This window comes from Candidatus Omnitrophota bacterium, assembly GCA_028715415.1.
Classification (GTDB): domain Bacteria; phylum Omnitrophota; class Gorgyraeia; order Gygaellales; family Profunditerraquicolaceae; genus JAQURX01.
The window spans coordinates 1-57,671 of the sequence record JAQURX010000010.1; the positions used below are offsets into that span (position 1 = coordinate 1).

A 57,671-nucleotide genomic window follows, 5' to 3' on the forward strand; every position below is an offset into this window, starting at 1 on the left:
CCGGCTTTAAAACCCGCTTCTATAATGGAAAGCTCGTTTTCACGTATAGTAACAGGATCGTCATTTAGCCCTAAAACACAGGCATATTCGCATAACGCAGGGCAAACCCTTCCTGTTATTTCAGGAAGATTGTTTGTAGCATCCAAAAGGGTAAATGCCTGTTTCCAATTGCCATTAAAGCTATAATCATTCCATTCCGGAATATAATTACCCAAAGGGCAAGCCCAATGGCAGAATGGAGTTGAACAATCCATGCAGCGTGACGCCTGTTCCTGAGATTGATTCTCTGAACGCATTTTATAAACATCGCTAAAATCCTTAATGCGTTCGCAGACTGCCCTGTAAGAACCAGTTTGCCTTCCTAGTTGTAAAAAACCTCTTTCTTTACCCATCTAGCGCCTCCGCTATATCAAGCTTTTCCTCTAATTTTATTCCTTCTAGGATACGCTTATATTCTATCGGTATAACCCTGACGAATTTTTTAAGATACTCCTGGATATTCTCAAGTATTTTTTTAGCTTTAATACTATTCGTGTATTTATAGTGATTACTAAGCAAATGATAAACCGTATCTTTATCATCGCCCTTGATTCTTTCTAATCTCACCATATCCAAATTACATTTATCTTTAAGGGAATTCTCTTCATCATACACATAAGCAATTCCTCCCGACATGCCTGCGGCAAAATTTCTCCCTGTCCTGCCTAAAACCACCACTCTTCCGCCTGTCATATATTCGCACCCATGGTCACCAACCCCCTCCACGACTGCATACAGCCCGGAATTCCTTACACAAAATCTTTCTCCAGCTACCCCGCTTATATAAGCCTCGCCTGATATTGCCCCATAAAACGAAGTATTCCCTATAATGATATTTTCATCGAGTTTGTAATCTACTTTTTTATCAGGATATATTATGATTTTCCCTCCTGAAATGCCTTTCCCAACATAATCATTGGCTAACCCTTCCAGTTCAAAAGTAACGCCCTTGGCCAGGAAAGCTCCAAAACTCTGCCCGGCAATACCTTTAAACTTACAAATCACCGTATCTTCTAAAAGCACATTGTCCCCACATCGCCTGCATATCTCTCCACTTAACATCGCTCCGCAAGCTCGGTTGGTATTGTTAATCTCCGTAGAAATTCTTACTGGTTCATTCTTCTGGACGCTTTCCTCCCACATCTTGATTAGTTTTTTATCAAGGACATAATCTAACCCGCTATCTTGCTTTATTGTACAATATTTCCCAACATTTTCCGGAAGCTCTGGCTTGTATAGTATTTTAGAATAATCCACTCCCTTTGCTTTCTCAGGGATTATCTCCTGATTTAATTCCAGAAGATCGGTCCTCCCGATCATCTCATCAATAGTTCTTAAACCAAGGCAAGACATTATTTCGCGTAATTCCTGGACTACAAAATGAAAATAATTCACGATATATTCCGGCCTGCCCCTAAACCTTTTTTGTAAAATACTGTCCTGTGTAGCAACGCCAACAGAGCAATTATTAAGATGGCAATGCCTTAACATTACGCATCCGATAACTACAAGTACTGCCGAGCAAAAACCATATTCTTCTGCTCCAAGTAACGCTGCAATCGCAACATCACGACCTGTGCGCATCTGCCCATCAGTTTGCAGGCGGACTCTTGAACGCAGATTATTTAGCAAAAGGGTCTGGTGTGTTTCAGAAAGCCCCAACTCCCATGGGAGGCCGGCATATCTTATAGAACTTCTGGGGGATGCTCCCGTACCACCGTCTCCGCCGGAAATAAGGATCATATCCGCATGCCCTTTGGCAACACCTGCTGCAACAGTCCCAACTCCAACTTCAGAAACAAGTTTTACGCTAACACGCGCTTTTGGATTTGCGTTTTTTAAATCAAAGATTAACTGTGCTAAATCCTCAATAGAATATATATCATGATGGGGCGGCGGAGATATCAAAGTAACTCCGGGGGTTGTATATCTGGTGCGGGCAATTATCTCGCTTACTTTATGCCCCGGCAATTGGCCGCCTTCTCCAGGCTTAGCTCCCTGAGCAATTTTTATCTGAATTTCATCAGCATTAACAAGATAATTTATGGTTACGCCAAACCTGCCAGATGCAACCTGCTTAATTGCACTTCTTCTTGAATCTCCATTAGGCAAAGTTATAAATCTATTGGGGTCCTCTCCGCCTTCTCCGGTGTTGGATTTTCCTCCGATACGGTTCATGGCAATTGCTATTGTTTCATGCGCCGCCCCACTTATCGAGCCAAAACTCATCGCTCCTGTTACAAAACGCTTCAGGATATTTTCCGCCGGCTCAACTTCATCAATAGAGATAGCATTAACCTTTGATTTATTAAATTTAAGCAGGCTCCTTAATGTAGTCGGGTTTTTCGACTGGTCATTGATTAAACCGGCAAACTCCTTATATTTTTCGTAATCCGCATTACTGGCCGCATCCTGCAAACTAGCTATGCTTTCGGGATTCCAGAGATGGAATTCTCCGTCTTTTTTCCACTGGTAAACCCCGCCGCTGGTTAAATACGCACCGTCTAAACTTCTTTCGGCATATGCTTCTTTATGCCTTTGTATAGTTTCATCAATTATTCCATCTAAGCTAACTCCGCCAATTCGTGTAACAGTTCCGGTAAAATATTTATTGATAAGCCCACTATCCAGACCAAGTGCTTCAAATATCTGCGCTCCGCGATAACTCCTAAGCGTTGAAATCCCCATCTTTGAAAGAATCTTTAATAATCCGTCTATTATTGACTTGTTATAATTTTTTAAAGCTTCCTTAATATCTAAATTAATCTCCTTTTCTTTAATCAGATATTCCACCGCTTCATAGGCAAGGTATGGATTAACACAATCCGCTCCATAACCAAAAAGCAGGGCGAAATGATGCACTTCTCTTGGCTCTCCGCTTTCAATCACAAGAGCAACCTGTGAACGTATGGTTTTCTTCACAAGATACTGGTGAATCGCACTCGTTGCCAAAAGCGAAGGAAGAGCAATATTATCTTTATCCGCGCCCCTATCGCTTAAAATAATAAATGAATATCCTTGTTCAATTGCATATTCCGCTTCAAAACAAATCCTATCAAGGGCGCGCAAGAAACCGTCTTTCCCGCTTGCTGCATCAAAAAAAGTATATATGGTCTTTGTTTTAAAACTATTAATATTGATGTCCCTGATTTTCTCAAGGTCTTCATTGGTTAAAATAGGATTCTTTACTCTTAACTTATGGCTATGTTTAGGCGTCTCATCAAGGATGTTTTTCTCCGGGCCGATAAAACTCTCCAAGCTCATTACAAGTTTCTCTCTAATTGAATCAATCGGAGGATTGGTTACCTGAGCAAAGAGTTGTTTGAAATAACTAAACAGGACTTGCGGTTTCTTTGACAAAAAGGCATGTGGGATATCACTTCCCATGGAACCCACAGGCTCCTTTCCTTCAAAAGCCATAGGCTTTATAACCATTTTTAAATCTTCCCGCGAACAGCCAAAAGCTTTAAGCTGAGAGAGCAAGTCTTGTGGTTTTTTATTGCTTGCCCCACCGCTAATCAGCTTATCCAAATCAACCATGCTCTCTTCATTCCATTTTCCATAAGGAGAACGCATAGAAACAGCTGTTTTAATCTCAGAATCTTCAACTATCCTTCCTGACTTAGTATCAATAAAAAATATTTTACCCGGCTCTAACCTTCCAGAAACTTTAATGTTGGCAGGGTCAATATCTAAAACCCCGACTTCAGAAGCCATAACCACAAAATCATCATTTGTAACAATGTAACGGGCGGGACGCAATCCGTTTCTATCAAGGATTGCACCGATATTTTTCCCGTCAGTAAAAGCAATCGCAGCCGGGCCATCCCAAGGCTCAATAAAACAGGCATGATATTTATAAAAATCCCTCAGCTCCTTACTCATATGCAAATCGTGTTCCCATGCTACGGGAATAAGCATCATCATGACATGTTCGAGCGGCCTTCCCGACAAAACCAGTAGTTCAAAGAAATTGTCAATTGCCGCAGAATCACTTCCGCCTTCAACTATAACCGGCTTAAGCTTCTCTATATCGGTCCCAAATAATTCACTTGAAAGCAGGCGTTCCCGGGCACTGACTCCATTTACATTTCCACGCAAAGTATTAATCTCACCGTTGTGTGCTAAAAATCTAAAAGGCTGTGCCAAATTCCAAGTAGGAAAAGTGTTGGTTGAATAACGCGAATGCACAAGGCACATGGCACTTTTCATAGATTCATCTTTAAGATCAAGAAAGAAATTATCAATCTGCCCGGGCATAAGCAAACCTTTGTAGGATAACGTACGGCAGGAAATATTAGTAATGTAAAAAGATTTCTTTTGCTTTAATTCAGATTCAAAAATTATCCTCTCAACCTGTTTTCTGATAACATAAAGCTTCCTTTCAAAATCTAATTCATCTTTTATGCTTTCATTCTTACCGATAAAGATATGTTCAAAAACCGGCTGGGTGCTTTTTGCCCCCTCTCCGATATCAGAATCGTTTATCGGCAGAGTACGCCAACCCAGTAATATTTGATTCTGTTCTTCAATAACATTCTCAAATGTTTCTTTACAGAATTTACGTTCCTCATCATCCTGAGGCAGGAATATTAACCCGCTGCCATAAGAAGCTAAATCCGGCAAATCAATATTATTCTCCTGCGCTACTTTCTTAAAAAAGCCGTGAGGAATCTGGATTAAAATCCCTGCCCCGTCTCCGGTCTTTGGGTCAGAACCAACAGCCCCGCGATGCGATAAACGGTGTAAAACCTCAACGCCCTGTTTTATGATGGCGTTGGATTTATCTCCTTTAATATTGCAAACAAACCCCACTCCGCAAGAATCATGTTCAAAGATAGGGTCATACAAACCTTGAGCTTTCATAGCTTTACCTCGCTTATAGAAATACCCAGCTTCTTAATCTTTGCGCGCAGGGTATTTCTGTTTATGCCCAATAATCTAGCAGCCTTCTTCTGATTTCCAAAAGTAACAATTAACGTATTCTTAATTAACGACTTCTCTAGCGAATCTAGCATAATATGATAAATCTTTCCTTCCTGCTCCTTAAGGAACATCCTGTCTAATTCTTTAAGTGCTCTTTCGATTTCTTGTGCATTAACGTCTGTCATTTTTCGCCCAAAGATTAGTCACTCTTGTTTATAAAAAATACCTGCTATCCTTAATGCATGGGCGGTTTAAACCGCCCATATTACCTGTGTTAATCTACAAACAACATCTCCCTGTATTTAGGTAAATCCCAAGCATCGTCTGAAACAACAGCCTCCAGAGCATCCACATGTTTTCTGATATGTTCCATTAAAGGCTTAAGTTCCTCAAAGTATAGCTTAGCCCGGCTTTCATTATTAAGCTCTTTGGCTTGTTCAAGCAATTTCACCATCTCACCAGCATTGCGCCTGACATAATAGATCTTCTCAACAACATCACTATAATGGGATTTCTTGTCATTAAGCGCGCCTAAATCAACCTTAAGGCCTTCTGACTTCTTTAGATTAACAAGTTCCTTAAGCGTGCGAGCAAGAAGTAACTCATATTTATATCCTGCAGGGACAACTGAAGCATTAACCATCTCATTTAAAGTATTTGCCTCAATCTCCAAAGTAAGGTTATACATATGCACCCAAATATGGTAGCGGGCAATAAGCTCTTCTTTTGAATAAACTTTATACTTTTCAAAAAGAGCTATATTCTTGCCTTGAGTTAAAACCTCTAATGCTTGGTAGGTTGCCGCGATATTAGGAAGCCCTCTCTTTTTAGCTTCTTTAACCCACTCCGGAGAATAGTTATTCCCTTCAAAACGGATATCTTTAGTTTCTTTAACAATCGCACTAATTACTTTTAAAACCGAGGAATTAAAATCTTTTCCTGTTGAGGTGACCTTTTTAATCTCACTTGCCACATAATCAAGGCTCTCAGCAATAATAGTATTAATTACTGCGATAGGTGTTGAAATATTCTGCGATGAACCAACTGCCCTAAATTCAAACTTTGCCCCAGTAAATGCAAAAGGTGAGGTGCGATTCCTATCAGTTGAATCTTTGTTGAACTTAGGCAGCCTTGCAATACCTAAATCAATAATATCGCGCTTTGAAACTTTGGTCTTTGCTCCCTTTTCAAGCATCTCCAAGACTTTAGTCAACTGCTCTCCTAAGAAAACACTGATAATTGCCGGAGGCGCTTCATTGGCACCCAAGCGATGTTCGTTTCCTGCTAAAGCAACTGAAGAACGCAATAAATCTCCGTGAATGTATACTGCCCGCAAAACCGCTGCTAACACAGCTAAGAATTGTAAATTATCTTCAGGGGTCTGCCCGGGATTAAGCAAGTTATTCCCTTTATCATCAGCCAATGACCAGTTAAGATGCTTTCCGCTCCCATTGATTCCGGCAAATGGTTTCTCATGAAGCAAGCAAACTAGATTGTGCCGCAGAGCTACTTTCTTTAATAATTCCATAAGAAGCTGATTATGGTCCGCAGCAAGATTAGATTCCTCAAAGATTGGAGCGAATTCATACTGATGAGGGGCTACTTCATTATGCCTTGTCATTACCGGGATACCTAATTTGTAGGCTTCTTCGGCAACTTCAAACATAAAATTAACTACGCGTTCTTTGATTGTGCCGAAATACTGATCTTCTAATTGCTGGCCCTTGGGGGATGGGGCACCGACTAAAGTACGCCCTGCCATAACCAAATCTTGACGTAAATTATAATAATGTTTATCAATCAAAAAATATTCCTGTTCCGGACCACAGGTAGAAAATACTTTTTTAATATCCTTATGGCCGAAAAGCTTTAACAAACCAACTGCTGCCTTATTTAGTGCTTCGTCAGAACGGATGAGTGGTAATTTCTTATCAAGAGCAGCACCATGATATGAGATAAAAATCGTAGGGATACAAAGTGTTTTACCTAATGTGCTTTCAATGATAAATGCGGGGCTTGAAGGATCCCATGCAGTGTATCCTCTTGCTTCGAATGTTGCACGGATACCACCTGAAGGAAAACTTGAAGCATCGGGCTCGCCTTGGATTAACTTCGACCCAGAAAACTTCTCAATCACCTTGCCATTATCTACAAAAGAAATGAAACTATCGTGCTTTTCTGCTGTTAACCCGGTCATCGGCTGGAACCAATGGGTGTAATATGTTGCGCCCTTAGACATCGCCCATTCTTTCATCGCATCGGCAATCTCATTTGCCTGCTGCAAACTAATAATAACACCCTCGGACATCCAGGATTTGAATGCATCAAAAGTATTCTTTGAGATATGCTTACGCATCGTCTCAACACTAAACGTATTCTCGCCAAAATAGCTGGAGACTTTTTTAGAATGATTATTCTTATCTAAGTCTATATTTTTAATTTTAAATAAAACTTCCTGCCTTATACTCATTTTTCCCTCCAAAAGAAATTAAGTTGTTAACCAATTGCCAAACTTCCGCGCTCTTCTGTCCGTATGCGTACGCACTCTTTTAAATCCAAAACAAAAATCTTACCATCACCTGTTTCCCCGGTCTTTGCTCCTTTGATAATTGCCTTGATCGTCGGCTCTACATAGTTATCATTTACGGCAATCTCAAGACGAATTTTACGCAAAAGATTCCCGGTCTCCTTTGCTCCACGGTAAATCTCGGTTACTCCCTTTTGACGGCCGTGCCCCAACACTTCATTAACCGTAATAAGATTTACCTCTGCATTATATAATTCTTCTTTTACTTCTTCTAATTTGTCCGGCTGAATAATCGCTATAATTAATTTCATATTAACCTCCAGATATTTCTAAATAAAACTACTCTAAAACCGTATAAGCTCTCTCACGGTGCTGAGTTAAGTCCAAACCCATTAACTCCGATTTCTCATCAACCCTGACACCGATAAATAAATCAACTATTTTGTAAATTACTACTGTAAGGACCCCTGTAAAAACTATCGTAATCCCGACTGCTGCTAATTGCACAAAGAATTGCTTAGGGTTCCCAAAGAATAATCCATTTGCTCCTGCTGCATTTACTGCTTTTGAGGCAAACAAACCTGTTGCTAAAGCGCCCCAAATACCCCCTACACAATGCACGCCAAAAGCATCCAATGAATCATCATACCCAAATTTAGGTTTTACTACAGTAACGGCAATAAAACAAAACACACTTACTAACAACCCGATTATTATCGCAGGAATAACACTGACAAAACCCGCAGCCGGAGTAATCGCAACTAACCCGGCAACTGCTCCAGAACACAAACCAAATATTGTCGGCTTTCCATTATGCATCCATTCAATCAGCGCCCAGCTTAAACCCGCAGCTGCAGCCGCAGTATTCGTAACTACAAATGCATTTACTGCTAAACCATTTGCCGCAAGCGAGCTGCCCGCATTAAATCCGAACCAACCAAACCATAATAAACCCGTCCCCAAGACTACAAAAGGCATGTTATGAGGAGTTGGGATATTCTTTTCTAAATTAGTCCTCTTGCCCAATACAATTGCGGTTATAATTGCTGCAATCCCGGCATTAATATGCACAACTGTGCCTCCGGCAAAATCAAGCGCACCTATATTACGCAAGAAACCTCCCACTCCCCAGACCCAATGGCAAAGCGGAGCATAAACAAATGTCGCCCAGAGAAGAGTAAAAACCAAAAATGCGGAAAATTTCATCCTCTCGGCAAAAGCACCGATTATTAAAGCAGGAGTTATAATTGCAAACATACACTGGAAAATCATAAATGCCTGATGAGGAATTGTCCCAGCGTAATCTGCATACGGCTCTAAGCCTACCCCGCGTAAACCTGCCCAGGCAAATCCTCCCCAGAAAGCTTTCGCAGGAGCAAAAGAAAGGCTATACCCAATTAACACCCAGTGGATACTCAATACACACATAACGATAAAACATTGCATCAAAACGCTAAGCACATTTTTACGCCTGACCATCCCGCCATAGAAAAACGCTAAAGCCGGGGTCATAAGTAAGACTAAAGCTGACGATATTAAAACCCATGCTGTATCTCCGGAATTTATCATTTAATTTCTCCCTTCAAAAATTTATATCTAACTGAAAAGTTATAGTATCAGTCAGGTTTTTATTATTGTAAATATCATACGCAACGAGCGCTGAAATATCTTTTGTGAAACTCCAGGCAAACCCTGCGTTTAAGGCGCCATAAGCAGATTGCGATCCCTGATAATCAACACATAGCCACAATTTATCACTAATCTCTGACATGGTGCGCTCCCAACCAATCATTGGGCCGGTATTATCGCGTAAGCTATTCTTATCCCTAAGCAGCTTGCCATTACCTGAAAAATAGCCTCCGGAGACCCTGCCTAAGTTCACCTTACCTATATTAAGAGTTTTGGCAATCCTGCCATACCAAACATTATTGTTGGTCCGGTTCGCTCTTGTGCCCATATCATAGGAACCAATAGCAACTGCAGGCATATTCTTAAAATAGGCGTCTTCCGGAACACCAAGTTTAAAATGGAAATACCAGGGAGTTGAATCATAAAAAGAACCTAAACCCTTCTTATAATCAAACCCTGTTTCAGCCATAATCTTGCCTAATGGCTTCCAAACCTTTCCCAAAAGGTTATCTTCCGGCTTATCTGATAATAAACTAAAGACCGGGCCCCAATCTTGCAGGCAATAATTATGCTGATCATAGTTATCCGCGTTAGTCCCCTTTGAAGTGGTAGGAACATAAATATCATAACCCAAATGAATCTTCTTATAAGGCTGAATATCCGTAGATGGAGCCCAAATAAGAGTTGTAGGCGTAGCATACAACAAGTTAACCCCTAAAACACAAAATATAAAACATATTAAAGCAATTCTTATTTTCTTCATGGTTCTATTCACCCTTCCTGCGCCTCAATAAAAAAGAGACGCTTCCACCTTAAAAAGGTTTAAGACGTCTCTGTCTTTAACACTAAAAAAGCCCTTCCCAAAGCACTCATTGCTCTGAAAAGGGCATCATTGTCCTTAAAAAAGAAAAAGCCCCAAATTATTTTTTGGGGCTTCTCTGCCTATTTGACATCACTGTCAAAATAAGTATAACATTTTCTCTTTTTTTGTCAAGTATTATTTTTTAAATTGTAGTTTCAAAGGACTTCATTCTTTGGCTATTGCAAGAGTGATTATACCTGCGAGAACCAAAAATGGCCCTGTGCAACCTTTAATAACCAGCCATGAATGCTGCCACCAAAGCCTACCAAGAAGTAAATAAGCAGCTAACCCTAAGAAAACTAAACCTAAAATAACCTTAGACATTGTACCCATTGCATTTTTACATTCACATTTCTTCTCTTCCTGTTTTACTTCATCTGCCATATTACCACCTCCTTTAACTTGGTTTACTTTTCCATCTACGGTGAATCCAACCCCATTCAGCAGGGTATTTTCTTATATACAGTTCAATCACATTTGTCAATCTTTGGATATTTATAGCAATTGTTTCTTTGGAATCTTTCCCTTCTTCTAACTCTATAGGCTCATCAAAGATAATCTTATGCTTATTATCGTCTTTTCTCACAATAAAGCAAGGCAATAAAACCGCCTGGGTGCGCTGTGCGAAAACAACCGGGCCGGTTGCTGTTGCTGCTTTAACCCCAAAGAAATCTACAAAAACCCCGGCAGTGCCAAAATTCTGGTCTATGGGAATAAACACAATCGCGTTATTGCGCAATTCCCTGATTGTTGAATCAACACAAACATTGCGCGGCTGGCTATAAATTGTTTTAACGTTGTATTTTTTGCGCTTATCCAAAAAGATTTTTTCAACGCGTTCATCGCGCATTGGCCGCATGATCCCAGAAACATCATAGCCTTCCTGGCTTAATCGGGCTAAAAGCAAAGGAAAATTCCCAAAATGAGCACTCACCAAGATTACTCCCTTACCGCGGGAAAGAGCCTGGTCAAGATTCTTTAAATTCTCAAACCCAACGCTATTTCTTAATAGTTCTGGCTTATCCATCATAAACATAAGCTCAATAGCTGATTTAGCCATAAGGTTAAAACTATCTTCTGCGATCTTCTCTAATTCCTGGTTAGGCTTATCCTCGCCAAAAGCGATCTTTAAGCTTTCTAAAGCAATCTTCTTTTGCTTTTTCGCAAAACGATAGGCTAATGATGATAATCCACTGGCAAACCCGTAGATACAGCGTTTTGGGATGAATTTAATTGCCAAAGAGCAAAAAATTATTCCAAACCAGCCAAAAAACCGAGGGACGCTTTTTTTTATTTTTTTTAGATCCATTCAAGTTATTTCCTGAGAAATTATAACAAAATCAACTTTGCATTTCAATACTATTTAGAGCTTATATCCGATCCTGCGCAACAAATCATGCCGGCATTTTCTGTCGTCACTTGACTCTACGCCTTTGGGCTTAAACCCATCAATTACGCCTATAATCCCTCTGCCCTGCTGGCTTTCAGCTATAATCACCTCAACAGGATTAGCTGAAGCACAATAAATTGAGCAAACTTCAGGGACATTCTTAATCGCATTTAATACATTTATAGGGTAGGCATTTTTAATAAAAATAATAAACGCATGCCCGGTAGCAATTTCAAGAGCATTCTCTTCGGCAAGCGTTTTTAGCTCCGGGTCGTTTCCTTCACACCTTATCTTGCAATCACCGCTTGACTCAACAAAACCAAGCCCGAACTTTATTCCCGGAACATTCATTAAAACCTCATACAAATCTTCAACGGTTTTGATAAAATGGCTCTGCCCTAAGATAAAATTTAACTCATCCGGTTTCTTTATTTTAACAAGCTTTATCTCTACCATAAATTCCTCCTACTCAATTTCAATTTTCCTAAAGCCAGTTGAATCAAACGGCAAGTCTCCTCCGTAAATCTTAATCGCGCTTAAAAGAAAATCGGGATCTCCTAAAATTTTAAGGGGAATCTTCAAAGTCAGCTCTTTTGGCTTTAATTTCAATGATACGCTTTTTGAATTTATCCTTCTTCTTTTATCAAGCATGATGAGTTTTTCTCCTTTGATATGCGCTTCAATCTTTGGCATTTTTGCAAAAGGAGTTTTTGAATTATAACCAAACAAATATAGCAATAAATTAAACGAGCGGTTATTTTTTCCTAATTTCTCAACCCTGATCAGGAAATTCCCTTCGCTGACTGCGTAACTTACTTTTTCTCTCTCTCCGATATTAACCTTTTTTGCGGTTTCCATTTCATTAGATTCCGCGAACATCTCAATAAAATCAGAAAAAAACGGCTCTTTTATTTTTGATACAACGTCTCTCTTAAAATGTATTACAGGATAGTCGCCGAACAACTCGTTCTTGCGGACAAATGAAAACAAATAGAAGGCGCTTGACATTGTCTGGCTTTTGTAACATTTCATTGCCTGAATTTTTTTCTTCACTTGCCCGGGGGTCAAATCATCCCTAAGCCAATGAATCTGGCCATCCATAAACTTTTTCGGAGGCTCTAAATCTAAATCTGGATGTAAATGGCGCGGAAGAGGCCACCCAGAACAATGTACAAGATAAGGATAAACTTCCGGATCAAAACCCTCTTTACCCAAGCCTCGAAGAACTATCTGTAGATACAAATAAAGGGATTTGTGATCTACATTCACATCAGCCGGATGCGAGACAAAAATCTTAGTTGGTTTATAATCAACGATTATCCTTCTTAAATCACTTAAAATATTCTGCCCTACATAAGGAGCCTTATAAGAAACGCTATCTTTGTAAGGCACTTCTGAGATACGGCACAGGACGCACCAGAAAGGCTTCTGTGGATCCCAATATTGATTTAAAATCGCGAATGTCCCAAAATCAGGATAGCCGAGGAAATAAAGGTCTTCCTTTTCTACCCCTAATATATTCATCGCCTTTATTGCTTCCTGCCTACGCACCTCTCCCATATAGATGAATGCCTTTCTACGGAAGACTAACCTTTTTTCATAAATAATAAAGGCGGCTTCATTATGATCGCCGTTAGTCAAATAAGCGATTTTAACCTGAGCACCCTGCGCTTTAGCCTGCTGGATTACTCCGCCGCAACCGATAGTTTCATCATCAGGATGAGGCGCTAAAATAAGGACACGATCCGTCTTATCAAATGGGCCTAATTCATGGAGCACCTGATTCTGCGGCTGAGGGATCAATTCAGGATAGCATTGATCTAGGCCTAAGATAATAAACAATAGGAGCATAAAGATTGATTTCTTAATCATAGTTGGTTAATTGTATCATACATGTAAAATCAACTCAATATCTAATCTTAATGAGGCCACAACTTATGGAACGAGCGAAGCGAAGTGAACATAAGTTGTCTGGCCGAATTAATACCGCCGAGTGTGCAAAAATTATGGAACAGAATTTTTGCACTTCTTACGAGGCGGTATAAACTATATTGTAAGCCAGTGGGTCCTGCCGCCGAGCCACCCCGCCGTGCTCCCCCACTGCGCTTAGGCGGGGTGCCCCGTCTCGGCGTCACCCACTAAGCATATTTAATCATTAAAATCATTTGAAATATCATTTAAATACTATATAATTACTAACATGAACCCTCAAATTAACCTTCATTACGCATCAATCAGGCGAGTCCTTGTTTTTGTTTTGATTCTTAACTGGGCTGTCGCTTTTGCTAAGATTATCTACGGCTATCTTACTTCCTGCGTTAGCATGACTGCAGACGGCTTCCATTCATTATCAGACGGAGCTTCTAATATCATCGGGATTATCGGTATTCAATTCGCCTGCCAGCCGCAAGATAAAGACCATCCCTACGGACATAAAAAATATGAAACTTTCTTTTCTTTGGGTATTTCCATGCTTTTATTCCTGCTTTCATTCAACCTGATAAAAGAAGGTATTGGCCGAATTAGCCATCCGGGGCTTCCAAGAATAGATGCATTGAGTTTCTCCGTCATGGTTCTTACCATGATAGTTAATATCTGGGTTATGTGTTATGAAAAAAATAAAGGCAAAGAGTTACGCAGCGATATACTTATTTCGGATGCCTTACACACCAAAGCTGATATCTTCACTTCTTGCTCGGTAATCATAGCATTAATTGCAATTAAAATAGGCTATCCCATCCTTGACCCGATTATCACAATCCTAATTGCCTTATTTATTGCTTTTTCAGGATTTGAAATTGTTAAAGAGAGCTCCCGCGTTCTTTGCGATACAGCTGCAATTCTGGATGTAAAAAAGATTGAGGATATTGTTTTAAAGATAGACGGAGTTAAAGCTTGCCATAAAATACGTTCACGTGGAAGAGCGGATGATATTCACGTAGATTTACATGCACAGGTAAACCCTTCTATGCAGATGTCTGAATCACATAGGATAAGTTTTGAAATTGAAGGCGCTATTAAGAAGGAAATCCCGGAAATTACCGATGTAGTTGTGCATATGGAACCCCTCAAAGGCTAATTTAAAGCCCTTTTAGCACAAACCAAAATCCAATACTAGAGATTACTCCCATCACCCCGCCGAAATAAAATGGAGCCTGGGCCCCAAGATATTTCCAAAGGATACCTGCAAATATTGACGCAGGCAGCAAGGCAACCCCAACTAAAGTAGCATGCAAGCCAATCACTGTAGCACGCAGATTAGCAGGCGCAATGTCAGTAAGCAATGCTTTCTCTACTCCTTCAGTAAAACCGATATACAAACCGTATACCGCAAATAAAGACCAGAGCGTATGAATCGAATTATTCATAGCAAAACCAAAATAAACAATGCCGTACAAAAAATATCCTGCGACCAATATTTTTTTTCTCCCAATCTTATCCGACAATCGCGAAGCAGGATACGCAACTAAACCATAAACAATATTATAAGCAAGATAAAGAAGGATGACGTGTGTAATTGTGCTGCCCATATTCTTCGCCCGTAGTAGTAAAAACTGGTTTGAAGAGTTCCCCAAAGTAAAAACAAATGAAAGTATCAGAAATAATTTCAGCTTTTTATCCAAAGCATTCCATTTAAATTCAAGTTTCTTCTGTCCGGTAACTACCACAGATTTTTTTTCTCTTACAAAGAACAAAAAGAAAATTCCAAAGAAAGCGGGAATCAAAGAAAACAAAAATATGCTTCTTAGGTTTCCTTTGAATCTTGTTACCAGGTAATATGTCAAAGTAACACCGATAATAGCTCCAAAAGTATCCATTGCCCGGTGAAGGCCAAAGGCTTGCCCGCGTTTTGTCGCAATTGAACTATCCGCGATAAGCGCATCCCGGGGAGCAGTACGCACCCCTTTTCCAAATCTATCTATTAACCGAGCAGCTAAAACCCCTCCCCAGCTTGTTGATAAAAATAAAAATATTTTCCCTATTGTTGAACAAGAATAACCAAATATGGTAAAGGGTTTTCTTAGTTTTATCTTATCGGAGAAATAACCTGAGAATACCTTAAGCAGGCTTGCCAAACTCTCCGCTAAACCTTCAATAAAACCAAGTATTGCCGGGCTTGCACCGAGAGTTGTAACCAAAAACACTGGCAAAATAGGATAAACCATCTCGGTTGAGATGTCCGTGAGTAAACTCGTTATCCCCAATAAAAAAATATTAAACATACTTTTATTTACTGAAGAAATTGCAGCGGGTCCTGAGGGATACCGTCTTTTCTTACCTCAAAATGCAGATGCGGGAGGATGTCTCTATAATTGGCATTCCCTGTTTTCCCAACCTTTCCTATAACTTGCCCTTGCCGAATAAACTGCCCTTTAAAAACAAGTATTTCTGAAAGGTGGCCATATATTGTAGTAATATTCCCTCGGTGACGGATTACAACATATTTACCCATTCCGCGATTTTGCTTCGCAGAAACAACTCTCCCCCAACGGCTGGAGAAAATAGGAGTACCTACTTCTGCCAAAAGATCAATCCCGTTATGCAACCTATTTCCGCTGCGGTTTGCGGCAAAATGTCCTTCTCCGTGGTTGTCACAACGGATAACAATGCCATTCTCATATTTAATAGGACAAACAAAATTACTGCTGCCCAGAAAATAAACGGTTGCTAAAAGATAAATTGGCAAAATAATAACTAATATAAGTAATATTTTTTTCATGGTTTCTTTAAAATTATTATACCACATAGTGCAAGAAATAGGCAAACAGCGGGGAAAAAATCTCCAAAGCGGACATACAAACGCAAAGATTTAACGAGAGAATCAGTAATTCGTGTATCTACACCGCTAATAAATATGTCCTGACCATTTTTGTTATGTACAGTGGAAACTATTCTTCCATAAGGATCAATAAAAGCCGACACCCCGGTATTGGTTGAACGCACTAAAGCCACACGGTTTTCAACGGCTCTAAAAACGGAGGCTTGTAAATGCTGGTAAGGGGCAGAGGTCTCTTTATACCAGGCATCATTTGTAATATTAATTAAAAAGCTTGCGCCCTTTTTAACAAACTCTCTTGAGAGCTCGGGAAACAAATCTTCAAAACAAATCAAAACTCCGAAATCTGTCGGCTTATTCTTAAGAAGCCTGAATAAAATAAACTCTTTTCCCTGCTTAATCTCCCCGATAGGAGCAACGGTTTCTAAAAACGGGAATACGTCTTTTAAGGGGATATACTCACCAAAAGGAACACGGTGCAGTTTATCGTAAAACCCTATTACTTTCCCGTCAACAATATAGGCGGCAGAATTAAAATAGTCTTCACCATCTTTTCTTACAGCCCCTACTACTAAAGGTACTTTATTATTTTGACTAATCAAGAGAGTCTCTTTAAGCACATCTTCATCCTCTCCTAAAACTCCCGGACAGGAAGCTTCTGGCCAGATAATTAAATCTGGTTTTTCTTTAGCAGCCTCTGAAGTTAATTTACTATATGTTTCAAAAATATACCCTTGGGCAGAAACATCCCACTTTAACTCCTGGGGAATATTTGGTTGTACAACAGAAATCTTTATCGGCTCAAGAGTATTTATTCTAACATGAATAAATAAATGAAAAAATCCATACAATAAAGTTGAAACTAAAAATAACCCTAATATAACTGCTGTTATTTTTAATCTTGCCCAGAAGGCAGTTTTTATGGACCAGATTATTTCTACTAATCCCACGTTAACCATCATTACTAAAAATGAAACTCCCCAAACTCCAAAAATATCGGCAATCTGGATAACGGGGAGATTTAGATACTGCGAATATCCGAGAAGGGCCCAGGGAAAACCCGTTAAAGCATAACTGCGGATGTATTCAAGCAAAACCCAGATTGAAGAGATAAGTATTAAGCCGTATGGTTTTGATTTTCTTGTGAAAGGCCGGATAAGCAGGCCAAAAAAAGCAAAATACAAGGATAGATATAGGACAAGGACAATTGTTCCCAATAAAGTTACATGTACCAACCAATAGATTATTCCCGACCAGAAAATTATCCCGGTTAGAAGAAATAAAAGAAAGGCTTGTTTGTTGGTCTTATCTTTTAGAGAAAAAAATACAGGGACAAAAGCAAACCAGGCTAGAAAATACCAGTTAGTGCGGGGAAAAGAAAGAATTAACAATACAGCCGACAAAAGACATAAGAATACGTCTTTTATCTTGAAACCTGAAACTTGAAACTTGGAACTTCTTACGCGCCGCAGCATTTCTTATATTTTTTTCCAGATCCGCACGGGCATGGATCATTACGCCCAACTTTAGGTTGATTTGATTGAACTGGTTTTCTTGCAGGAGGAGCCTCATTAGTGCTTTCAACTTGCCCTTGCTGCTGGGCTCTTTGCGAAGAATCAAACTTTTGCACCTCGGGGTGGGATAATTCCTGCGACACAGAACTAAATACTCCTCTCATCCTTTCTTGTCTGGGAGGCTGAAGCTTAAATATTAATTCTACCGATTCTTCTTCAATACCGGAAATCATCAGGCTGAACATTTCGTATGCTTCGCGTTTATATTCAACCAATGGATCACGCTGGCCATAAGCACGTAACCCAATACCCTCTCTCAAATAATCCATTGCATACAAATGATCCTTCCATCTGCTGTCAATTATTTGCAAGAATACCATGCGTTCAAGATGGCGCATCAAATCAGTGCCGATTGATTTTTCTTTTTCTTGATAGAGGGTTTCCAGGCTTTGGTACAATTCATCTTTAATTTCTTCATTGCCCTTGGTTTCCAATTTCTTCACATCAAATTCAACGCCAAACCTTAAACGTAAATCATCCGTTAATCCAACAATGTTTAGCTCTCCCGAATGGCTTAAATGAGAATTAAAAAGAGCTTCAACAACTCCATTAAGTATATCTAATATCTCATCTTTTAAAGACGCTCCAGCTAAAATATCTTTACGCCTGCGGTAGATAATCTCTCTTTGCTTATTCATTACGTTATCATATTCCAACAGCTGTTTTCTTATTTCAAAATTATGCTGTTCAACGCGCCTTTGGGCAATTTCAATTGAACCGGTAACCCATGAATGTTCGATAACCTGGCCATTCTCAAGCCCAAGTTTATCCATAAGCCCGGCAATCCTGTCAGAGCCGAATAAACGCATAAGTTCATCACCCAGAGAAACATAAAATCTTGATGAACCCGGGTCTCCCTGTCGGCCGCTTCTTCCACGCAGCTGATTATCAATGCGCCGCGCCTCATGGCGTTCAGTCCCTAAAACATGCAGCCCACCAACTTCCACTACTTTTTTATGCTCAGCTTCAGTTTCTTTTTTGTATTTTTCCAAGAGAAGTTTATATTCTTCCTGATAATTAGGCTCATTGGGGCTTAATTTCTGCTTTAATAAATTCTTAGCCATAAATTCCGGATTTCCGCCTAAAAGAATATCGGTTCCGCGGCCAGCCATGTTTGTAGCAATTGTAACCTGCTTATATCGCCCGGCCTGTGCTACGATATGGGCTTCCATTTCGTGATATTTCGCATTTAAAACCTGATGCGCGATACCACGGCGCTTAAGCATCTCTGAAAGCATCTCTGATTTTTCTATTGAAATCGTCCCAACAAGAACAGGCTTACCGACATTATAAAGTTCAACAATTTCTTCAACTACAGCTTCAAATTTCTCTTTTTCGGTTTTATAAACCCTATCCGGGTAATTAGCGCGGATTAGTTTTTTATTGGTAGGTATTACTACAACGTCCAGATGATATATATTTTCAAATTCGGTTGATTCGGTAAAAGCAGTCCCGGTCATACCCGCTAATTTTTCATACATTCTAAAATAATTCTGAAAAGTAATCGTTGCGAGGGTCTGGTTTTCGCGTTCAATCTTAATCCCTTCTTTTGATTCAACCGCTTGATGCAAACCATCTGACCAGCGCCGTCCGGGCATGAGGCGGCCGGTAAACTCATCAACAATAACCACCTGCCCTTCTTTTACAACGTAATCAACATCACGCTCAAAAAATTCTTTTGCCCTTAGCGCCTGGATAGTGTGGTGCCTGAATTCTATTGTTTCAATGTTATGCAAACTCTCAATACCCCAAAGCTTTGAAGCCTTGATTTCTCCTTCTTCTGTCAAAGCAACAGTCTGGGCTTTTTCATCAGCCTTATAATCATAACCCTTATCTAAATCCTCGCCTTTATACTTAGCGTTAATCTCATCCTTTTCGGTAACCCTTCTGCCTTTTAGCTGGTCGGCAATCCTTTTTGCGGTGGAATATTTATCAGTAGCCTCTTCGGCAGGGCCTGAAATGATTAAAGGAGTCCTTGCCTCATCAATCAAAATAGAATCAACTTCATCAACAATTGCAAAATAAAAAGGCCTCTGCACCAAATCATTTAAATCATACTTCATGTTATCGCGCAGATAATCAAAACCGAATTCATTATTTGTCCCGTAGGTTATATCGCAATTATAAGCAAGCTTTCTTTCCTCATCAGACATATCATGCTGAATAACGCCAACGCTTAAACCGAAGAATTCATAAATTGGGCCCATCCACTCCCGGTCGCGCCGCGCAAGATAATCATTAACTGTAACTATATGAACACCCTTGCCAAGCAAAGCGTTTAAGTAAGCAGGAAGCGTGGCTACAAGAGTCTTACCTTCTCCGGTAGACATTTCTGCAATACGCCCCTCATGTAATATAACTCCACCTGCAACCTGTGAATCAAAATGCCTAAGCCCGATAGTGCGTTTTGAAGCTTCCCGGACAACCGCGAAAGCCTTAGGCAAAATCTCCTCAAAGACTTTATTCCTTTCATTCCTTAATTTTTCTTTTGACTTCTCTTTATCTTCGGGAATTGCGGCGGAAAGTACGGATTCTTGCAACTCTATTATACGCTGCTCAATTTCTTTTGATTTTTGTTCAATGAAATTCTTAAATTCTAAAGTCGTAGCTTTTAATTCCTCATCGGAAAGAATACTTATTTTCTGCTCCCAGGAATTAACCTGATCCACAATTTTTGCAACCTCAACCATCTTATCCATTGAAGGGCTCGGCATATCCGGATGAAGCACTATCTTTACCGAAGGATACCTTTTGGTTATTACAGCTTGTTTTTGTTTAAGAATAGTATTTCTGATTAATCTTAGCATTTTTTTACCTTAAAGTTTTTTGCATTTTTAAATACGCTTCAATAAATTCATCTATGCCGCCGTCTAACACTTTGTTGCCATCCCCTGTCTCAAAATCCGTACGATGGTCTTTTACCATAGTATAAGGATGCAATACGTAAGAACGAATCTGGCTGCCCCATTCTATTCTTTTCTTAAGAGCGCCATACTGCTTTTGCAACTCTTCTTCTTTCTTCTGCCTCTCCTGCTCATAAATGCGTGCTTTTAAAATTTTTAAGGCAGTTTGTTTATTTTGATGCTGGGAGCGCTCATTCTGGCATTGCGCAACAATACCAGTTGGAATATGTGTAATTCTAACGGCTGAATCCGTAGTATTAACGCTCTGTCCGCCGGCACCCTTTGACCGATACACATCAATACGTAAATCAGTTTCTACCAATTTTATATCTATCCCTTCCTCTACTTCGGGGATAACATCTACTGAAGCAAAAGAAGTGTGCCTTCTCTTATTTGCGTCAAACGGAGAAATCCGCACAAGCCTATGCACGCCGCGCTCGGCCTTAAGATAACCATAGGCGTATTCTCCTTCAATTAAAAATGTAATATTTTTAATACCGGCTTCTTCGCCATGAAGGATATCTATTGTCCTGACACTATAGCCGTGCCTTTCGGCAAAACGGCTGTACATCCGGCTAAGCATATTTACCCAGTCACATGCTTCTGTGCCGCCCGCTCCGGCATTGATACTTAAAATTGCATTACTTATATCAAATTCTTCCCCCAAAAGAACATTAAATTCCATTTTATCAAGCTCTTTTGAAAGAATCTCTATATTATTATTTATATCGGAGATTAATTCCTGGTCTTCAGAGTTAAGGATTCCGGTAAGCTCTTGTAACTCATGGAATTTCTTTGAGGCTATCTCCCATGGTTCAACGCTAAACTTTAAAACTTTAAGTTGTTTTACTACCTTGTTTGCTGAATCCTGATTATCCCAGAAACCGGGCTGCACCATCCGGTTTGATAATTCTTCAATCTGTTTCTTTTTATTTTCAATGTCAAAGATAACCTCTTAAACTCTGCAAATGGGTATCTATCGATTTAATTTTTGATTTTATCTCTTCTAACATTATGCCTCCAAAGTTTTAAGTCTTTCTAATTCCTTTTAGAGCTAGGACAAACTCATCCTTATTATCCGCGGTCTTCATCGCATCTTCTTCGCTGATTTTCCCTTCCCTTACCAATTTAATTAGCGACTGATTGAATGACTGCATCCCGTAAACAGCGCCTTCCTCAATATACTGGGGAATCTCCCAGACTTTTCCTTCCCTGATCAAGCGGCTTATCGTCGGGGTCAAAAGCATAACTTCGTAAGCTGGAATACGCCCTATCCCATCTTTAGCAGGGACAAGCCTTAACGAAATTACACCCTTTAACAATTGAGCAAGTTGATTTCTCATTTCCTGATGCTGGTGAGGCTGGAAAAAATTAATAATTCTTTCTACGCTTTGAGAAGCATTCACGGTGTGCAAAGTGCTTAAGACCAATACCCCAGTTTCTGCGGCATTCATCCCAGCAAACATAGTTTCATAATCTCTGATATTACTGATGTACATAACATCGGGGCTTTGCAAAGTAAAAGCGCGAAGGGCTACCGCATATGACTCAACATCAAGGCTAATCTCTCTCTGGTTAATTATTGATTTCTTGTCTTTAAAAGTAAATTCTATCGGCTCTTCAACAGTTAAAACATGTTTAAAAGCATTGACGTTAATGTATTCAATCATACTTGCAATCGTCGTAGATTTGCCGCTTCCCATGCTTCCCGTTAAAAGAACCAAACCACGGGACTCCATAGACAATTTTCTTAAAACTTCAAACGGAAGGTTTAATTCTTCAAATGATTTTATTGAATTATTTATGTTTCTTACAACGATTGAAGGCCAGTTTCTCTGCATAAATATATCAACACGGAACCTGCGGTCAAATTCCGGCAAGTAGATTGCAAAATCAATATCCAGCTTTCTCTTGAATCTTTCTCTCTGTTCAGGGGTAGTCAACTCTTCTACGGCCCTCATTACATCGTCAACGCTAAGAATAGTATTCTCAATTATCTCAACCCTTGCATCAACTCTGATGCGGGGGCTTCCTCCTGCGCGAAAGAAGATATCAGAACCATTGCGCTCTACCATTATTTTTAGTAATTCTTTTATTTTCATTTTTTCCTCCAAAGGGACATTATACCACTTTCCTTATTTTTTCCGTAACATTAAATTGCATGTATTTTGCCATCATAAGCCTCGTCTGAGCATCTAAAGCAGGAGTTGAGCCTAAAATTATAATAATAATCGGCACCAGCGCCCATTCTATAACCATTATGATATTCTTAGTCCAGCTTATTTCTTTTGGCCTTGGCGGAAGCGTAGTCCTACTTAATACTATCCAGGCAAGGCTGGTTGCAAGAGTAAAGTTCAAAAGAAGCCCGGTTATCTTTGGAAGATTATAACCGATTGCCATCTGGCTAAAGAATTTTCCTCCCAATAAAAGAGGTAAAGGCGCTATAAGTATAAGAACAATTGCCCAGATTGCCCAGGTAACATGGCCTTCTAAAAGGTGAAACGACCTTCTTATCTTTTTCATTAAAGGCATTTCCCTATCTTTAATAAAACCCATAACAACAAATGGGAAATTCTCAACTCCCCACGCCCATCTTCTTTTCTGCTTATATTGAATCATAATCGTCTTAAAGAAACTATTGGAATAAGCCACATCCATGGAAACAGTCAAATAAAGCGGGACGACATGGTAATTTCCCTTATAAAAAAGAAATGCCTTCCAATAGATTACAGAATCATCGCTTATCATATCGACCGGCCAGTAATCGATATCGACCAAAGTCTTAAAACTCATGCTATGGCTGGAAAAAGTTACAAATTTCTCAAGGCGCATACTTTCAATAAGCTGAGAGAATGAAGAGCTGATTTCAACTAAACGCGCGAAAGAAGGCGCTTGCCAAATATTATTGTTGTAAACCGGCATCGGCTGATAACTTGCCTGATGGGGGAGCGGATTAGTAAGAAAATGATATGTTAAGCAACCAAAGTATTCTTTTTCAACACAGGTATCCGCGTCAAAACAGGAAACTATGACAAATTCATCTTTAATGCCTTTTGTGTTTAAAAACATTTTGGCATGTTTCGCCGCCCATGTAGCGTTTGCCCCTTTTGTACGGGTTTCTCCAGGGATACCATCGGGATGGCTTGTAGAAATCAAAGCAAAAAAGTGTTTTTTGAATTCGTGTTCTAAGATATCAGCGTTAACCTTTGAATCTTTGTTGCGTTCTTCAAAAGCCAAAACCACAATCATTTTATCCAAGGGATAATTGGAATTCTTTAATGCTTCCAGGGAGGTACGTAATATTTCCGGGGTCTCTTTGTAAATAGGAAAAATTACCAAATGGTACATTTTCTCCCATTTTTTGTCCTTGGTCAATTGCTGGCAAGGCTTGAGCCAATTCTTGTCTTTTTCCACTCTTAGCTTACGGTAAGCCATAAGCAAGAGAGTGGTAAGATAAGATGTGCGGATGATCCAATAGAAATCAAATACAATAATAGATATAGCACAGGCAACCGGCTTAAAAACAGCCAGGAAAAGAAAAAACACAATAATACTCCACGATAAAGCTCCGGGGATAATTTCCAATATTCTTTTTGTCCTATCAACTTCCATTACTTTTCCTTCGGTTTGATTAAGTTAATAAACGGTGAAGATTTCGGGTTTAAATCCAATTTATAGACATTATCGTAAAGCCTGTCGTCTTCCGCTTTCTGGGAATCTATGAAGTAAAGGACATCATTGCGTTCATCATAAAAGCTGGAAACATTCCTTTTGTTAAGAGTGATTAAAGTAACAGGAGCGGCCGCTGCCTTTGCCTCAAGGACTTCGATATTCTTATCTGTTACCAGGATAAAATGGTAGCTATCCGAATGCCAGAATAAATCGATAATCCTTTGGTTTTCATTTTCGATTATAATTTCAGGATCGGTATAATAATCTTTATTACGCACCGCAAGAAGAGAAACAGCCACCTGGCGGTAATCAAAACATAATACTTTCTCCCTGTCCGGGGAGATTTTCCATTTCTTGGGATTTTTTACAGTATCCGGCAAAATACCTATTTCGGTAAAATGCCCGCCGTCAAGGTCAGAGATGTAAATTAAATTATCCGTATCCGAAGAATAATAAATCTTCTCCTTCTCTTTATCCAACCAGAACGAAGAAATACTGTCTTTATTAAGCTGCTTTATGTTTGAACGCAAGGGAAAGAATATTATCTTTTCAAGACGGGAAACCTTTCCGGCATCTACGTTTATTTCGCCAAACCAATCATAATATTTTTCGAGGCTAAGCCTGACATTGTAATTACCCGGCAATAATTCTTGAATTGTTGCAGGTGTTTTTTCATTTAATAATCTATTATCAAAATAAATACTCGCCCCTGATGGTTGAGTCTTTATTACGATTAACCCGGTTTTGGTAAATTTTAAAGTCTTGGTATTGAATTTATACCCTAAGGCAAAAGATAATATAAGCGGCAAGCCCGCTACAAAAATAAAAACGCTTACATAAAATAAAACTGCCCTTATTCTTTGCTCTGCAGACACTCTACGATTTTCCTTTCTAAATCCAAAATCTTCTTTTTATTCTTAACTCCCCAGCGATACCCGCCAATCTTTCCGGAAGAAGCAACTACCCGATGGCAAGGGATAATTACGGGGAATTGATTTTTATTTAAAATTTGCCCAACTGCGCGGCTTGCCTTTGGCCTGCCGGCTTTTGTTGCAACTTGCTTGTAGGTGCGCACTTCTCCGACAGGAATATTTAAAACCGCTTTGAAAACTTTTCTTTGAAATTCAGTCATTTATTTGCCAATTACTTTCTTTCTTCTTAACACGTGATGATAGGCAACAGCAAACCTGTGCGCTTCATCTCTTACACGTCTTATTAAATTTAACGCAGGCGTATCTGACTTTAATTTAATAGGAAAAACCTTGTATCTAGTATATATATTTTCCCTGTCTTTAGCAATACTCATTAGAGGTATATTTAACCTCAAATTACTTAACTGAGAATCGGCTACGGCAAGATGTGCCTTGCCTCCATCTATAAGGATTAAATCCGGAAGAGGTAATTTCTCCTGAATGAGGCGTGAATAACGCCTATATACAATCTCTTTAATCATTCCGTAATCGTCAACCCCTTTTACCGTCTTAATGCGAAACCTTCGGTAATTGCTTTTATCGGGAGTGCCTTTATAAAAACTAACCATCGACCCACATGCCTCTTTACCTGAAATATTTGAAATATCAAAAGCCTCTATTCTCTCAGGAGCTGTTTCTAATTTCAGCAGGTTTTTTAAATCATCCAATTCAAACTGGCGGGAATTTCCTGCCTGAATTGATCCTAACGAACTTAATGCGTTTATCTGGTCGCGCAATTGGGCTGCCTCTTCATATTTATGCTCTTTAGAACAAATATTCATCTGCCTTGAGAGCTTCTTAACCAATTCCTCTGCCCGGCCTTCGAGGATCAAACGGATATTATTAACGGTCTTGGCATAATCACTTTTGCTAATTTTTCCGATGCAAGGCGCAGGAGACAAACCGATCCTGTAATAAATACAAGCTCTCTTCGGTAATTTTCTGCAGGTTCGATAAGGAAAACATTTTCTTAGAATTTCTAACGCTGCTTTTAATAATGCAGCACCCGTATAAGGCCCTAGGTAAATTGCACCGTCATTCTCTTTTTTTCTTGTGATATAAATTGCGGGGAATTCTTCATTTGTAATCTTAACCATGGGGAAACTTTTATCATCGCGCAGCAAAACATTGTATTTAGGTTTAAACTGATGCACGAGGCTTGCCTCAAGCAATAAAGCCAAGCTTTCCGTTGGTGTCAGCCTATATTCGATGTCTGCGACATTTGACATGAGGGCTACTGTCTTTGAAGAAAGGTCTCGCCCCAAATAATTGCTTACTCTTTTTCTTAATGAATTGGCTTTACCGATATAAATAATCTTTCCGGAGCTATCTTTCATAAGATATACCCCCGGCGCATCCGGCAAACCAGCTATTTTTTGTTTAAGAGTCATACTCATCTTATTACGGTTTCGCGTCTGTCTTGTCTTTTGTTTTCTCGGGGACGCTTATTTTGCCCCTGCGAGGCAAAATTTCGCTCCCCTGCGGTGCCTCGCTCTGCCTACATTCTATTTAGCGGGGCAACCGTGCCCGCTCGGCATCCTCGGAGGCCCCGATAAAACAAAAGCCAAACCATCCGCTGAAAACAATTACTTATAACTTTATAATTTAATGAAGTGCCCTTAAATCATCTTCTACAGTCTTAGCTTTAAGAATAAATCCACTCTGAAGATACAGCATCTTTGATTTTTTATATGCTTCTTTTGCCGAAACAATATCACCAGTTATTTTATCAAGAGTTCCAATAATACGATAAATACCCGGATCTTCAGGATTAATCTCTGTAGCTTTTTTTAAATAAGACGTAGATTTCTCAAAATCAGTATCTGCATATACTAAGCTTAAAGAAAGAAGAGCATTTATATAATCGGGATTCAACTGTAGTGCTTTCTCAAAATATTCTATTCCTTGCTGCTTTTTTCCTATATTTACAAGGCCATTGCCCAGCATTACCATTAAATCAACAGCATTTGGCATTAAATCTAATGATTTTTTTAAGTAAGTTATGCCTTTTTCTGAATCATCTAAACGCAAATACAAATCTCCAAGATTAGCATAAACGGCTGGATCGGTGGGATTAATTTGCATTGCCTTTTCATAATAATCCTTAGCCTGTAAAAGTTGATCCAAATATACAGATAATAAGCCAAGAGTGTTATAGACATCTACATTTTTAGGGTTTATTTCAATAACTTTCTTGAGAAGCTCTACCGACTGTTTAAAATCATCTCGAAACATACATCTTTCTGCCTCTGAATAATAATAATCTGCCCGGCTTACAGTCTCTACAAATTGTTGGATACTCATTTTGGAAGTAGTGGTAATCAAAGGCTTAATTGTATTAATCGCAAGAGCAAAATTTAAGTTTTGCCCCCCCTGCATCAAAAAAGTTACAATTCCTAGAACTTCACCTTTAGAATTTATAAGCGGCCCACCACTATTCCCCGGAGAAATAGGTGCACTAAACTGTAAATATTTTAATTTGTTATATTCTCGCACTCCCGAAAGTAATCCATCTGAAAAAGTATATTCCAAACCCAAAGGATTTCCGATTACATATATTTTATCCCCTATGTACGCAGAATCTGAATTGCCCAAAAGAATAGTGGGTAAATCATCTGCTTCTATCTTAAATATACAAATATCAAATCTGGCATCATAATATATTATTCCAGTGACAGGGTAGCTTTTACCATTTTTAAATTTAACATTTATCTCTTTGGATAACTTAGTCACATGAAAATTAGTTACAACTATACCTTTGGGATCTACTACAAAACCACTTCCTAGGTATTCTTCTCCAGCTAATGTTTTATTAGTAATGTAGACAACGGCCGGGCTTATGCTTTCGAAGATATCACGAGGGGAATTTTGGGATAGGGATTCTTTGGCTTTAGAAATAGAGTTCCCATCAATACTCTTAATATCATTTAGAAAATAGGGCACCTGCACTCCATAGAAATCCACCTTTATATATTTATCTGTTCTTTCAACTATTTTTCCTTCTACTGTCTTTCCTGATTTAAGGACGATGGTTTCAGCAAAAACGAGGCTTGAAAAACATAAGCTAAATAGTAATATTAAGCTTAACAATCTTCCATTCTTCATCTTCCTCTCCTTAATTAACAATAAAACCTTCAAGAATTAAATAATCTCCGCTGTTTCTGAAGCATTGTCTTCATCCCGAAAAAATTGAATATCTACTATCTGTCCCTGCTTTATTGAATTAACAAAATTATTAATATGAAAATGGCAATCCCCATCTTTCTTTAAAAGATTCTCAAGGTAATTGATTAATTTTAATACATCATTCTTCTTTAGGCTTATTGAGCCTGAATACGCTGGAAGTTCGTGTTCTTTTGATTTCCCCATACCGCTATTTATAGTTATTTGCATTCCAAGCTCCTTTTCTTTAACACCCACCTATACAAATCGCGCATTTCGGAAACACGAAAGATAAAACAAAAAACAATGTAAGAAATAAACCCGAGCAGCAAAATAATCCCTAAGTTAACAAACCTGCCCACATAACCAACACAACAGACAAAATTATATTTAGAAATAAAAACGCAAACTACGCCCATGCAAATACTAGCTGCTAATATCTTAATCAGCGAATTAATCACCCTTGCAATCTCAAAATCTCCCAGCTTCTTTTTTAACAAAACTACCATCAGAACAAAAGTTACAGTTCCGGAAATTGAGGTTGCTAAAGCAATGCCTGCGATCTTTAATGGATACATAAATACAAAATTAAGAATAATATTTAAAATAAGTGCCAAAAATGCTAGCTTCATCGGAGTAACCGTATCTTTTAATGCAAAGAAGCAAGATTGCAGCACTTTTGTTGCTCCATATGCAAATAATCCAATGCTAAAATAGAAAAGCGCATCGGCAGTAAGTATTGAAGAGGCTGTGTCAAACCTTCCTCCCTGAAAAATACTTGTAACAATAATTTTAGATAATGACATAAACGCAGCTGAAGCAGGTATTAGCACAAATGCAATTGCACGCAAGCCCCACGAAAGCGTTTTTCTCAATTTACTTAAATCATCCTCTAAAGCTTGCACAGAAAATGTAGGCAATATCGCCTGAGAAAGCGCAAAACTAAAAATCCCTAATGGAAACTGAATCAATCTATATGAAAAATATAACACTGCAACTCCGCCATCGCCTACAATCCAAGCCAGAGAGCCGAAGATTGAATCTACAAAATTATTTAGCTGATAAATACCGGAACTAAAAACCCGTGGCACCATCAACTTACCGATAGTTTTAGCTGCCGGATGTTTAAAGCGCTTAAATAAATTGAGCCGAAAACCTTTTTTGTATAAAACCGGGATCTGTATAGCTAGCTGTAAAACTCCGCCAACCAAAACACCAAGAGCCAAACCTTTTATCCCCTCTCCAAAGAGAAGCGCAAAGACAATTATGGAAATATTTAACAAACATGGAGCAAAAGCAGGCACAGCAAAATGCTTGAGCGAGTTTAATATGCCCATGGAGTATGCGGCAAGGCTGATTAAGAGAATATATGGAAAGATAATCCTGTTTAATCTAATTGTAACTTCCAACTTATCAGGAAACGCAATAAATCCCGGAGCAATCAAACGCACAATCACAGGAGAGAATATAATTCCCAGGATTGTAATTAAGGAGACAACCACCAAAAGCAGATTTAAAACCACGTTTGCCAGCTCCCAAAACTCCTCCTTGGTGTGCTTTGCATTATATTCGCTAAAAACAGGCACAATCGCGGCATTGCTCGCACCCTCTCCAACCAAATCCCTGAATAAATTGGGTATTTTAAAGGCAATAACGAATGCCTGAGCATAGATATAAACGCCAAAAAGCCGGGCAATGATGATATCCCGGATAAATCCAAGCACTCTTGAGCAAAAAGTAGCAAAGCCAATGACTCCTGCTGACTTTGCTATTGCCTTGTGCTCCTTATGATGGCTGGTTTTGTCTGTTGACATAGTATGGTAAATATGGTATAAATCTTAAGTTCAGATTGCCCGGTTTAACATGGGCTTATAAAGGAGAAAAAAATGCCAAGACGCGCAACATCTATCAGAACAACCCGCGTTAACAAGAAAAAACACTTAAAAAACCTGAAAGTTAAGACTCAGTTGAAGAAAACTTTGAAAAAATTTCAATCACTGATTTCTGCTAAGCAAATTAGCGAAGCAAAAGCGCTTTTAGGAAAAGTGTTCTCTCAACTTGATAAAGCGGCAAAGAAACAAATCATCCATTCAAAGACAGCCGACCGCAAAAAATCCCGCTTAATGAAGCGAGTCAGCAAAACAGCATAAACTAATTACAAGTTTTTCTAAAGCAAAGGCAGGCTTAAGCCTGCCTTTCTTTATGTCTTTATCACATTCAACTAAAAGTGAAAGCCGCCTTTGCGTTTCTTGAGGCTTTAAAGAACTTTTTTCCCACGCGTAACGAAGCCCTCCTAAAATCCACTCTGGCCTCTGCCCGTCTTTTAAAAGCTGGCTTAACACCCTGATAGCGGCATCCGGTTTCTTAAGTTCAATGGAACGACTTAGGGTAAAAGTGTCTACTTTAAGCTCTTCTTGAAACCTTTTTACTTTTGCGAACCGCGAAAGCTGATTCAAGAAAATATCTTTACTATCAAACTTCTCTACATCTAAAACAAAAATAATATTATCGTCCTGTTTTTTTGCGTAGATAAGGATAAAATCCTTAATTTCATCTTTCAGCTTTCCCGCATCTTTAATTACAATAAGCCGTTTAGCGCCTTTTGTAGGAAGGCATAATATTTTTTCCTGTAAACCCTTTAGTGTTAACTCTCTGGCGTATAATATATCAAGGTTAAATTGTTCGATTTCTTTGGCGAGGGATTCCTGCTTTAGCCTTTTAAGCTGTATGTCTTTGGAAAGATTGTCATGGCCGACAAAAAGATAAACCATAAAGATAACTGATAAAATTTACCACTCTTCAACCGTGCGCTCAACCACTCTGCGCGCAAGATCGGCTAAAGCATTATTAATAGCGGTGGCTTCCGAGATTGATTGGGTGCCTGTTACGAAATATTCAGTCAAGCCGGTAAAGTTATTCTCCTGCCAGACTATTTTATTTTCTTTTTTATCCAACAAGGTAAGGTTAACAATTAAATTCACCCTATACTGTGTTACATCGTCATTATCATTATATGTTAAAGGATCCTTACGAAACTCCATAAGTTCCCCTTTTAAAACTAAATCCGCCGAGTCATCAACTTTAACCGGCCTAAGATTACCGTCAAAAAGGTACTTGTCGGAAACAGCATTTGTAATATCGGTTTCCATCCCCGGACGATAAAGCCTGTATTTAGTCGCCACATATTCTTCTTTAGTAAAATCTATCCTATTGATAAACGGAGTTATATAAATAGTTTTGTATTTATTGGAAATCATAGAGCGCGTCGTGTATCCGCAGCCGATAAAAGAGAAAGCGCATATAACAAATAATAAACAACAGATTAATTTCTTTAAGCCGATTTTAATCATTTTTTCTTCTCCAATGTGCGTAATTTTTCTTGCGCTTTCGCGGCAAATGTACTATCAGAATAATTAGTTATTACTTCATTATAATAAATCTTTGCAGATTCAAATTGTTTTTGCTTTTCGTAAAAGCGGCCGATATTGAAGTTGGCTTCTGCCTCTTCTTCTCTGATTGCAGATATGCTTTTCTCAGCTTTATCCGATAGAATTGCCTCAGGATGCTCTTTCACGAATTCTTCAAACTTCTGCTTTGCTTCTTCGGTTGCTCCCTGATCATAATCAGCTCCGCGCGAAACTGCCTGACGACAGACAGCAATTTGGAATTTAGACGGCTCCGACCATTCGCTATCAGGATAATTTGAAATAACCTTATTAAAAGCATCCTCTGCTTCAAAATATCTCTTTAATTCCTTTAAAACTAAGCCAAGTTTATACTGTGCTTTGGGAGCAAGCGGCCCATAAGTAGAATTCTCAATTACTCTTGTAAATATTTCTATTGAGGGGTTCTCAACCGGCAACGTTAACCCCATAGCCTTACGTTTCTCTCCCGACATAAACAACTCGCCGATTTTGTATTCACGCTCGTTTATTTCTTTTATTCTTTCTGAGAAAGGATACTTATCAATTACCTTCTGATAAGCTAAATATGCTTCGTAGGGCCTGCCTGTTTCTTCCGCAATCCGGCCTAGATAAAACTGGCTTTCTGAAGCTTCAAAAGATTTAGGATAAGCTTTAAGCAGCTTTTTAAATTCTTTTTCCGCCTCATCATAGCTTTTTAACTCAAAAAAGTCCCTGGAAAAGGCAAATTGCTCTTTTGGAGTAGGTTTTACAGAAGATTTTGGGTTAATCCACTTTTTGCTTTTAGGCGTCCAGATCCAATAGGCATGCGCCTGGCTCGTGGTAAGCACAAAAACAACCAAAAATATTAATAAAAGCTTGCGTCTCATAGGGTTTAACTTTAACATAAATTTGGGAATTTGTCAACGGAAGGTAATAAAAAAGAGGCGTCTATTTGATAGGCCAAGTTATCACCGATTGATAAACTTAGGCTGGAGACGCCCCTTTTTTAAATTCTTTTTCCCAATAAAGCTACTCTTAAATCCTGCTCCGAAACTGCTGAATCAATAACTACCAGAATATCCTTAAGGCCTGAATCTGTGGCACAGCACCGCTCTTCTTCCATCCTTAAGATATCCGCAATACAAGAGATTACTTTATCAATGTCTCTGTCAATATTACCTTTGTAACAGGAAGCCTGGAGGTATTCCTTGATCCTGTCAGATGAAGGAACTATGCCTGAATTAACCAGATTCTCTATTTCCCTCCATTCTGAATTAAGGTTTATATCATTAAGCCTGCTTGCGGATGGATTACCAATGTTAACGCTTAGGCTGCTTATGGCTTGAGTAACTATTGGTAGATGACGAAAATCGATTCCGCCGAAACTTTTAGTAGCCTGTATAAGCTTTGCTTCAGGGACAACATTTCTTTCCAATTCTGGACTTTCAATAATTTTTGATTTTTGGCTCAATAAACTAACGACCCTTTTGCTGCCATCTTTCTCTTTATCTGAATACCAATCTGAACTATTCAATATTCTTTTTGCCTCTTTCAGGACAATCTTCTTAGAATTAGAAGATAACCGCTCCAAAATAAGTTCTGCCTGCTGGCCAACAATATCTAATGGACAAGCCTGAGCTATGATCAAAATATCTACCAAATTACTTCCCAACTTTGTTTTCTCAAGCTCTACTTCACCTTTTCTTGCCAATTCATACAATTCATCAAACGTTCTGCTATTATTTACGCTCCAAAAAATTCCTTCGATTGCTCTCCTGTCATCGCGCCCTGCTTCTTCTTCCCATAAATCTCTTGAAAGATACACTTCAACAATAGCCCCCAATCCAAGATATGCTAAAGGAGTACCGTTCTTCCTTTCTTCCTCAAAGATACGATCCCAAAATCCTTTAGCTTGCGGCAATATTGCCTTCACTACAATTTTCTGAGCACCAATCTTCTGAGCATACTCTCTTGCTGCAGACCAAAGGCCTCGGCCAATTCCCTTATCTCTGAATCTTGAAAAAACCAAAATATCAAAAACACTCAAATAAACTCTATCCCCATATACTTCCTTAACACAAGTAATAAAACCGGCGACTTCCCCATTTTCCAAATAAACAAGATATTCATTATTCGGATTGCCAAAAGCTTCTTGAAGTTTTTCATAAGACTTTTTTTCCGTTTCTTTATTTACCATTGCAAGATAAGAAGCAATCTGACGAATATATAATTCATTACCTCTCACTGGCCAAACATTACCTGTTTTCTTCCTCGCAACATCCTCCTTTTGCTCTACCCTAAGAATATCCTCCATTTGCCTTGCCAATTCATGAGCATCTTCTGGTGATATCTCCGAATGCATTTCAGCAACCCACTTAGCCATCGCTTCATGGCCAAGCCCAGCTAATATCAAACGTAAGTCATTGTTATGCCCTGCCAAATACTGATCACCTATGAATATTCTGTTACCAAGCCTTACGGGCCCGTTGATAGACCTACCGTCTAATCTTTTCATAAAAGGCTCGGCTACAACTATTACTTCAGCGCCATTAATCCTTCCCGGGCCAAATTTATCTTCCAGCTCTTTAACTATATCCTTAGGCAAAGCTATACGCCTGGCTCCGCTTGAATCTGCTAATCTTTGTATTGCCTCAACATCTTCTCTTGTAACATCACCTTCCAGAGCATGATCTTCATTTTTATTAGTAGGCGTAACTTTTAAACCAATGACTGCTTTTGTCTGGCCTCCTCGAAGATCATTCTTCCCTTTGTTATATCTACTTTCTATCTCTGTAGCAAACCGATTAAAAGTGCTATAAGGAACTTCATCCTGCTGGAAATCACTCCTTAACTCATTTAACACCTCAACCGATATTCTAAAAATCCGGTCCCAATTTACGCCTTGAGGGTTACTACGGATTATCCTTGCAAGCGCTGCTCTGCCAGGAGTATGGGTATCTTCAATGCTCTTATCATTAGGCTTATTTTCCCAATTGGCAGAATGCTTTTCATATTTTGAATTAGCTGTTATTCTTTTAACGGCATCATTGAATAAATTATTATCGCCTATTATGGATCTTAAAGATTTAAATCCATAAATATCGCATAAAAATTCATGCATAGCAGCCATGTTTTGATTAGTTAAGGTCTGATTAAATCCTTTGGAATAAAGCAATTTATGCATTGCTTCATGCGCAAAAGACCAAAAAGTTTGGTAGGAATAACCTATCCTATTTAATCCCATTACACCGACAGAATAAGCTCCTTCTATATACGCATTAAGCCGGAATGAAGACGCTGCCTTCAACAACATTGTCGTTTCTCCGCTCTCTTTAGGCAAAAGAGGCTCCGAATTCATAAGGATTGCGAACATTAGAAAATATGATTGTAATTTTGGCTCTCCAGCCAATACCAAGTCTTCGCGCAAAATATTCTGTATTTTATTGCTTCCGCTTTCCCTGAAGAATTTTTCTGCTAAATATTGCCAATCTTCTCCTTTAATGATTTTATTTATTTCTGTTAAGTTTTGGTCTAAAAGCAAACAGGTTAATCCCAAAGCATAAGCTCTTAATTCAACAGGCATTGATTTATCTTGCCTTATACTATCTATGAATTTACGATCGTTTCTTAAGTGATACAAAATAAGATATCCGAAATCAGGGTGTTGTTTAATAAATTCTTTTGCTCCCCGGCTTTCATTTTTTGACAGAATATTAACGACTTGTTTTTGCAGGCTAATATCTGGAGTCAATAAGCCTACTAGTTTTTCTCTTTGATGGGGATAATTGTACAAAAGATTATGCAGCGCTAATGCAGACCTACGCCACAATACACTATCTTTAGATGTCGATTTATAAGTATCTACTAGGGCATTTATCGCGAAAACATAGCCATTCTCCGCAAACCATTCAAGATGAGAATACGGAAGCCGTCCGAGATCTTCAACTGTAACGCCTTCTTCTTCTAACTTCACCAATGCACTAAATAACCTCTCAAAAGCATGGACCACCGGAGAGCTTTCATATTTGAAGGCAAATGTATCTGGATACTTAACCAAACGAAATAGTAAATCTAAAGCTATGTATCTTATTCTTTCCTGCTCCTTATTGGTCGTTTTGGAACGGATAATTTGTTCAAGCTTGGGGATTAATTGAAAAACTTGCCTTAACGCAGCAGGATCATTTTGAGCCTTGATTCCAAGATTAATCAGATCCTTTGCGAAAAGCTCCTTCTTATTTATCGATGGCGCAGGTTTGCTTGCAGGTATTGCTGCTAGCGCCGTAATCTTAGGTGGCTCTTCCAAAACCTTTACTTTAAACTCTGGCTGGGCAGCGCCGGATGCTTCTGTTAAAGATAACAATACCAACAAAGGAAATAAAAACTTTTTTCCTTTCCTGAAGATTTCGGATATTGTTCCGTTGGATGGGGACAAAGTTATGCGAGCCCCTGTTTTAGGATCAGTAAAAGTCTCTGCGCCAAAAGGGGGCATATTTGGCGCGATCCCGCTAATACCCCCCGAGAAATAACTCCTTATTACCTGCCCGTAGAGTGTATTTACCGAATCTTTAATATTGTATTCACCGTCTTTGAATGATTTCTGGTAAGCTTCGAAATAAGTAGATTTTGACCAGGATTCTTTGGAAGCAAGGTTTGAAGTAATAACATTCCTATCTATCAGCTTGGAATACGGATTATTTTGGCTGGAAAATCTCGACTTAAACCACTGCGCCATGATAAGAGAATAATAAACCTGTCTTAACTGGGCATAGCGCTTTGAAGTATTAATCTCTTTGGTTAACTTTGGGATAATCAAATCCCTGATCAATTGGGATGCGTATTCATTTAATTCTTTTAGCCTGTCATCCTTAAAGTTATAAGTTGCTGAATTCTTAAGATAATCCTGTTCCAAGCAAACCTTAAGAGTTGCCTTGTAGATATAAGCTGAGTCTTTAGTCTCACGGATAATAATCTCATCGGGAATTATCCAAGGGCGGGTTAATGTTGGGATAGTAACTTCCTCTGAACCAAAAAGCTCCCCTGCTTTTTTGTAAAGTTTGTCCCAATACTCTTTTCCTTCAGGTGTCTGTGGAGAAGTAAATCGTGCAGTATCCTTTTTAAGCTCAACGTCTGAAGCAAGCATGATCTTGCCGATTTCGGTCTGAGCAAGGTTGTCATCAATAATATCGTCTTCGGCGTCAGGACGCAGATTCACCCAGAAGCTCTCATTAGGAAGGGTTAATCCGATAAGAAAATAATCTAAAAGTATTTTACCTGAATCCTCTAACTCCTGATTGGAATGATCTTTAAGGCTTCCTTTATCAACGAGTATATTAAAATTGTTGTTTAGGCTGTCGAAGGAAAGATATCTTAAGTGCAGGGGACGATAAACATCAGGAATTAACGTATTGCGCAATAAAGACAGACTCCCGGCAATGTCCAGCTGTCCGGCTACCTGGGCAAAACCGGATTGCTCAAATATAAGCAAAAAACAAAGCAAAAAAGCGAGTATTCTAGTAAGTTTTGTCTGCATTTTGAAACGAACAGTTTATCAATCGGTAATATAAATATATATTATTAATAATATATTACAATGCGATATCAGGGGGTTTTTGAAAGGGTTTTCTTTTAAAAACTAATCCATGCTGCAGGCAGGTTTGAAAGGAAAATGTTGACTTTCAATAACATATTTACCAACAATTCGAGGACTGGAGCAAACGGTATAACATTAAGAAAACCAATGGCTTGTGTAAAAATAAGGCCGAATCCGCACAGAGTAATTAATGTGGCTAAAGGCACTACAAAAATATTTGCCAGGACAGTTATAGGAGAAAATATCCTAAAGTTAGCAAGGATAATCCCAGCAGTGCCAATCCAGGCAGAAAACGAAACAAGCAGGTTATCAACAATATACCGGCCTGCGGGAAATTTGAGCTTCTCTATCCTGATCAACTTTTTTAATCTAGGGTATAAGAAAATAATCGCGAATACGCTGGCAAATGACAATTGAAAGCCGATATCAAATAATTGCAAGGGATTTAGCGATAAGATAAACAAAGCTGCCAGGCTTAATGAGTAATAAACATCGGGCTCTCTTTTAATAAGATAACCCGACAGAAAAAATATCGCCATAATTGTCGCCCTTAAGACCGGATTGCTTGCCCCAGTCATAAAACAATAGGTAATAACAAAAAGGATTGTAAAGACTATCCTTGGCTTTCGCTTCAACCTTAATAATTTTAAAAGCAAATTCGTAATAAAAGCCACTATTCCTACATTAAAACCGCTTACCACTAACACATGCACGGTGCCGGTTTTCATCATAACATTGTTGATCAATGGGGGAACATTTCTTTTTTCTCCTAAAACCATGGCGCTTGTAATGCCGGCTGACAAATTAGAAAGATGGTTTCTAATCGTGCTTTGTGCCTTATCCTTAAGCCAATAACTAAATCTTTTAAAACTTGCATTACTAGATTTTATTCTTTGAGGAGGAAATCTCACAGACAGGATTTCATAAACTCCCTGGTTAGACAAATATCTCTTATAACTTTGCCTTCCGGATTGGGTATAATCCGTCGGGTAATGGATATTCCCGGTTAACAGCAATTCCTCTCCATAAATATAGGCATCAGTGCTTTCAAAACGAACAAAAATTTTTCCACAACAGTCAAATCCATGTTTTCCAAATTGTAACTGTTTAGTTTCAAAAATAAACGACTGACTATTATTTCCGACATTTGGCTCGCTTGCGATATTTCCTTTAATCCTAAAATATTGCTCTGAGTCAGATCAGGTGAATCTTGAAATGTGGCATTTAGGCAGGATTTGATAATTCTTAAAATGAAGAAACCCAAGAATAATTACGATAAAGCATAATAAAATATCAAAATAACCTTTGTGTTTGGTCAATCGCCACGCAAAGAAAAGAATAAACAAGAGGACTATTGCAAAATAAATAAACCCAAACTCCAGCCTGCTTGCAATTAACACGCCTAAACAAAAACAAAGAATTAGTATGCACAAAGGACGTTTCATTGCACGAAGAATATTTCTTTGAGTTTCTCATAACGCTTATCGCCTATGCCTTTTACTAATTTCAGGCTTTCTAAAGATTCAAATGGCCCATTCTTTTCCCGAAATAGGATTATTTCTTTGCATAATTTTGGCCGGATTAGTTTTGTACAAAGTAAGTCGTTTAAGCTTGCCTTATTTAAATCTAATTTGCAGATCTTCTCATTAACATTCAGAATCTTCGCACTAGCCGGATGTATCTTATAAAGAAAATTAATTCCTATCCCTAAGAATGAGACAGCAATAAGAAAAACAACCACCTTGCGTTCTTCATTAGTAAAATTAAACAAATTTCCCTCCTCTCTCCAAAGTTCCTACATCAATAGACGAAAAAAGAGGCAAAATCTAACATAAAAACTTGGGGACGGTTCTATTTTTTTTAAAACTTTAGTCCTAAAAAAATATAACCGTCCCCGGTTTCTAAACTACTATATTGACGAGCTTTTTGGGGATAATAATGAAATTTCTGATGGGCTTGTCTTTAATCCAAGGAGCTAATTTTGCATCATTAAGCACTAATTCTTTAAGTTTGTCGTCGCTTATCTCCAGAGGAACCTCGATTTTTGACCTAAGCTTTCCACAAACTTGAATTACTATAGTTACATTTTCTTCAACTAACATCTTAGGGTCATATTTTGGCCAATTAGCCTTAAAAATGCTTTCTTTGTTACCCAGCTCTTGCCAAAGCTCTTCGCAGAAATGCGGAGCAATAGGAGCAAGCATAAGAATCAACGCCTTATAAACTTCTTTATCTGCGCCTTGAAGATAAATCGCATTAGTTAATTCCATTAGACCCGCGATTGCAGTATTGAATTTAAAATCTTGAACATCTTCTGTTACTTTTTTAATTGTTTTATGCAGAATCCGCATAAGTTCAGGGGAAGCTTTTTCTTTAAGGTTCTCTTGAATGCGCCAGACACGGTTTAGGAATTTATTTGCTCCCTCAGTCCCGCGTTCCTCCCATTCAAGCTCTGTTTCCGGAGGAGCGGCAAACAAAATAAACAAACGCAAAGTATCAGCACCGTATTTACTGATAATTGAATCCGGGTCAACAATGTTCCCCCGCGACTTAGACATAACCTCGCCGTCTTTTAAAACCATTCCTTGTGTCAAAAGTTTCTTAAACGGCTCGGAGAAATCTATCATTCCTAAATCTTTAAAAAATTTGGTAAAAAACCGGGAATATAACAAATGTAAAATGGCATGTTCAATGCCGCCTATATATTGATCAACCGGCATCCAGTATTTCGCTTCATTTTTATCAAAAGGAGATTCGTTAGATTTAGGCGAACAGAACCTTAAAAAATACCATGAGGAATCAAAGAAGGTTGCCATAGTATCGGTTTCTCGACGAGCTCCCCCATTACATTTAGGGCATTTAACCTCAACAAATTCTTTTACTTTGCCAAGCGGGCTTCCCCCTTCTCCGGTAAAAGGCGCATCCGCAGGAAGAGAAACCGGCAAATCTTCATAGGGCACCGGGACAACTCCGCACTTTGGGCAATAGATCATAGGAATCGGTGTCCCCCAATAACGCTGGCGCGAAATCAGCCAGTCACGCAGCCTCCAATGCGTTACAATCTTTCCAATCTCCTCTTTCTCCATCCACTCGGCAATCTTTGTTTTTGCTTCTTCATTCTTTAACCCATCAAATTTTCCAGAGTTAACCTGAACTCCATCGCCTTCATAAGCCTCATTCATGGTTTCAGGTTTCAGGTTGCAGGTTTCAGGATTGATAACTACTCTCATCGACAGCTTATGCTCTTTTGCAAACAAAAAGTCGCGCTGATCATGAGTCGGGACAGCCATTATTGCTCCAGTCCCATATTCCATTAAAACGTAATCCGCAATCCAGATCGGGATAGTTTCATTATTCACCGGGTTTATCGCATAACTTCCGGTAAACACACCTTCTTTCTTAACATCAGAAGATGAACGGACTACTTTGCTTTCCTTAAGAACTTTTTCAATAAAACCTAATGCTTCTTTTTCTTGAGGCTTACCTTTAATAATATCTTTGACTAACGGATGCTCAGGAGCCAAGACAATGTAAGTTGCACCAAAAATCGTATCTACTCTTGTAGTAAATACCGGAATTGTTTTTCCGTTTTCTTTTAAACGGAAATATATTTCAACGCCTGAGCTCTTCCCGATCCAATTATTCTGCATACTAATAACTCTCTCAGGCCATTCTTTTAACTGGGCTAAGTCTTCCAAAAGCCTTTCTTTGTAATCCGTAATCTTTAAATACCACTGTTCCAGGTCTTTCTGCTCTACTTTTGAATGGCACCTCCAACATCCGCCTTCAATAACTTCTTCGTTGGCAAGTGTCGTTTCGCAAGAAGGGCACCAATTAACCGAGGATTTCTTTTTGTAAGCCAACCCCTTTTCAAACATTTTTAAGAATATCCACTGGTTCCACTTATAATAATCCGCGTCGCAGGTTGAGACTTCTCTATCCCAATCGTAAGAAAAACCCATCTTTTTTAATTCTTCACGCATATCATCAATGCATTTATGCGTCCAGATATCAGGCTTAGTCTTATTCTTTATAGCAGCATTCTCTGCCGGCTGGCCAAAAGCGTCAAAACCCATAGGATGCATGACACTAAAACCTTGCATCCTTTTAAAACGGGCTGCTACATCGCCAATCGTATAATTACGCACATGCCCCATGTGGATTTTTCCCGATGGGTATGGAAACATCTCTAATAAATAATACTTTGGCTTTTGTGTTTCGGTTTTAGCGCTAAAGATTTGTTCTTTAAGCCATAAATCCTGCCATTTTTTTTCTATTTCCTTGAAAGAATAAATCATTCTTTAATCTTCCTCTGTGGAATTAATGAAATCAATGTTGAAATCCCGCGTAAAAGAGTTTCCGGAGCACAAGGCTTGGTAATATAAAGCTCTGCTTCCAAATCGTATGATTTTTTTATTGATTCCAAGTCACTTTTTGCACTCACAATAACTGCGGGGATCCATTTTGTTACATCTTTGCTTCTTAAAGCTTTCAACACCTCAAAGCCGTTTAACTTTGGCATAATTAAATCAAGAATAATTACATCGGGATTATTTTCTTTTACCTTTACCAATGCCTCTTCCCCGTCGTAAGCTGAAATTACGTCATATCCTGCTTCTTTGATAATCTTACTTAATACCTCAACTACATCCTTTTCATCGTCAACAATTAAAACTTTGGATATGTAGCCCATTAGTTCTCCTTGTTTAAGCCCTTAGATGTCTTACAATTTTAAGATTCATTTCGTCGGCGTGCTCACTGTCTTTCGGAGTTTCAAGAATAAAGGGAATCTTTTTTAATTTTGGGTGATTAATGATTCTTTCCATCCCTTTCATCCCAATTGAACCTTTTCCTATGTGCGCGTGCAGATCGCGATGCGAACCTAATTCAGCAGGAGTATCATTTAGATGAATTAATTTAACCAGATCTAACCCAACTAAATTATCAATTTCATCCAACATCTCTTCTAAGCCGTTTTTTGTAGAAATATCATAACCCGCAACATAAGCATGAGCTGTATCAAGACAGAGCCCAACGCGTTCTTTTTGCTTTAAGTTATCTATAACTTCTTTTTGATGGCTGAATTTATAGCCAAGCCAGGAACCTGACCCGGAAGTATTTTCCAGCAATATCCCGACAGAGCTTTCTTTTGTTTTCTCTAAAATCCTGTTTAATGCGGTAATTAATCTCTTTAAGCCGGACTTCTCCGATGTCTGCTTATGGCTACCCATATGAGTGACTATATAATCCGCTTTTAAAAGCGAGGCTTCATGCATATCTTCCACATAGGCCTTCATGGATGCACGATAAAGCACGTAGTCCGGGGAAGCAAGGTTAAGCAAATAAGGGATATGGATAAAAATCGGCTTTATCCCTGAATTCTGGGCGCGCTTGACAAATTCCGCGACATCTTCCTGCCCAATTTGATTCTCACGCCACCTTTGAGGATTACGGGAGAATACCTGCATAGTATTGCAGCCAAGCTCTTCTGCGCGAGCAATAGCTTCGTAAATCTTACCCGCTCCGGAAACGTGTACTCCTAAAAGCATTTATATTCCTAACGCTAAATTGGCTGCAAATAATAGCTTTGCCGCCTATGTTTGAATACAATATTATACACCTAGCCGCCGTTCGGTCAAGGTTATAGTTGACAAGGTTAAACGGCGTATGTTATATTTATAGGGCTATTAAGGTTTTTTGGGGCTGTAGCTCAGCTGGGAGAGCACTTGCATGGCATGCAAGGGGTCAGGAGTTCAATCCTCCTCAGCTCCACAAAATTTTTCGGACAACGAAAAATTTTGTGGCACTGAAGCGAGCGTTAAACGGCGCGACAAGCGCCGTAGCGAGCGGGAGTGCCACAAATTATTCTTTCGCCGGAGTGGCGGAATGGCAGACGCAGCAGCCTCAAAAGCTGCCGAGGGCAACCTCATGGGGGTTCAAGTCCCTTCTCCGGCATTTTTTATGAATAAAACTAAGCGCATTCAATGGACGCATGAACTCGCTTACGCTGTTGGCCTCATCACCACTGACGGGAATTTATCCCCAGACAAAAGACATATTCAATTTACAACTACAGACCACCAACTCGCCGAACAGTTCAATAGATGCTTAAACATTAACAGCAAAATCCAATTAACCCCTCCCTCTGGCTTTGGTAAAAAATCTGCATATAGAATTAATTTTAGCAATGTAAAACTATACAGGTGGCTTGAACAAATCGGCTTAAAACCAAGAAAAACACATTCTCTGGGAATAATAAAAACTCCTAAGAAATACTTTCCTGATTTTTTAAGAGGACATTTGGATGGCGATGGTTCAATATTTACCTATAAAGATAAATATATGAACTACAAAAGACGCCGTTATACATACTCGCGCACATATACGGCATTTAATTCTAGTTCTTTTAAACACATCAATTGGATCAGAAATAATTTAAGGAAAGAATTAAATATTAAAGGGGCTTTAAATTCTTGGCTAAAACCGGAAAGAACTGTACCATTGTGGACACTAAGATTTGCTAAAAAAGACTCGTTTAAATTATTACGCTGGCTCTACTATAAACCCAATCTATCATGTTTATCCCGCAAAAGAGAAATTGCTGAACAATTTCTAAAAAGCATTCATAAGAATATTAGAATTTAAAAGCAGGTAGAATAATTACAATCCCGTTTTTTTACGACTTAATATCGGTGGAAGGCTGACGATGGTTCAAATAAGGAGATATTTTCTTCAAAATCCGCTGGGCAATAAGTTTATAACCATTGCCGTTTGGATGCAGAAAATCGCTTTTCATAGAAGGATTGGTAATAATTCCACTCATGATAGAAGGAACAAAAATTGCCCCGTTATCTTTGGCAATTTTAAAATAAGCAGGACGGTATTCTTTCATTAACATCCCGGCGCTTACATCAACAATCGCAACCATAGCGCCTTTCTCTTGAATTCTCTCTACCATCTGCTTTATATTATTTACAGTTAGCTCCGGAGAAACCTTCCTCAAGAAATCATTCCCACCAAACTCAATAATAACTAACAAAGGATTCCTTGATAACACATCCGAATCAAGCCGTTTTAAAGCCTCAGTAGTCGTATCGCCGTCAATCCCAGCGTTAATCACTGAGAAATTGATCATCTTGGAAAGATGCACCGGGTAAGCTTCATCTGAAGTAACGCCATATCCATAGGTGATACTATCTCCAAAACAAATTATGTTTTTCCCGTTCGAACTTACATTCTTGATTTCTTTCTTTTCACAGGCGGATAAACCAAAAACACAATAACCTAATAAAGCTATTACCAAAACTAGAATTTTATTTTTTCTGGACATGTCTTAACCTTAGTTGCCCGCAGGCTGCATCAATATCCTCCCCACGGGATTTCCTTAAAGTAACATTGACTTGCGCATTTTTTAAAAAATCCTGAAAGATCAGAATCTCAGATTTACTTGGCGGCTCTATGCCTAATTCCTTAACAGGATTGGCCGGGATAAGATTAACCTTACAATCTATTCCCTCTAATAGTGTAACCAATTTTTGGGCATTTTGCAAATCAGAATTTAATCCCTTGATTAAAACATACTCAAAAGTTATTTGCCGGTTAGTCTTTGCATTATACTCTCTTACCGCTTTCATCAGGTCTTTAAGCGGGTATTTCTTATTTATCGGCATTAAGCTTGAGCGTATTTTATCATCCGCAGCATGCAAAGAAACAGATAATTCAAACTGGAGATTTTCATCTTGGAGTTTTTTAATCCCCGGGATAAACCCGCTGGTTGAGATTGTAATTCTGCGCGCCCCTATGTTAAGGCTGTAAGAAGCATTGATTATTCTTATTGCTTTTAAGACATTTTCGTAGTTATCTAAAGGCTCCCCTGTGCCCATAAAAACAATATGAGTTAGTTTATTTTCAGAAGAGCTGTCTTTTATGCAAAGGATCTCATCAATAATCTCAGAGACACTTAAATTCCTTTTAAACCCCAATAGGCCGCTTGCGCAAAAACGGCAGCCAAACTTACACCCGACTTGCGATGAAACACAGCCTGTTACCCTGTCGGAAACAGGAATTATGACGCCCTCAACAACACTTTTATCGCTTAGCTCAAAAAGAAGTTTTTTTGTCCCGTCGCTTGATTCCAAACATTGAACCAGGTCCAAAGAGGAAACAGAAAACTCTTTATTTAATTTTTCCCTTAGATCCTGAGAAAGATCGCTCATTTTAAGAAAGTCTCTCAGGCCTCTCTGGTATATCCAACGAAAAACCTGCTTTGCGTGAAAAGCAGGTTTCCCCCATTTCTTAAAAACATCCTCTAATTCTTCTAAATTTAAATCTTTAACATCAGGCATATTGATCAACTAATCTTTTGGCTCTCTTGGCAGCTGCGCTTAAGGCTTTCTTTATCAATCTTTCCAACTCTATTTTTGGGAAGCGTAGACGAAAATTCAAAATAATGCGGAATCTTAAAATGCGCCAAATGCTGTTTTAAAAATGATCGCATCTCATCATCGGCTAGCTCCTCTCCTTCTTTTGGAGTAATAAAAGCCTTTGGGACTTCCCCTCTTAATTTATCCGGAATACCGATTACCGCGGCTTCCTTTACTTTCGGATGGCGCTGGATAACTTCTTCCAACTCTGGAGCAAATACAATTTCCCCTGCAACTTTAATCATCTCTTTGATTCTACCGACGATAGAATACCTTCCGCCCTTATCCCGCTTAACCACATCTCCGGTCTTAAACCAACCGTCAGCAGTCAAAACGCTTTTAGTTAATTCGGGCTCTTTGTAATAACCGGATGTGACAGCTTTTCCTTTTATCCAAAGCTCGCCTTCTAATTCACCCTTTAGCTCATTACCATCAAGATCTACAATTTTAACTTCGGTCCCAGGAGGAAACTTACCGGTATGCTCAATTTCTCTTGTATTTGTACCGGTAGGTAAAAAAGTATTGGGGGCTGCGGTTTCAGTCATCCCCCAGCCATTTAAAAGGTAAGCATTAGGACAGACCTTATGGAACCTCTCAAGTAAAACAGGAGAAGACGGGGCGCCAAAAACAACCGCGTATCTTAAAGAAGAAAGGTCAAATTTATCGTAATCTTTAAGCGATAATACCGCCACATACATTGAAGGAACAATACAAAAAATCGTCAATTTATATTTTTCAATGTTCTTAAGAAAATCTAATGGTTGGAAACGCTCCATTAAAACCAGCGTCGTGCCAAAATAAAGCATAAAAAGCATATAATCAAGCCCGCCGACGTGAGAAAAAGGAACCCCCGCGCAAAGAAAGCTATCTTTTTCGCTTACCTTTAAGAAATATTCTAGAGTTTTAATTGGATTACCGAGATGTCCGTAATTAAGCATTACTCCTTTAGGATGCCCGGTTGAGCCTGAAGTATAAAAAATTGCTGATTCGTCTAGTTCATCTATTTTTTCGTTAACTATGTTTCCTTGCTTATTAAGCAATTCATTCCAAGATAAAAAGGCTTCTTGCGTAGGATTGAAAACTACAATTTTCTGAAGCTTCGGGCATTTAGACTTTAGATTATTAAAATCCAGCCCTCTTCTCTCCTGTGCGATAAGAACCTTGGTATCGCTATGATTAATGAAATTAATAATTTCTTCCTCAGTAAGCATAAAATCTAAAGGAACACATACACCGCGTAAAACAAATACCCCGAGAAAGCTATAGATATACTCCGGGATATTTGGAAGAAAAATTGCTATCTTTTCGCCCTTTAAAACACCAAGCGAAGATAAGCCCTTTGCAACCTGCAAAGAAAAATCATTTAGCTGCTTATAAGTGATAACCACACCTTCGGATGAAACTTCCTGAGTATGGGATTTAAAGATAATTGCCGGTTTGTTCGGAAATAACTTTACATCTTTTTCAAGAGCTTGTGCAAAATTCATAATCCCTCCCGATACCTAAAAACCGTACCAATAATTAATTAAAGGTTTCTCACCTTGAGCTTTATCTTGAATTACATTTTTAATCCGGGTGTATTCTAAAAAGCCTTCTTTTCCTAATTCTTTCCCAAAGCCACTCTGCTTAAACCCGCCATAAGGAACTTCATTAAAAAACATCCCGTAAGTATTAACCCAGATTGTTCCTGCATTTATTTTACCGGCTAATTCGCTTGCTTTTATTTCATCTTTTGCCCAGATACAACCTGCAAGTGCAAAATTAGAAGCGTTAGCAAGCTCTACCGCCTCGGAAATGCTTGAGAATTTGCTTATGCAGGCAACCGGCCCAAAAACTTCTTCCTTAAAGATTTGCATCTGAGGCGAAACTTCAGTAATTACAGTAGGTTCAAAGAAAAATCCTGCTTTCAAAGCTTCATCCTGCGGGATTTTGCCGCCACAAAGCACCTTTGCGCCTTCTTGCTTTGCTTTCTCCACAAAACCAATTACTTTATTTCTCTGTGACTCAGAAATTAAAGGCCCCATTTGAGTTTCAAAATCACTGCCAACCTCAAGCTTTATTCGTTTCGCTTTTTCAACAAAATCATTTATGAATTTATCGTATATGCTATCCTGAACAAAAATTCGCGACATCGCAGTACACATCTGGCCTTGATTTAAAAATATAGAACACAACGACCCATTAACCGCTAATTCAATATCGGCGTCGGACAAAACTATGCTTGCTGACTTTCCGCCTAATTCCATTATTGCTTTTTTTACATTTACCGAAGAATATTCTGCAATCTGCCTGCCAACCTCATTACTTCCGGTAAAAGAAATCATATCAACACGCTTATCAGAACAAAGTAGTTTTCCTAATTTCTCTCCGCTCCCATTTATAATGTTTACAACTCCTTTGGGAAAGCTAGCTGCATGAATAATTTTAGCTAAATATAGCGCTGTTAATGGAGTCAGGCTTGAAGGCTTTAGGATAACGGTGTTTCCCGCGGCAAGTGCCTGGGCTAATTTCCATGAAGCAATTAATAAAGGATAATTCCACGGTACAATAAGGACTACTACACCAACAGGTTCCCGGGTAAGCCGGCTGTCGGATTTTGAAATCTGAGTATTAATTGAAATTTTTTCCTCACTGAGGAATTTTCCAAAATTATTAGCAAAATAATTAAAAGTTTCTGCTGCTGACGGGATATCCATAAAAGTAGATTCTTTTATTGGCTTTCCATTATTTAGAGTTTCAAGTTGAGCAAATTCTGCAGCATTATCAAGAATGCCTTGTGAAATCTTTAAAATATAGTTTTTGCGTTCTTCCAAAGAAATCTTCGGCCAAGTCCCTTTATCAAAAGCCTCTCTTGCGCCTGCTAAAGCCAATTCAACATCCTGTTCAGAAGCAACCGGAACTTCAGCAATGATTTCTTGTGAAGCAGGATTAATTATTTTTTGCTTTGCCTGCGAATCTTTAAACTCACCGTTAATATAAAGAAGGTATTTTTCTTGCATAATTATTTAAACCTAACCATAGTAAATAATTTAAACAACCTGCTAAAAGGAACATACCATTTGGAAAGTTGCCCCAATTGCCCGGATAATTTCATTTTGCCCTGAGTTACTGCGACGAATGAATCGAGTTTGCCTAAAAAAACCTGCTCCCAAATATCTTTTGGAGCGCTGATAATAAAAGGGGCATCGGCATCGCTATCTAATCTGATAATCCTGCCTTTTTCAAAATTAAATTTATAAACAGCATCTGTTCCATCAAGCTTTATAGCAAGCTTTACAGTTAAATCAAGCTCCTTGCCTTTTGTTGCAATGAATTCATCCTTATTAACCAAATCTACAATTGCCTGGATATGTTCTCTGGAAAACATTGGATACGCAGTTTCATGTTTAGTTAAATTATCCTTTAAAGCATTATCCAAATCATCAAGCACATCTTTTTTAAATAACCTTGCTACAGCGGCAACCCTGATTGCTTCTTCTAAAGCCTCAGTCAAGCTAAGCGCATCTTCAAATTTTTCCCCAATAGCAATTGAGCCGTGATTCTTAAGCACGACGAGATTATTTGTCTTTAAGGCTTCAATTACCGGCTGAGGATTTGTTACAGTGGGAGTCTCCTGTGGAATTACCGGGACATCTCCTAAATAAAATTTGGTTTCAAAAGTTAAGGCTTTAAGCGATGAACAGACCGCAAAATAACCATTAATTATAGGTGGATGCGCATGGATTACAACTTTTGCAGAAGAATTTTTATAAACTAAGCTGTGTAAAGGAAGTTCTGAACTAGGCTTAATACCCCCCTCAACTGTTCCGGAATTTAGATCAACCTTAACTATATCAGCATCTTTCAACTGGCCTAAAGAAGTCCCAGTTGCAGTAATTAAAATTGATTCGTTATCAATGCGGCAGCTTAAGTTTCCCGATTTTGCTACAGTCAAACCGACTTCATAAAGCCTCTTTCCAACCTTGATTATCTGCTCCTTTAAAACCTTTTCATTATCAGACATTTTATACCTCTAAATAAATGTGCTCTGCGATTAATTCATTTGGCGTTATATCAAAAGCCGGATAATATGCCTTTGCGTTTTTTGGAGCAAGGCAAAGCCCCTGAAATTCCAATAATTCTTTATCAGGCCTTATTTCAATCTTAATGTCATTTCCTGTTTTTGCGTGGGATGGCGGCGGGCACAACACATAAAAAGGAATATTAAAGTGTTTGGCAAGTAAAGCAATTTGAAAGGTCCCGATTTTATTAGCGATGTCACCGTTTTGGGCTAAATTATCCGCGCCGACTAATACTTTACTGATTTTTCCCTCAAACATTACCTGCGCAACCATATTATCTGTAATGATTGTTACAGGAAATTTTGCTTTCTGCAGCTCCCATGCTGTTAAACGCGAACCCTGAAGATACGGCCTGGTTTCAGTAACAAAAAAACTTACTTTTTTATTTTCCGCCCTGCAATATTCTCCGATTAGAGGAAGCAGCCCGCTGACATTGCAATGCGTAAGGATTACATCACCGTCATTTAGCAGTTTGCTTGCTTTCTCCGCCTGAAGTATGCGTTTATTTTTCAGGCCTTCTAAAAAACCTAAGATGCATTTCTCTAACGGCATGTTTTTTTCAGCCCAACCTAACACCATGTCAGTTAAGAATTTAAATGACAGTGTCGGACGGGTAGCATTAATCGCCTCTGCAATTTTCTTTAAATCTGGCATTAAATCTTTCTTACCCTTACTCTTGTTGATCTCAAGCAAAAAGATGTAAAAAACCAGGATTACCTGCCCAACAGCACGCGTTTTCATCTCTTTTATTGCCCTACATGCCTGCTTGTAAGTTGTTGCCTTGATATATTTAACTTTATGAGGCAGCAAAGTTTCATCAAGAATATAAATTGCATTGTCTTTGAAACGGATCGGCCAGAAAAGTTCTGAGAATTCCATAATTAATTATTCACCTTTCGGTTGGGTTGCTTGTAGCTTCTCTTTTTCATTCTTACGGATATCCTGATAATATTTTATCTGCTCGGGGAACCTTAAATCGTCCTTGTTTAAATATCTGAAAAAGCAGATTAGAATGATATTAGACATATCCTCATTTTCATAAATCCCTAAGCCGTTAAAATATTTCTTTAATGGAGAATTATCAGGTTCAATCCATTTTCTGATCATCCATTGGCCAATTCCAAGGTGGAATTTAGCGAGAATTTGGTCATCTGCGGTCTTCCTGATATCAGACATTTCTTCATCAGAAAGATTTTTCTTTAAAGCATCAAAACATTCATCGATACTTCTTGGGATTTTTGACTGCTTTTTTACAGATGCAACTGACTCTTCTTGGCCGTTTTTCCCTTCCGCTGCAAAGCTTAAACTATAAATTGCTAAAGCAACGACGAAGATAGAAAATTTTCTCAGCATACCTCTCCTCCGATTATTTTCCTTCTAATTTCTTAACTGTTTCAAGAGCAATTGTAATCAAGTTCGACTCTGCCATGTAATACATCGGATTCATAAATCCCATTTCACCGGTAATAACATTATCGCTTACTGCCAAAATTGACCCGGCCTTTACTTTGTAAGTCTGGGCGATAGTTAAAAGCGTTGAAGAAACCATATCTACTGCCATAGCTCCTTCTTTACGTTTTGCTTCAACTATTTCTCTTGTTTCGCGTAAAAGCGCATCAGTTGTCCATGCTGTGCCGCGGTGTACATTTAATCCCATGCCTTTTGCGATTTCAAACATGGTATCGGAAATCTTCTTATCCGCAACTGTCTTAAAATCTTTATCAACATAATAAGGCGTTACCCCGTCGCCGCGGATAACTTTATCAACAATAAATAAATCTCCAACCTTAATATTCTCATCAAGCGCACCGCAAGTTCCAATACGGATAATATTCTGAATTCCGGCATTACACATAACTTCTGAAGTAATTGATGTATCAGTTGAGAACCTTCCTCCGTTAATTCCGGTGATTTTAATCCCTTGATACATGCCGGTATACATTGTGTATTCCATAAAAGAGAAATTCTTTACCGGATTCTCAATTTTCTTCATTAAGACTTCTAACCTATCCTTTGGCCCGGGAACAATTGCATATTTCCCCACATCCTGTGGACGAAGCTGCACCATTTGTGTTAAATCCTTGCCTGTCATGTGAATCTCTTTTTGCATTTGCATTTCTTTCTCCCTTTTTGATTGTTAATAAATCTATATTTTGTTTAAATATAATTACTTTTTAGCTTCGTATGGTTCAAAATGTAAATATTCTGATTCTAAAGGTGCTAACTTCGGTTCACCTACTCCAAATATTTCATATAAACCTTGGGAGTTCTCTGGAGGCACTGTCGGATTCTTACACCAACCAACAGTAAATTTTAATATTTTAACTTGATTATTTCCACCTTTAATCCATTCTCTAACCACAAAGGTAAAAGTTGCAAAATCTTTGTTTAATGGATCTGTTTTAAAATTATGTTCTATATTCTCAATTGTCCCCACTGCTATCCAATCAGAAACTTGCAGGCATTTTTCTTCAGAATATTTACCAGAAACATTCCCTCCGTAAATAGGAAGGTTTTTCTCACAAACCACCCCTTTATATTCGCAATCTTTGGTGGCAAAAGCATAAACTGGCAATAAGAATAGAACTACGAGTAGGTATTTTTTCATTTATTATTATCTAAACATTCCTTCTAAATTTCCACCCAAGATATCAGCTTTGTCTTCCTCGCTAATATCTAAATTCTTTACCGCAGCAATACCTGCGGAGAAATCTTTTTTTGCCGGCCAGTCGCTGCCCCACAATAAATGCTTAGGCCCTAGTAAATCAAGCGCCAATAAAAAATTAGTTTTAACTTTATCACCGCTTGTATCTACATAAATATTCTTTAAAAAGTCAGTAGGATTTCCTTTTAGATCCTTTACAAAATTTATCCCGCGCAGCATTTGATAAGTTGTGTCAAACCTGTGCTGTAAAAATGGGATTGCTCCTCCAAAATGCGCAAAAATGAATTTTACCTTGGGAAAATCGCGCAATATATCAGACATTAAAAGCTTGCCAATACACATCGTAGTATCAAAAACATATTCGATTACCGGAGTAAGCAAAGGATCGTTAACCCTTTCAAATCCAATAGGATTAACTATCTGGGAATGCACAAAAATCGGCAGATTCTGCTCCTGGGCCTGCCTATATATAGGTAAGAACATAGGGTCATCCAGATACATCCCATTGTAGCTTGAAGCAAGAGAAATTGCCCTAAACCCAAGCTCTCCGGTAACCCTGGTTAATTCATCCTGAAGATTCTTGGCACTATCAACCGGTAATACAGCAGCACCAATAAACTTATCAGGGTAACGCTTTAAAATCTTAGCTACATTATCATTAAAGAGCCGAGCTACAAGAGAAATACTTCCTAGCTTTAAATGTGCATCAGAAGTCGGATAACTTAACACCGCTTTATCAATCCCAGCTTCCCCCATCAACTTAACTTGAGACTCGATATCCCCCCAAGCTTTAGAGAAAAAATGGGCGTTCGTTATTATCTCATCCGGCAACCAATGTGAGTGCGCGTCAATTATCATTAATGCTCCGTACTCTTTAAAATTCTTTCTGTCATTTCAATTTCATAGAGAAACTTTATTTCCGCTAAAACTTTTTTCCCGAATTCTTTTACAATTACGCTTTCAATTGCCTTTAACTTTAAAACCAGAAAATAATACTCTGGCCTAAGCCTGGCCCCATCAAATTTTAAATTATTTCCCTCAACCAGTTTATTCTGGATATAAACTTTAAACTCATCAATATATTTCTGAGCAAGCTTTGGCTTATCCAGCTTATTTAAATCTTTTAAGATAATCTTATCAATTTCAACCTGCGTAAACTTGCGTTCAATTTTATCAAGCGCTTCTTTTGTTGTTTTGTAGAACCACACTAAGTAGCGTTTCTTTAAGTTTTTCGTATCGAGCTTGTCCACAGTTGCCTCCTGCTTTATTGTGCCATTCCTGCGCAAATTGTCATCCCTGCGAAAGCAGGGATCCACTACATCGTGTAGATTCCCGCTTTCGCGGGAATGACAGCCTTTTTCATTTATTCGGATGTTCCTGCTTAAACGGAATTACCGGAGCTGTCCAGGGAGTCTGCTGATTGATAATCGCAATCTCCAAAGGGCAAACATTCGCGGGAACAGTTAAAGCAAATTTTACTGCATTTTCAATTGCTTCGGTAGACATAAGCCTTGAGGCATCCCCGGTAATTTCTTTTAATTTACCGGTTAAATCAGTGTCTGTTACCCCCGGCAATAAAGATGTAACCTTAATCCCATGATCACGCACCTCCCAGAATAAACCTTTTAGGAAAGCACGCAGCCCAACTTTTAATGAACTATAGACGATAAAATTTCTTGGCAAAGGATCGCAAAGTGTTGAACCTGAAACCATATTAATAATTGCGCCTGACTTAGCCTTAATCATATCATTAATGACTAAGCGAATTAACCGCACATATCCTAAATAATTAGTGTGCGCTAATCTTTCAAAATCTTCTATCGGTTGATCCTGAAAAGGATATTGGCTGGATACACCTGCGTTATTGATCAAAATATCGATTTTGCCAAATTTCTCTTTAGTTTTATTTACTAAATTATCCAAATCCTCTAACTTTGTGACATCACAGGCGATTGGCAATACCTCAACATTATATTTCTTTGCAATCTCATCTGCAGTTTCTTTTAACGGTTCAATTTGGCGCGCGGCAATAGCAACATTTACGCCTAAACTCGCTACTGTTGAAGCTAATGCCTTGCCAATCCCGCGGCTAGCTCCTGTTACAATCGCTACCTTACCTTTTAAATTATCACTCATTACTCCTCCCTGGTTTAATCGGTGAAACAAAAAGCAATATTATTAATCCCAAACAAAAAATAATAAAACCAAAAGTAAAACTTTTTTGTAAAATTATGCCGCTTAATGCAGCTCCTAAGCCACCGGATACAAAACGCACGCTGCTATTTAAACTTGCCGCCTCATTTATAGAATCCCGCGGCAGGTCAGTAAGCATAGTTGATAGGCCTGCGTGGTTAAAAGTCCAGCCCAAACCCCAGATAACCATAATTATAGCAAAGACAAAAAGCGGAAGATGGAAAATCAAAAGAAAAATACTTAAAATCATTAAAATAATTCCTAAATCCACTGTCTTTACTCTGCCAAGCTTATCTGCAAGGTCTCCTCCGATAACCTCACCAAAAACTCCGCTTAAGCTTGTCAAAGTAATGAGCATACTGATTAAGAATTGCCCAAAACAAAACTTGGTTGAGAAATAAACCCCTAACCACTGCTGAACCCCATGGTAAATTAAGCTGATAAAGAAGATATAAGTAAAAATTGCGAATATCTTTTTATCTCTTAAAACATCAAGGTAATTTACCTTAAATTTAGTTAGATCACTTTTAAAACTAGGCAAATAAAAAAACATTACAATGCTCAAAATAAATCCAATTATCGCAGGAAGTATAAAGATAAGTCGCCAATAAATTATTCCGCTTAAAAATAACCCGGCAAGCGAAGCGACAAAGGTTGCGCCAAAAAATATTCCTACAAATTTTCCGCGTTTATCCGGCTCCATGTGCTTTGCTATTAAAACAAGCCCGAGGGGGATAACGGAAGCGCCGAAAAAACCCATTAAGAATCTTGCTAAGAAAAGAGTTTTAATATTTGCAGCAAAACCTGCTAAAAGATTAGCAACAGAGAAGAAAAAGATGGAAATCAACTCTACTTTTCTTGCATCTACCGCCCTGATTAATGGCCCGTATAAAAGTGCAGCTAAGCCATAAGGCAGCATATACATCCAGATAATCTTACCAGCTATAAACTGAGAAAGAACAAATTCATGGGCAATTGAAGGCACTATAGCTGCGCTTGCAGCGACATTAAACGAAAGAACAGCACCTTCTAAACAAAGGATGATAAAAGTAAATTTCTTCACTTACTACTAGCTTCTCGCTCAATTACCTTTTTAAATATCTCTAAGTTTTCTTTGGAATGCTTATTAATAAACCCTTCCACCTGCTCGTCGTTAAACTTAGCTTTATCATCCATCTCAAAGTGTTGAATCCAAGTCAACTCTATCCCCTGAGGTTTCGGCGTATAAAGCCAGATAATCTTCATGTATTTAAAAGGGAATTTCGGCTCATGCCTTTCGGCATAGGCAAAATACTTATCTTTAAAAAGCAGCCTCCAGGATACCCAGGATTTATCTTCATCATCAGTTAAACGGAAGGTAATTTTGTTATCTTTCTTCTCAACTACCTCTGCCTTTTTATATTCTCCGCCGAATAGCTCAGTCCAGCGCGGGATATCATTAGAAATATCAAAAATTAATTCATAAGGTGCGTTAATAATTATGGAATTACAAGTATGCCCCATTTTATTTCTCCTTTTTTACTCTTTCCCGAATAAGCTTAATAAAATTGCCAAGTCTTTCTTTGCGCTTAATGAATGAGGCGCATTTTTTGGCATAAAAATAAAAACCCCCGGCTTCATTTTAATCTTCTTTCCATTTAAAACAAAAATCCCTTCTCCTTTTAACACGGTAACTGCTGCTTCGCGGGTAGATGTATGCTCGGAGATATCGCTTCCTTTTGCTAAACACATCAAAGTATAATTAGAAGTGGGAGTCTTGACCAAAACTTTGCTGAAAATCCCTTCTTTGGGGAATTCCATCATTTTTTCTAACTCTTTGAATATAGAATTTATCATTTTATATAATTGCTACAACTCTTGACCAGGCAGCTCCTGTATTTTTAATCTTTACCGGGAAACAAATGATTTTAAATCCGGAGGAAGGCAGCTTTTCTAAATTTGCTAACCTTTCAATATGGATAAATTCTCTCTTGCGGCCGTAAAAATGCGCTGGATACAAATACTTGATGTCTTTCTTCTCTAAGAATTCCTTAAGCATAAATCTATAAGGCCTATCTATCCCCATTGTATCTACCCCGAAGATTTTAATACCTCTATCTAAGAGATAATCAATCGCAGAAATATCAACCCCGGGATAGTCTGAGAAATATTTCGGCCCACCATATAACTTATCCGCCCCCGTATGCAGAATTACAATATCCAATGGCTTTAATTTATAATTTACCTTTGCAAGGCCTGCTTCAATATCAGAAGCAGCAATAGTTTCGTTTGGTTTTTTATGAGTTAAATCAAGTTTTACCCCATCTTGATAACAATATTCAAGGGGGATTTCTTCTGCAGTTTTTGCTGGGCGATTCTCTGAACGAGAACCGTAATGAAATGAATAATCAAGGTGAGTGCCGATATGAACCGGAGAATGCACAACTTCTAAAGAAAGAAACTCTTCATCCGGAAGGTCTTCTTTTTTTAAGATGCGTTTCCCTAAAGCATATTTAATCTTGCCTAAAAGAGTCTTGCCCATGATAACGCGGTTAAACTTCTCTACACCTGCCGAGTGAGTTACGCGTTCAATAGCTACTTTGTGTACTTCAAAAGCTTTATCGTCTATAGGAAGGCTTAAGTCAATTATTTGCATAGAGAATACCCCTACAAAAAGATTACGCCTTGATCAGTTTAGACTCAACCACTTTCACAATATCATTTATAGTTGAAGATTTTGTGATTTCCTTAGGGCTTAATTTTGTACTGAATTCTTTTTCAAGCGCAATAACCGTTTCTACCATTTCCGTTGAGTCAACGCCAATACTCTCTAATAAACTTAAATCATCTCTTAATTCTTCTGGCCTTACTTTTAAGAGTTTTACAAGGCAGTCTTTAATTTTTTGTTTTGTATCCATTATCAT

Annotated in this window: 53 protein-coding genes, 2 tRNA genes and 1 pseudogene; 5 read left to right on the plus strand and 51 right to left on the minus strand. The window is 38.6% G+C overall.

What is annotated here, in order from left to right:
• The 11 genes from PHO70_05395 to PHO70_05445 all read right to left on the minus strand — a co-directional run.
• Nucleotides 1-392 (minus strand): glutamate synthase (locus tag PHO70_05395; GenBank protein MDD5432404.1); only part of this gene is annotated, 392 nt, incomplete at its 3' end.
• A complete protein-coding gene (gltB, locus tag PHO70_05400; GenBank protein MDD5432405.1) occupies nucleotides 385-4,905 on the minus strand; it encodes a glutamate synthase large subunit in 4,521 nt (1,506 codons plus the stop codon). The genes gltB and PHO70_05395, both read right to left, overlap by 8 nt.
• Nucleotides 4,902-5,150 carry a helix-turn-helix domain-containing protein gene (locus tag PHO70_05405; GenBank protein MDD5432406.1) on the minus strand — a complete coding sequence of 83 codons (249 nt, stop codon included), beginning with the start codon at nucleotides 5,148-5,150 and terminating at the stop codon, nucleotides 4,902-4,904. Before PHO70_05405 ends, gltB begins: the two co-directional genes overlap by 4 nt.
• An 89-nt stretch (nucleotides 5,151-5,239) precedes the next feature.
• Entirely contained in the window at nucleotides 5,240-7,435 is a 2,196-nt protein-coding gene (locus PHO70_05410) for a glutamine synthetase III (GenBank protein MDD5432407.1), read from the minus strand.
• A gap of 26 nt (nucleotides 7,436-7,461) precedes the next feature.
• A complete protein-coding gene (locus PHO70_05415) occupies nucleotides 7,462-7,803 on the minus strand; it encodes a P-II family nitrogen regulator (GenBank protein ID MDD5432408.1) in 342 nt (113 codons plus the stop codon).
• A 28-nt stretch (nucleotides 7,804-7,831) separates the two neighbouring features.
• A complete protein-coding gene (locus PHO70_05420) occupies nucleotides 7,832-9,061 on the minus strand; it encodes an ammonium transporter (protein MDD5432409.1) in 1,230 nt (409 codons plus the stop codon).
• Nucleotides 9,062-9,074: 13 nt separating this feature from the next.
• A complete protein-coding gene (locus tag PHO70_05425; GenBank protein MDD5432410.1) occupies nucleotides 9,075-9,884 on the minus strand; it encodes a hypothetical protein in 810 nt (269 codons plus the stop codon).
• Nucleotides 9,885-10,148: 264 nt separating this feature from the next.
• Nucleotides 10,149-10,367 (minus strand): hypothetical protein, encoded by a 219-nt coding sequence (locus tag PHO70_05430; protein ID MDD5432411.1) that lies wholly within the window; start codon nucleotides 10,365-10,367, stop codon nucleotides 10,149-10,151.
• 13 nt (nucleotides 10,368-10,380) lie between these two features.
• Nucleotides 10,381-11,292: a lysophospholipid acyltransferase family protein gene (locus PHO70_05435; GenBank protein MDD5432412.1), complete on the minus strand. Its 912-nt coding sequence runs from the start codon at nucleotides 11,290-11,292 to the stop codon at nucleotides 10,381-10,383.
• 54 nt (nucleotides 11,293-11,346) lie between these two features.
• Nucleotides 11,347-11,829 carry an adenosine-specific kinase gene (locus tag PHO70_05440; protein ID MDD5432413.1) on the minus strand — a complete coding sequence of 161 codons (483 nt, stop codon included), beginning with the start codon at nucleotides 11,827-11,829 and terminating at the stop codon, nucleotides 11,347-11,349.
• Between the two features lie 9 nt (nucleotides 11,830-11,838).
• Entirely contained in the window at nucleotides 11,839-13,245 is a 1,407-nt protein-coding gene (locus tag PHO70_05445) for a PIG-L family deacetylase (GenBank protein MDD5432414.1), read from the minus strand.
• Between the two features lie 328 nt (nucleotides 13,246-13,573).
• Here PHO70_05445 and PHO70_05450 point away from each other — a divergent pair, with 328 nt between their 5' ends.
• Nucleotides 13,574-14,452 carry a cation diffusion facilitator family transporter gene (locus PHO70_05450; protein MDD5432415.1) on the plus strand — a complete coding sequence of 293 codons (879 nt, stop codon included), beginning with the start codon at nucleotides 13,574-13,576 and terminating at the stop codon, nucleotides 14,450-14,452.
• A gap of 1 nt (nucleotide 14,453) precedes the next feature.
• Here PHO70_05450 and PHO70_05455 read toward each other — a convergent pair whose 3' ends face one another.
• The 13 genes from PHO70_05455 to murJ all read right to left on the minus strand — a co-directional run bounded on the left by PHO70_05455 (nucleotide 14,454) and on the right by murJ (nucleotide 30,246).
• Nucleotides 14,454-15,596 carry an MFS transporter gene (locus PHO70_05455; protein ID MDD5432416.1) on the minus strand — a complete coding sequence of 381 codons (1,143 nt, stop codon included), beginning with the start codon at nucleotides 15,594-15,596 and terminating at the stop codon, nucleotides 14,454-14,456.
• Between the two features lie 8 nt (nucleotides 15,597-15,604).
• Nucleotides 15,605-16,093: a M23 family metallopeptidase gene (locus PHO70_05460; GenBank protein ID MDD5432417.1), complete on the minus strand. Its 489-nt coding sequence runs from the start codon at nucleotides 16,091-16,093 to the stop codon at nucleotides 15,605-15,607.
• A complete protein-coding gene (gene lnt, locus PHO70_05465; protein MDD5432418.1) occupies nucleotides 16,090-17,625 on the minus strand; it encodes an apolipoprotein N-acyltransferase in 1,536 nt (511 codons plus the stop codon). Before lnt ends, PHO70_05460 begins: the two co-directional genes overlap by 4 nt.
• Nucleotides 17,610-20,438, minus strand: a complete 2,829-nt coding sequence (gene secA / locus PHO70_05470) for a preprotein translocase subunit SecA (protein MDD5432419.1) — start codon at nucleotides 20,436-20,438, stop codon at nucleotides 17,610-17,612. The genes lnt and secA overlap by 16 nt, the downstream gene beginning before the upstream one ends.
• 97 nt (nucleotides 20,439-20,535) lie before the next feature.
• Nucleotides 20,536-21,640, minus strand: a protein-coding gene (gene prfB, locus PHO70_05475; protein MDD5432420.1) for a peptide chain release factor 2 whose coding sequence is annotated in 2 segments (ribosomal slippage) — nucleotides 20,536-21,573 and nucleotides 21,575-21,640 — 1,104 coding nt in all. Because the reading frame shifts where the segments join, the coding sequence is not laid out codon by codon here.
• Nucleotides 21,641-21,655: 15 nt separating this feature from the next.
• Nucleotides 21,656-22,729 carry a PilT/PilU family type 4a pilus ATPase gene (locus PHO70_05480; protein ID MDD5432421.1) on the minus strand — a complete coding sequence of 358 codons (1,074 nt, stop codon included), beginning with the start codon at nucleotides 22,727-22,729 and terminating at the stop codon, nucleotides 21,656-21,658.
• Nucleotides 22,730-22,748: 19 nt separating this feature from the next.
• Nucleotides 22,749-24,239, minus strand: a complete 1,491-nt coding sequence (locus PHO70_05485; protein ID MDD5432422.1) for a glycosyltransferase family 2 protein — start codon at nucleotides 24,237-24,239, stop codon at nucleotides 22,749-22,751.
• The gene (locus PHO70_05490; protein ID MDD5432423.1) at nucleotides 24,239-25,174 is read right to left on the minus strand and encodes a PEGA domain-containing protein; all 936 of its coding nucleotides are present in this window, start codon (nucleotides 25,172-25,174) and stop codon (nucleotides 24,239-24,241) included. Before PHO70_05490 ends, PHO70_05485 begins: the two co-directional genes overlap by 1 nt.
• Entirely contained in the window at nucleotides 25,153-25,431 is a 279-nt protein-coding gene (locus tag PHO70_05495; protein ID MDD5432424.1) for an MGMT family protein, read from the minus strand. Before PHO70_05495 ends, PHO70_05490 begins: the two co-directional genes overlap by 22 nt.
• A complete protein-coding gene (locus tag PHO70_05500; GenBank protein MDD5432425.1) occupies nucleotides 25,432-26,661 on the minus strand; it encodes an excinuclease ABC subunit UvrC in 1,230 nt (409 codons plus the stop codon).
• Nucleotides 26,662-26,875: 214 nt separating this feature from the next.
• Nucleotides 26,876-28,375 carry a trypsin-like peptidase domain-containing protein gene (locus PHO70_05505; GenBank protein ID MDD5432426.1) on the minus strand — a complete coding sequence of 500 codons (1,500 nt, stop codon included), beginning with the start codon at nucleotides 28,373-28,375 and terminating at the stop codon, nucleotides 26,876-26,878.
• Between the two features lie 36 nt (nucleotides 28,376-28,411).
• Entirely contained in the window at nucleotides 28,412-28,663 is a 252-nt protein-coding gene (locus tag PHO70_05510) for a hypothetical protein (protein ID MDD5432427.1), read from the minus strand.
• Nucleotides 28,654-30,246 carry a murein biosynthesis integral membrane protein MurJ gene (gene murJ / locus PHO70_05515; protein MDD5432428.1) on the minus strand — a complete coding sequence of 531 codons (1,593 nt, stop codon included), beginning with the start codon at nucleotides 30,244-30,246 and terminating at the stop codon, nucleotides 28,654-28,656. Before murJ ends, PHO70_05510 begins: the two co-directional genes overlap by 10 nt.
• Before the next feature lie 72 nt (nucleotides 30,247-30,318).
• On the opposite strand from murJ, the gene rpsT reads away from it, so the two are divergent.
• Entirely contained in the window at nucleotides 30,319-30,582 is a 264-nt protein-coding gene (gene rpsT, locus PHO70_05520; GenBank protein ID MDD5432429.1) for a 30S ribosomal protein S20, read from the plus strand.
• On the opposite strand, the gene PHO70_05525 is transcribed toward rpsT, so the two are convergent.
• The 10 genes and pseudogenes from PHO70_05525 to PHO70_05570 form a co-directional block, all read right to left on the minus strand.
• Entirely contained in the window at nucleotides 30,553-31,203 is a 651-nt protein-coding gene (locus PHO70_05525; protein MDD5432430.1) for a hypothetical protein, read from the minus strand. The genes rpsT and PHO70_05525 overlap by 30 nt on opposite strands.
• A gap of 18 nt (nucleotides 31,204-31,221) precedes the next feature.
• Nucleotides 31,222-31,782: an LptE family protein gene (locus tag PHO70_05530; GenBank protein MDD5432431.1), complete on the minus strand. Its 561-nt coding sequence runs from the start codon at nucleotides 31,780-31,782 to the stop codon at nucleotides 31,222-31,224.
• Nucleotides 31,779-32,723, minus strand: a complete 945-nt coding sequence (locus PHO70_05535; GenBank protein MDD5432432.1) for a tetratricopeptide repeat protein — start codon at nucleotides 32,721-32,723, stop codon at nucleotides 31,779-31,781. The genes PHO70_05530 and PHO70_05535 overlap by 4 nt, the downstream gene beginning before the upstream one ends.
• A 119-nt stretch (nucleotides 32,724-32,842) precedes the next feature.
• Entirely contained in the window at nucleotides 32,843-37,366 is a 4,524-nt protein-coding gene (locus PHO70_05540) for a GNAT family N-acetyltransferase (GenBank protein ID MDD5432433.1), read from the minus strand.
• 95 nt (nucleotides 37,367-37,461) lie between these two features.
• Complete coding sequence (locus PHO70_05545) at nucleotides 37,462-38,205, minus strand: ComEC/Rec2 family competence protein (GenBank protein MDD5432434.1); 744 nt, start codon at nucleotides 38,203-38,205, stop codon at nucleotides 37,462-37,464.
• A gap of 138 nt (nucleotides 38,206-38,343) precedes the next feature.
• Nucleotides 38,344-38,604, minus strand: a pseudogene (locus PHO70_05550) (DUF4131 domain-containing protein).
• A gap of 263 nt (nucleotides 38,605-38,867) precedes the next feature.
• A complete protein-coding gene (locus PHO70_05555) occupies nucleotides 38,868-39,197 on the minus strand; it encodes a helix-hairpin-helix domain-containing protein (GenBank protein MDD5432435.1) in 330 nt (109 codons plus the stop codon).
• Nucleotides 39,198-39,327: 130 nt separating this feature from the next.
• Nucleotides 39,328-41,724, minus strand: a complete 2,397-nt coding sequence (leuS, locus tag PHO70_05560; protein MDD5432436.1) for a leucine--tRNA ligase — start codon at nucleotides 41,722-41,724, stop codon at nucleotides 39,328-39,330.
• Nucleotides 41,721-42,119, minus strand: a complete 399-nt coding sequence (locus PHO70_05565) for a response regulator (protein MDD5432437.1) — start codon at nucleotides 42,117-42,119, stop codon at nucleotides 41,721-41,723. Before PHO70_05565 ends, leuS begins: the two co-directional genes overlap by 4 nt.
• Nucleotides 42,120-42,132: 13 nt before the next feature.
• Nucleotides 42,133-42,975: a deoxyribonuclease IV gene (locus PHO70_05570; protein ID MDD5432438.1), complete on the minus strand. Its 843-nt coding sequence runs from the start codon at nucleotides 42,973-42,975 to the stop codon at nucleotides 42,133-42,135.
• A 150-nt stretch (nucleotides 42,976-43,125) separates the two neighbouring features.
• On the opposite strand from PHO70_05570, the gene PHO70_05575 reads away from it, so the two are divergent.
• From PHO70_05575 to PHO70_05585, 3 genes are all read left to right on the plus strand, one after another.
• Nucleotides 43,126-43,198 (plus strand) — tRNA-Ala (locus PHO70_05575).
• Nucleotides 43,199-43,298: 100 nt separating this feature from the next.
• Nucleotides 43,299-43,381: transfer RNA gene (locus PHO70_05580), tRNA-Leu, on the plus strand.
• A complete protein-coding gene (locus tag PHO70_05585) occupies nucleotides 43,355-44,071 on the plus strand; it encodes an LAGLIDADG family homing endonuclease (GenBank protein MDD5432439.1) in 717 nt (238 codons plus the stop codon). The genes PHO70_05580 and PHO70_05585 overlap by 27 nt, the downstream gene beginning before the upstream one ends.
• A 31-nt stretch (nucleotides 44,072-44,102) precedes the next feature.
• Here the strand turns inward: PHO70_05585 and PHO70_05590 are convergent, their stop codons facing one another.
• From PHO70_05590 to PHO70_05670, 17 genes are all read right to left on the minus strand, one after another.
• Nucleotides 44,103-44,756, minus strand: coding sequence for an arylesterase (locus PHO70_05590; protein ID MDD5432440.1), 654 nt, complete (start codon nucleotides 44,754-44,756; stop codon nucleotides 44,103-44,105).
• Nucleotides 44,740-45,771: a 23S rRNA (adenine(2503)-C(2))-methyltransferase RlmN gene (gene rlmN, locus PHO70_05595; protein MDD5432441.1), complete on the minus strand. Its 1,032-nt coding sequence runs from the start codon at nucleotides 45,769-45,771 to the stop codon at nucleotides 44,740-44,742. The genes PHO70_05590 and rlmN overlap by 17 nt, the downstream gene beginning before the upstream one ends.
• Before the next feature lie 5 nt (nucleotides 45,772-45,776).
• On the minus strand, nucleotides 45,777-47,336 hold the full coding sequence (locus PHO70_05600) for a class I adenylate-forming enzyme family protein (protein ID MDD5432442.1): 1,560 nt from the start codon (nucleotides 47,334-47,336) through the stop codon (nucleotides 45,777-45,779).
• A gap of 15 nt (nucleotides 47,337-47,351) precedes the next feature.
• Nucleotides 47,352-48,848 carry an aldehyde dehydrogenase family protein gene (locus tag PHO70_05605; GenBank protein ID MDD5432443.1) on the minus strand — a complete coding sequence of 499 codons (1,497 nt, stop codon included), beginning with the start codon at nucleotides 48,846-48,848 and terminating at the stop codon, nucleotides 47,352-47,354.
• Nucleotides 48,849-48,850: 2 nt separating this feature from the next.
• On the minus strand, nucleotides 48,851-49,852 hold the full coding sequence (locus PHO70_05610) for a class II aldolase/adducin family protein (GenBank protein ID MDD5432444.1): 1,002 nt from the start codon (nucleotides 49,850-49,852) through the stop codon (nucleotides 48,851-48,853).
• 1 nt (nucleotide 49,853) lies between these two features.
• Nucleotides 49,854-50,789, minus strand: a complete 936-nt coding sequence (locus tag PHO70_05615) for an S-methyl-5-thioribose-1-phosphate isomerase (protein ID MDD5432445.1) — start codon at nucleotides 50,787-50,789, stop codon at nucleotides 49,854-49,856.
• 6 nt (nucleotides 50,790-50,795) lie between these two features.
• Complete coding sequence (locus PHO70_05620; GenBank protein MDD5432446.1) at nucleotides 50,796-51,263, minus strand: hypothetical protein; 468 nt, start codon at nucleotides 51,261-51,263, stop codon at nucleotides 50,796-50,798.
• Nucleotides 51,264-51,276: 13 nt separating this feature from the next.
• Nucleotides 51,277-52,026 carry a hypothetical protein gene (locus PHO70_05625; GenBank protein MDD5432447.1) on the minus strand — a complete coding sequence of 250 codons (750 nt, stop codon included), beginning with the start codon at nucleotides 52,024-52,026 and terminating at the stop codon, nucleotides 51,277-51,279.
• Nucleotides 52,027-52,077: 51 nt separating this feature from the next.
• A complete protein-coding gene (locus tag PHO70_05630; GenBank protein MDD5432448.1) occupies nucleotides 52,078-52,518 on the minus strand; it encodes a hypothetical protein in 441 nt (146 codons plus the stop codon).
• A 6-nt stretch (nucleotides 52,519-52,524) separates the two neighbouring features.
• On the minus strand, nucleotides 52,525-53,433 hold the full coding sequence (locus PHO70_05635; GenBank protein MDD5432449.1) for an amidohydrolase family protein: 909 nt from the start codon (nucleotides 53,431-53,433) through the stop codon (nucleotides 52,525-52,527).
• The gene (locus tag PHO70_05640) at nucleotides 53,433-53,825 is read right to left on the minus strand and encodes a hypothetical protein (protein ID MDD5432450.1); all 393 of its coding nucleotides are present in this window, start codon (nucleotides 53,823-53,825) and stop codon (nucleotides 53,433-53,435) included. The genes PHO70_05635 and PHO70_05640 overlap by 1 nt, the downstream gene beginning before the upstream one ends.
• A gap of 109 nt (nucleotides 53,826-53,934) precedes the next feature.
• Nucleotides 53,935-54,711 (minus strand): SDR family oxidoreductase, encoded by a 777-nt coding sequence (locus PHO70_05645; GenBank protein ID MDD5432451.1) that lies wholly within the window; start codon nucleotides 54,709-54,711, stop codon nucleotides 53,935-53,937.
• Nucleotides 54,704-55,831 carry an MFS transporter gene (locus PHO70_05650; protein ID MDD5432452.1) on the minus strand — a complete coding sequence of 376 codons (1,128 nt, stop codon included), beginning with the start codon at nucleotides 55,829-55,831 and terminating at the stop codon, nucleotides 54,704-54,706. The genes PHO70_05645 and PHO70_05650 overlap by 8 nt, the downstream gene beginning before the upstream one ends.
• Entirely contained in the window at nucleotides 55,828-56,271 is a 444-nt protein-coding gene (locus PHO70_05655; protein ID MDD5432453.1) for an SRPBCC family protein, read from the minus strand. Before PHO70_05655 ends, PHO70_05650 begins: the two co-directional genes overlap by 4 nt.
• A gap of 15 nt (nucleotides 56,272-56,286) precedes the next feature.
• Complete coding sequence (locus PHO70_05660; GenBank protein ID MDD5432454.1) at nucleotides 56,287-56,604, minus strand: cupin domain-containing protein; 318 nt, start codon at nucleotides 56,602-56,604, stop codon at nucleotides 56,287-56,289.
• Between the two features lies 1 nt (nucleotide 56,605).
• The gene (locus PHO70_05665; GenBank protein MDD5432455.1) at nucleotides 56,606-57,403 is read right to left on the minus strand and encodes a cyclase family protein; all 798 of its coding nucleotides are present in this window, start codon (nucleotides 57,401-57,403) and stop codon (nucleotides 56,606-56,608) included.
• Nucleotides 57,404-57,425: 22 nt separating this feature from the next.
• The gene (locus tag PHO70_05670) at nucleotides 57,426-57,665 is read right to left on the minus strand and encodes an acyl carrier protein (protein MDD5432456.1); all 240 of its coding nucleotides are present in this window, start codon (nucleotides 57,663-57,665) and stop codon (nucleotides 57,426-57,428) included.
• Between the last annotated feature and the right edge of the window lie 6 nt (nucleotides 57,666-57,671).

Coding starts and splice junctions, on each gene's coding strand:
- gltB (MDD5432405.1), bottom strand. CDS start 4,905: ATGAAAGCTCAAGGTTTGTATGACCCTATCTTTGAACATGATTCTTGC.
- PHO70_05405 (MDD5432406.1), bottom strand. CDS start 5,150: ATGACAGACGTTAATGCACAAGAAATCGAAAGAGCACTTAAAGAATTA.
- PHO70_05410 (MDD5432407.1), bottom strand. CDS start 7,435: ATGAGTATAAGGCAGGAAGTTTTATTTAAAATTAAAAATATAGACTTA.
- PHO70_05415 (MDD5432408.1), bottom strand. CDS start 7,803: ATGAAATTAATTATAGCGATTATTCAGCCGGACAAATTAGAAGAAGTA.
- PHO70_05420 (MDD5432409.1), bottom strand. CDS start 9,061: ATGATAAATTCCGGAGATACAGCATGGGTTTTAATATCGTCAGCTTTA.
- PHO70_05425 (MDD5432410.1), bottom strand. CDS start 9,884: ATGAAGAAAATAAGAATTGCTTTAATATGTTTTATATTTTGTGTTTTA.
- PHO70_05430 (MDD5432411.1), bottom strand. CDS start 10,367: ATGGCAGATGAAGTAAAACAGGAAGAGAAGAAATGTGAATGTAAAAAT.
- PHO70_05435 (MDD5432412.1), bottom strand. CDS start 11,292: ATGGATCTAAAAAAAATAAAAAAAAGCGTCCCTCGGTTTTTTGGCTGG.
- PHO70_05440 (MDD5432413.1), bottom strand. CDS start 11,829: ATGGTAGAGATAAAGCTTGTTAAAATAAAGAAACCGGATGAGTTAAAT.
- PHO70_05445 (MDD5432414.1), bottom strand. CDS start 13,245: ATGATTAAGAAATCAATCTTTATGCTCCTATTGTTTATTATCTTAGGC.
- PHO70_05450 (MDD5432415.1), top strand. CDS start 13,574: ATGAACCCTCAAATTAACCTTCATTACGCATCAATCAGGCGAGTCCTT.
- PHO70_05455 (MDD5432416.1), bottom strand. CDS start 15,596: ATGTTTAATATTTTTTTATTGGGGATAACGAGTTTACTCACGGACATC.
- PHO70_05460 (MDD5432417.1), bottom strand. CDS start 16,093: ATGAAAAAAATATTACTTATATTAGTTATTATTTTGCCAATTTATCTT.
- lnt (MDD5432418.1), bottom strand. CDS start 17,625: ATGCTGCGGCGCGTAAGAAGTTCCAAGTTTCAAGTTTCAGGTTTCAAG.
- secA (MDD5432419.1), bottom strand. CDS start 20,438: ATGCCGAGCCCTTCAATGGATAAGATGGTTGAGGTTGCAAAAATTGTG.
- PHO70_05480 (MDD5432421.1), bottom strand. CDS start 22,729: ATGAAAATAAAAGAATTACTAAAAATAATGGTAGAGCGCAATGGTTCT.
- PHO70_05485 (MDD5432422.1), bottom strand. CDS start 24,239: ATGGAAGTTGATAGGACAAAAAGAATATTGGAAATTATCCCCGGAGCT.
- PHO70_05495 (MDD5432424.1), bottom strand. CDS start 25,431: ATGACTGAATTTCAAAGAAAAGTTTTCAAAGCGGTTTTAAATATTCCT.
- PHO70_05500 (MDD5432425.1), bottom strand. CDS start 26,661: ATGACTCTTAAACAAAAAATAGCTGGTTTGCCGGATGCGCCGGGGGTA.
- PHO70_05505 (MDD5432426.1), bottom strand. CDS start 28,375: ATGAAGAATGGAAGATTGTTAAGCTTAATATTACTATTTAGCTTATGT.
- PHO70_05510 (MDD5432427.1), bottom strand. CDS start 28,663: ATGCAAATAACTATAAATAGCGGTATGGGGAAATCAAAAGAACACGAA.
- murJ (MDD5432428.1), bottom strand. CDS start 30,246: ATGTCAACAGACAAAACCAGCCATCATAAGGAGCACAAGGCAATAGCA.
- rpsT (MDD5432429.1), top strand. CDS start 30,319: ATGCCAAGACGCGCAACATCTATCAGAACAACCCGCGTTAACAAGAAA.
- PHO70_05525 (MDD5432430.1), bottom strand. CDS start 31,203: ATGGTTTATCTTTTTGTCGGCCATGACAATCTTTCCAAAGACATACAG.
- PHO70_05530 (MDD5432431.1), bottom strand. CDS start 31,782: ATGATTAAAATCGGCTTAAAGAAATTAATCTGTTGTTTATTATTTGTT.
- PHO70_05535 (MDD5432432.1), bottom strand. CDS start 32,723: ATGAGACGCAAGCTTTTATTAATATTTTTGGTTGTTTTTGTGCTTACC.
- PHO70_05540 (MDD5432433.1), bottom strand. CDS start 37,366: ATGCAGACAAAACTTACTAGAATACTCGCTTTTTTGCTTTGTTTTTTG.
- PHO70_05545 (MDD5432434.1), bottom strand. CDS start 38,205: ATGGTTTTAGGAGAAAAAAGAAATGTTCCCCCATTGATCAACAATGTT.
- leuS (MDD5432436.1), bottom strand. CDS start 41,724: ATGATTTATTCTTTCAAGGAAATAGAAAAAAAATGGCAGGATTTATGG.
- PHO70_05565 (MDD5432437.1), bottom strand. CDS start 42,119: ATGGGCTACATATCCAAAGTTTTAATTGTTGACGATGAAAAGGATGTA.
- PHO70_05570 (MDD5432438.1), bottom strand. CDS start 42,975: ATGCTTTTAGGAGTACACGTTTCCGGAGCGGGTAAGATTTACGAAGCT.
- PHO70_05585 (MDD5432439.1), top strand. CDS start 43,355: ATGGGGGTTCAAGTCCCTTCTCCGGCATTTTTTATGAATAAAACTAAG.
- PHO70_05590 (MDD5432440.1), bottom strand. CDS start 44,756: ATGTCCAGAAAAAATAAAATTCTAGTTTTGGTAATAGCTTTATTAGGT.
- rlmN (MDD5432441.1), bottom strand. CDS start 45,771: ATGCCTGATGTTAAAGATTTAAATTTAGAAGAATTAGAGGATGTTTTT.
- PHO70_05600 (MDD5432442.1), bottom strand. CDS start 47,336: ATGAATTTTGCACAAGCTCTTGAAAAAGATGTAAAGTTATTTCCGAAC.
- PHO70_05605 (MDD5432443.1), bottom strand. CDS start 48,848: ATGCAAGAAAAATACCTTCTTTATATTAACGGTGAGTTTAAAGATTCG.
- PHO70_05610 (MDD5432444.1), bottom strand. CDS start 49,852: ATGTCTGATAATGAAAAGGTTTTAAAGGAGCAGATAATCAAGGTTGGA.
- PHO70_05615 (MDD5432445.1), bottom strand. CDS start 50,789: ATGGAATTCTCAGAACTTTTCTGGCCGATCCGTTTCAAAGACAATGCA.
- PHO70_05620 (MDD5432446.1), bottom strand. CDS start 51,263: ATGCTGAGAAAATTTTCTATCTTCGTCGTTGCTTTAGCAATTTATAGT.
- PHO70_05625 (MDD5432447.1), bottom strand. CDS start 52,026: ATGCAAATGCAAAAAGAGATTCACATGACAGGCAAGGATTTAACACAA.
- PHO70_05630 (MDD5432448.1), bottom strand. CDS start 52,518: ATGAAAAAATACCTACTCGTAGTTCTATTCTTATTGCCAGTTTATGCT.
- PHO70_05635 (MDD5432449.1), bottom strand. CDS start 53,433: ATGATAATTGACGCGCACTCACATTGGTTGCCGGATGAGATAATAACG.
- PHO70_05645 (MDD5432451.1), bottom strand. CDS start 54,711: ATGAGTGATAATTTAAAAGGTAAGGTAGCGATTGTAACAGGAGCTAGC.
- PHO70_05655 (MDD5432453.1), bottom strand. CDS start 56,271: ATGGGGCATACTTGTAATTCCATAATTATTAACGCACCTTATGAATTA.
- PHO70_05660 (MDD5432454.1), bottom strand. CDS start 56,604: ATGATAAATTCTATATTCAAAGAGTTAGAAAAAATGATGGAATTCCCC.
- PHO70_05665 (MDD5432455.1), bottom strand. CDS start 57,403: ATGCAAATAATTGACTTAAGCCTTCCTATAGACGATAAAGCTTTTGAA.
- PHO70_05670 (MDD5432456.1), bottom strand. CDS start 57,665: ATGGATACAAAACAAAAAATTAAAGACTGCCTTGTAAAACTCTTAAAA.